Source organism: Chryseobacterium sp. PMSZPI (genome assembly GCF_002835665.1).
GTDB lineage: Bacteria > Bacteroidota > Bacteroidia > Flavobacteriales > Weeksellaceae > Chryseobacterium.
Window position 1 is genome coordinate 1 of record NZ_PIZV01000065.1, and the last position, 44778, is coordinate 44778.

The following is a 44778-nucleotide window of genomic DNA, read 5'->3' on the forward strand; positions in this document are numbered from 1 at the left end:
TGATGCCCTACTTCATGAGCTACATAATCAATATCGTAAGGATCTCCAACAGGATTAGATCTACCCGTAACTCCTTTTCCCTTATAAGTGGCATTACATATACCATAGTAAGCTTGTCCACCGGCTCCTGTACTAAATGTATGTCCCACATCATAATTTGCAATTCCAATAATAGCATTAATCTGGGTCTGACTTTCATTAATTAATACATCGGAATTATTATTTCCAGTAAAAGGATCTGTAGCTGGATTTGTAAAGATAATACTCGTTTCATTAGGAATTAGCACCAGCCTTACAGCTACCTCCTGCTCAAACACACCATTTACTCTGTTTACAGTGGTTACAATAGCTGATAAAGCTTGGGCAACGGTGGGTGAGGTCAGCCCTGTGGCAGCTTTTGCATATTGATTTGTACATGCTACTGCAAAACGAAAAACTCTAATTTGAGTTCCTACGCTTGGAGTAACGGTTTTTTGAACGCTTTTTTTTTCTATTTGAAATCCTTCCTCTTTAGTTCCGCAACTCATGGGATTTTTGTTAATCAAATCACCTTTTTTGTATACGATATAATTCCCAATATCATTTTTGGTATAAGGATCAATATAAGTATCTCCTGCCACTACAGATTTTATTTGAGCATGAAATCCTAACTCTGTAAAATCCAGTTTTATAGTAGCATATTGATCATCTACTCCCTGACCTGTTAAGGTTACAATTTGTGGAAACTGACTTGCCAATTCCGGAGCCATTACTGAAGATTTCCAAATTCTGAATTTAGCTTTTGTCCCATCTGGCATAGGGAGAACAATAATCGGTGCATTATCTTTACGTTCATTATCTCTCAGTTCCGGAATTGAAGCGAAATAATTTCTCATTCCGACTACATCCAGTTTGTAGGTAAGAAATTTTTCAGGTTCTATCGTTCTGTTTTTAGATTCAGCTTTAATAGTTCTCTCATTAATTGGTGTAAAGAAATCCTGTGCTTTTACAAAGGAAATCGATACAAAAAAAATTCCCAAATAAAACAATTGTTTAATTCCCATATTTATGATTTTTTTAAGAATAAAGATATAAAAAATTTAAAAAAATAACAATCTGATTAATAAATGATTTCAATCTATCAAAATCATTATTAATATTAAAAATAGCAACAAAACAACATCATCATTAGAATAATTATCTTTGAAACCAACAATAATTCATTAAATAAAAACAGAATTAAAAACTATGAAAAAAATTATTTCAATTTTCATTTTCGTTTTGGCGTTTAGTCTTATGAATGCTCAGGAAAATTTTGAAATCTCTACTTTGAGAATCGGTCCTTATAAAATCTTTATGGAAAAAAGTGAGGTGGAAAAAATTTCAGGTACTGTACTGCAGATTTCTGACGGAGAAAAGAAGAATGGGGTGAAATACAATGGAGAGATTATTAATATTGAAGTTTTTCAGGGATATGGCGGTGAAGCCAAACCTAATGCTATTACCGTTACAGGAATGACAACAACCAGTAAAAAATTCAGAACAAAAAGCGGAATGGGTGTTGGAAGTAGCAGAGATGAACTCATCAATGCCTACAAGAATTATCCTGCGTTCAGTGTTCGGCCAGAATCTGATGATAATGGAAAACGTATTAAAGATGCAGGATATTTCAATATTGAAGATTACGATGCCGGAACTCAGCTAACATTTAAATTTGTTAATAATATTGTTACAGAAATTACAGTTTATATCAATGAAGGCTGCTAAATGCAGGTAAACATTCAAATCAATTAAAATCCGGGTTTTTACATCCGGATTTTTGCATTTCCATAAGCCATTAAAAAATTGTAAATTCGCGTGCAAATAAATCAGATATAATGAGTAAAAGTATTGAAGAGTTAAAATCTCTTACTACGCAGATCAGAAGAGACATTTTAAGAATGGTTCACGCTGTAAATTCAGGGCACCCTGGTGGAAGCTTAGGTTGTACGGAATACTTCACCGCACTTTACGGAAAAGTAATGAACTATCATCTTCCTTTTACGATGGAAGGTAAAAATGAAGATCATTTTTATTTGTCAAACGGGCACATTTCACCTGTTTTCTATTCTACGCTGGCAAGGTTTGGTTTCTTCCCGGTAGATGAATTGAGAACTTTCAGAAAACTTGATTCAAGATTACAAGGCCACCCTACTACTCACGAAGGGCTTCCTGGAATCAGAATCGCTTCAGGTTCTCTTGGACAAGGACTTTCTGTAGCACTTGGTGTAGCTGAAGGCAAAAAACTAGATGGAGATCAATCTTTCGTTTACTCTCTTCACGGAGATGGTGAGCTTCAGGAAGGTCAGATCTGGGAAGCTTTGATGTATGCTGCAGCCAAAAAAGTAGATAATATTATCTCTACAATCGATTATAACGGACGTCAGATTGATGGTGATACCGATGATGTATTAAGCTTGGGAAATCTTCATGCTAAATTGGAAGCATTTGGATGGATTGTTTTAGAAGAAAAGAACGGAAACGATCTTGAAGCTGTTATTGCTATTCTGGAAAGAGCAAAAGCTGAAACAGGAAAGGGCAAACCGGTGGCAATTATTCTTCACACTGAAATGGGTTATGGTGTAGATTATATGATGGGAACTCACGCTTGGCATGGAAAAGCTCCAAACGATGAGCAATTGGAAACAGCATTCAAACAATTATATTTAGAAGCTCCGGCAGACTACTAATTACTTTAGTACAATATTAAATATCTAGTAAAAAATGAAATATACATATACAGAAAAAAAGGATACACGTTCAGGATTCGGAGCCGGATTAGCAGAACTTGCAGATAAAAACCCTAATGTAGTAGCACTTTGTGCTGACCTTATCGGTTCTTTGAAAATGGAAAAATTCATTGAAAAAGCTCCGGAAAGATTCTTTCAGGTTGGTATTGCAGAGGCAAACATGATGGGCCTTGCTGCAGGACTTAGCATTACAGGAAAAATTCCTTTCACAGGAACTTTCGCTAACTTCTCTACTTCAAGAGTTTACGATCAGATCCGTCAGTCTATTGCTTATTCTGGAAAAAATGTAAAAATATGTGCTTCTCACGCAGGTCTTACATTAGGTGAAGATGGAGCTACCCACCAGGTATTGGAAGATATCGGTATGATGAAAATGCTTCCCGGAATGACGGTTATCAACCCATGTGACTATAACCAAACAAAGGCGGCTACTATTGCTATTGCAGAACACGAAGGTCCTGTATATTTAAGATTTGGTAGACCGACAGTTCCTGTATTTATTCCTGAAGACATGCCTTTCGAAATCGGAAAAGGAATTATGTTGCAGGAAGGTACTGATGTAACAATCGTTGCAACAGGACACCTTGTATGGGAATCTCTTGTAGCTGCAGATGAGCTTGAAAAAGAAGGTATTTCTTGTGAAGTGATCAACATCCACACCATTAAACCTTTGGACGAAGAAATCATCTTAAAATCTGTTGAAAAAACAGGTAAGATTGTTACTGCAGAAGAACATAACTACCTTGGTGGTTTAGGAGAATCTGTAGCGGGAATGCTTGCAAGAAAAAGACCTACAAGACAGGAATTTGTAGCAGTAAACGATACTTTCGGAGAATCTGCAACCCCTGCAGAGTTGATGAAGAAATATAAAATTGATGCAGCAGCTGTAAAAGAAGCTGTAAAAAGAATTTTAGCCAACTAATTATTAGTTGTCATCATATAAAATCGGCTGTTTCTTCGAAACAGCCGATTTTGTTTTTATATCAAAGCTTAATTCGAGTTTAAGCTAAAGTATAGATTGACTATTTAAAAAACTTCCATTTCGGAATAATAGCCAACATTCCAAATCCTGTAAACAGGAAAAGATTGGTAACATCAGTATACAAAAATGTAGAAAGATAATAGTTATGCATAAAGAAATGCAAAACCAAAAGTGCCGGGAACATGAAAATTCCTACTTTCTTGTAGAAAAACATCAATACCAGACTTATCATCATTAATAGGTCAATAGAAAAAATAATGTAAAAATACCATCTGGGGATGTCAAGAAACTCATGTTGCAGATATTCATCTACATCAATTCCCAGTCCCATTACGGTAAATAACATTAAAGCAGCGAATGCTAATACAAAACCCCATCCTTTTTTCGGATCTTCGTCAAAATAGCTGTATTCTTCCATAGGTACAAAAATAAAGAACTTATGAGAGATTTCATAAGTTCTTTTATAATTATTCGTTTAAAATTCGAATTATACAGAGATCGCGTTGATCAGTCTGTTTTTGTCACTTAAGTATTCTTCCATAGAAATCATACTTTCAGTTCTCATTACATCCTGAATGTCATCGATCTGATAAATAATTCTTTTAGCATCATCTGTATTTTTAGCTCTTACTTTACAGAAAATATTATATTTTCCAGAAATAACGCTAGCTTCGATTACGTTAGGAATAGTTGACAATTCTTTCAATACTTCCTGAGTACGGTTTGATTTTGTCAAAAGGATCCCGATGAAAGCTGTAAAGTGATAGTCCAGCTTACCATAATCGATGTTAAGAGATGATCCCAAAATAATACCTGCATCTTCCATCTTTTTCACTCTTACGTGAATTGTCCCAGCAGAAACATCCATCTGCTTAGCAATTTCTGTAAAAGGCATTCTTGTGTTTTCTACTAAGAAATCAAGAATCTTCTTGTCTATTTCGTCCAGTTGATAGTTCATATTAGTTAAATTACAATTTCTTTAAAAAATCTATGTATTTTTTGCAAATTTACAAAAAATAATTTAACTAAAAAAAATATATCAAACATTAACAATAATTAACACAGATGATAAAAATCATTAAAATATTCCGATTATTTAGCTTTTGATTTTATAGAATCTGTTTTTATTTCAGTTTTATCGTCTGATGGTTTTTTATCTTTTTTCTTCTTTTTAAACAAAGAATTAAAGCTTTTACTCCATACAATTCCCCCTCCATAAGCTTGATTAGCAGAACCGTTTGTACTCACCATACCCATACCAATATTGGTAGGTTTAGAATAACCTCTTATGATTAAGCTACCGTCATTCTTTTTAGAAAGATCATATTCTACAGATCCTTCACCCGAAAGGTAATTATTTTGTGTATTATCTGTTTTCGACAAAGGAATCCCAAGACCTGTTTTAATATTAACCCTAGGGGAAACCGCTACACTCACCCCTGCGTTAGCTCTATCACCAACCGTCGAGTTTTGATCACCTTTTACATAATTAAGGTCAATTTGGAATTCGTTACTCATGGTATTAAGAACCGATCCTAATTGTTTAAGAAGCATATTATACCCTTGTGATTCTGCCACATTACCCATGTTCACATCTACTCCACCGCTATTCGATACGTTAAAGGTACTTAACAAAAGAACTGAACCAAACTGAAGGACCTTCTCCCCTTCCTGGCTCATTTTTGCGGCCAACGTCTCTCGTACCTGACTCGAAACATCCAACGCTGTAACATTAAGATCAATTTTAGGATCTACCAGAGATTGAGTGATATGAGCCTGTAACAAGACACTGATTGGCTGTAATTTTCCCATACTCAGATATTCCCCAACATTGGCCACCATTCTTACATAATTAGCATTAATATCCAATGCCGGTTTCATCGCATCACCATCCCATCTGATACTACTGTTCTTTTCAATCTGGAATGTTTTATTAAGAATGGCTTTAGAAACAAATGTTCCGTTATCTACTTTATATGTTCCGCTCATGGCAATATTTCCCTGTCGGCTCATATGGAACTTCAATGGATCTGCAGCTCCTTTCACGGTTATATTTCCTACATCATCCCCAACAAGTACATTCACCGTGGTTCCTTTATCGACAGCAAGATTAAAATCGACGTTCATATTGGCCCCTGTTTTCTTTTTATCCTCCAACGTTATCAAACCATCTTTTCCTTCTTTCAGGAACCTCAGCATTTTGAATTCTTCAACATTAGAAGTCGAGCTTGAGTTAAAAGTAAATGTACTTCCGTTAAGCGCTTTCATATTGGGTGTCGTGATGCTCAATCCGGAAACTGGTCCGGCAACATAGAGATCACCCTGTCCGTAAACTCTTCCCCAGAATAAATCAAAATCTTTCTGTGTGGTATTCAACATTAAAAGATTATCTGCTCTCATTACCAGATCTACCCCCATTGAAGATAATGTTTCAAACTGAATCGCCCCGGAAACATTTCCTTTAGAATTTGATCTGCCATCATGTACCTCAATATTGTTGAGGATGGCAAGTCCTTTCGTCAATTGAATCACTGTATCATCAAATGAATAATCTACTCCTGTGAACAATAATTTTAATCCAAAATCTTTTAGAGCAATATCTCCATTATAATCAAGGTTTTTCAGTTTACCATTAATTTTGAGATCTCCGGTTGCTTTTCCTCTCAGATTTCCAAAAATGGACTGTACAAATTGTTGTGCAAACGACAAGTCAAAATCACGCATTTGTGCGGTAAGGTCAATATCCGGTGAAGAGGAATTGTTATTTACAGTACCTGTTACGTCCAATGTATTACCTCCAAGTGCTTTTGCAGAATGCACTTTTATATCGATATCATATACATTCAATGAGAATCCGTTCGTGGCAGAAATGGTAATATCTCCCATGTCGTTGCCATTCATTTTAATATCATCAACAGTAAGATCAACCAATGGCTGTAAGGTATTTTTATCCATTTTGATCTTAACACTTCCATTCGCAAGACCTTTAATATCCATACCATTCCCGCCGGATTGCATTTCCAGAAGTTTTTCAATAGAAAAATCATTGATATCAGCGTCAACATAAAAGTCTTTTGCTGATTTAAATTGTGCTTCTTTGATAAACAAAGCACTCTTATCGGAATACACTCTGAGATTTCTAATATCAAAATCTCCGGTTTTCTTTCTATAAGTAATGGAATGATTCAACTCCGGGCTCGTATCTATAGCCCAGGTAACCTCATTAAATTTAACTTCGGTAGGTTCAAATTTAAAGACATAATCTCCTGCTGCATCAGTAGTTTGATCTACATTGATTGCATAATCTTTAAGCTTATCTTCAGTCTCATCTACCGGACTTCCATGTTTAAATACTGTTGCAAGATGAAGTGTATTTCCATTTTCATTATTTCCCTTAAGTTCAAAGTCTTTAATGATATTTTTATTATACTCCAACCGACTGATCTTGGCATACAATTGCTGACCTAAATTGGCTGTATTAATTCTGACTTTAACACTGTCCACCATTGCACTGTCTCTGCTGATATTCTTCCTATTATTAATCTGATAATCAGGATTGGCTGAAGCCAAAGCTTTATCAGCATCTGTAATTTCCTCTTCTTTGGACATGATGTATTTTAAGGAAACAGCATCAAGATTAAGAATCATATTATTGGAGTCTCCATTATATTCTCCTTCAACTTTAGCTCCGTGAGGAAGTCTCAGATCCGGTAAAAAATAATTGACTAAACCTTGCTGTACATCAAAATTCAAAGCAAAATTCTGTCCGCGATATAATTTTCTTGGTGGTGGGCCTACTAATATTTTTCCTACTCCATTTTCTACCATTCCTGCAAGATCTGCAAGATTGTATCTCCCTGAAATCTTTCCTGTAGCAGCACCCGGAGCGTCTACATCTATCACACGTCCACCTGCATCTACAAAAGTTTTTAACTTGGCATTCGGGATGTTATATTTTTGAGTAGTTGTTGCAAAATTCAGATTATTAGCATTAACATCAAGGGTCAGATCATTCATTGATGACATAGACATTTTACCTTCAACCTGCCCACTGACAATCTGATTTCCAGGTTTGTTGGTAAAATAATTCATATTCAAATAGCTGACATCTGCATTCACATCCATTGCTATTTTAGAAGTACTGAAGTCAATAAGCCCTTTAATAGTTGCTTTTGCCTGCTCATCATTGACAGTAATGAGTCCGTTATATTTTTTATGATCTAATAATCCGTCCAAATACAGATTATTAATCACTTTATCCATAATTTCAATGCTCGCAATCTGAGATTTGGTTGTCAAACGCATTGTATTAACGTCAAAACTTTGCCCGTTAAGATCAAATTTACCTGAAATTAAACCAACCGTTTTATTTTTAGTAATGACGGAAGTATTAAGGTCTTTTACTTCAAGATATCCGGTATATTTAGGCATAGCAGTGCTATATCCTGTAAGGGAAAGTTTAGAGATTTTAGCCTGCCCGATTCCGGTCAACAAATTACCACTCTCAACATACACCTGATCTGGATTTACTCTTGCCGTACCATTATATTTTAACTTTCCAAAATCATCCGCAAAATTTTTCATTTTGCTGGAGATAAAGGAAGGCATCATCGCTTTCAAATCTTTATATGTAAAGTCTGTAGAAAGATCTTTCGTTTCAATAGAAAAATGTCCGTTCAACAGATTATCCACCTTCATGGTTTTTGTGGCAATATTTACATCAGGATTTCTGATCAGGAAGTTTTCCAGATGGAACTTATTTAAAGGCCCCGTCATTTTACCGGACAGATTAAATGGTTTGATATTATCCCAATTTGTCACAAAATAGCTGATATCATAGCCACTCACCTGACTTCCCTGTTCAATATTCATATCCCAACGAACTTTATCTGCAAAATCTGCCCATTTGCCATCGTGAAGATTGAATTTTACATTTCCTTGCAGTAAAGTATGATCAGTGTTAAGAGTAAGGTCTTTTAATGATAAGAATTCATGGGTTAAAGAAAGTTCTGTTGAAAAGGTGTCTACGGTATGAGATTTCCCCCATCTTGACGTAACGAAAGACATGTTATTGATCAATGCTGAAACATTAGGGCCATTCACTCTTACATTAGGAGCTTTTAGATTAAATTTTGTGGCTGTTAACCATTTTCCATGCTCTCCTTCAGAATTTTGATTGACAATAGAAACTTTAGAGTCTATAATCTGTACTCTGGAATTCAATTGAAAGGGAGGTTTCCTCGGGTCTCTTTTTTTACCATTATCAAAGAGTTCGGTAAACCTGATAAAATTGGCAATGCTATCCCCTTTATAGGTAATCACCTTTATATCTGCATTAACAAGCGTCAATGAATTAAAACTTAAAGAATTGCTATTGCCGGAAATGGCATTCACAGCTAGGGAAATCCAGTCCGAGTCAGCACGAAACTCACGGGCTGTAATAAAATCAAAACCTTTGTAATCTTTTACTTTCAGTCCTTTTATCGTTACATCTCCAAAATAATTGACATCTACACTTTCTGTAGAAAAACCGGCTTTAAAATCCTGGTTAACAATTTTGAGTGCCTGATCTGCTGCCCACTGTTTCGTCACCGGAAGGTTAATAATAATAAGTACACTTCCTACGAGGAAAATTCCCAGCCAAAAAAGAATCAAAAGAAGTTTTGCCCACCAGGAATAACTGACAACGTCTTTCATTGCCTGTTTTCCAAATTCTTCAGCTGTTTCTACAGGATGATGAATAGCATCTGAAGCCAGTTCAGACGCTTCTTTTACTGTTTCCTTCACCTTTCCTTCCACATTTTCAACAGTCTTTTGTACCTGATCCCCTAAGTTTTCAGCTACTGATTTTTTATTCTCATTCTCGTTATTATTCTCTAACTTTGCCATTATTATGAGCGACTCTATAATTTTAGGTATTGAATCGTCTTGCGACGACACCTCAGCAGCTATCATCAAGGGAAATTCTATTCTTTCGAATATCGCCGCGAATCAGGCCATCCACAAAGAATATGGTGGTGTAGTGCCTGAATTAGCCTCGCGAGCCCATCAACAAAATATTATCCCCGTTGTTGAAAAATCTTTTACTAAAGCAAATATACAACAAAATGCAATTTCAGCTATAGGATTTACACGTGGTCCCGGACTTTTAGGATCGCTTCTTGTAGGAACATCATTTGCTAAGTCTTTGGCAATGAGCCTCAATGTTCCATTAATTGAAGTAAATCACCTTCAAGCCCATATTTTGGCCCATTTTATCGAAGATGCAAATCCTATGCCGCCCAAATTTCCATTTTTATGCCTTACGGTAAGTGGTGGCCACACTATGATTGTACTGGTAAAAGATTATTTCGATATGGAAATTATCGGAAAAACAATTGATGATGCCGCAGGAGAAGCATTTGATAAAATCGGAAAAATCTTTGATCTCGATTATCCTGCCGGACCTATCATCGACAGGCTGGCTAAAGAAGGAAACCCTGATGCTTTTAAATTTAATAAGCCTAAACTGGATCATTACGATTATTCTTTCAGTGGTATCAAAACATCAGTGCTGTATTTTATCCAGAAAGAAATCAGAAAAAATCCGGATTTTATCAAAGAAAATCTCAATGACCTTTGTGCTTCCGTGCAAAAATCCATCATTGAAATCTTAATGAACAAGCTTGAAAAAGCAGCCAAGGATCTCAACGTTCATGAAGTTGCTATTGCGGGTGGAGTTTCTGCCAACTCAGCATTAAGAAAAGCAATGGAAGACAATAAGGAAAAATTAGGATGGAATATCTACATTCCAAAATTTGAATACACGACGGATAATGCTGCTATGATTGCCATGGTAGCCCAGTTGAAGTTTGAAAGAGGAGAATTTACTGATCTGAGAACTACTGCAACGGCGAAATATGATTTATAAAAAGTAAAGAAAGCTAAAAAGGCTAATGAAGCTTAGTAAGCTTTTAGTTGAAATGTATAACTATTTGTTTTTAAATTATTGTTTTTCATTAATTTGCAGTATAAAAACAAATGATAAAATGTACAAATTCTATTTTGAAAAATTAGATGTATGGAATAATGCAAGGGTTTTAGTAAAAGAAATTTATCTTGTTACGTCCACATTTCCAGATCACGAACTGTTTGGAATTACCAATCAAATCAGACGAGCCAGCACTAGCATTACTGCAAACATTGCAGAAGGAATGTCAAGGCAAACAGAAAAAGAAAAATCAAGATTTATAAATATTTCATTTAGTAGCTGCGTAGAGGTAATTAACTTTTTGATTATTTCCAATGATCTTGGTTTCTTGAGTAATAAAAATTATGAGCAATTAAGAGTTAAAGCTGAAGGTATTACTTATCAACTTAATTCTTTAAATAAATCTTTAAATAAAAATCAAAGAGGACAAGACAATTAGTGCTTCAGCATTTGCTTTCTCAGCCTTCTTTGCTTTTTTACCAATAATCAACAATTATGAAATTATTTTACGGAGAAATAATTGGCGACAAAGCCATCATCAACGACGAAGAACAACAGCACATCGTAAAAGTTCTTCGTATGAAGAATGGTGAAGACATCCATGTAACTGATGGAAAAGGACGTCTTGCTTCAGGGAAATTAATTATTGAGGGCAAAAAAGCAGGTATTGAAGTTGCAGAAATTAAAGAGAATTTACCCGAGTTCAATCCGAAACTTCATATTGCTATTGCTCCTACCAAAAATATTGACAGGATTGAATTTTTTGTGGAAAAAGCGGTGGAAATGGGAATTTCCGAAATCAGTATTATTACAACAGAAAAAACTGAACGTAAAAATATCAATATTGATAAAATCAGGAAACAAGCCATTGCCGCTTCAAAACAAAGCCTAAGATTTCATTTTCCGACGATCAATGATGTTGTAAAATTATCCGATTTATTAAAAAATATTAAGCCTGAAAATACTTTTGTAGCTCATTGTAATGAAAATTTAGAGAGAATTGATCTTAAAAATATTCCACAATTGGAACAGCTTACTTTTCTAATTGGCCCTGAAGGCGATTTTTCTGATAAAGAAATTTCTTTTTTAGCAGATCATAAAATAAAGGCTGTATCGCTCGGAAATCAGCGACTGAGAACCGAAACTGCAGGAGTTTTTGTGGCAGCATGGAATTATTTCAATATGATAAACCAATAGCAATCAAAAGCTATTTTACGATAAAAAAAAGGCTATCTTCTGTGTTGTATTGTCAAATGTAGGAAACAGCCTTTTTTTATTCTTTCTTGATTATTTCCAATCGATCTCGTTCTCTCTCAAATATTTTTCAAAAATCTGCTGTCCGCTTCTTATTGAATTTACGGTCCAAAGGATTTTCATTCTTAAAAGTTTTTCCTGATCCAATTTATAGTCAATATCAGACTTTATCAGTTTTTGCTTCAGCTCATACATACAAATGGAAGCCGCTACAGAAACGTTAAAACTTCTTGTAAAACCATACATTGGAATGGCGAGTGTTTCATCCGCAAAATCCAGAATTTCCTGAGAGACCCCTTCCATCTCAGTTCCAAAAACTAAAGCGATAGGTTCTGTAATTTCATATTCAGGCAGCATCTTAGCATTATTTTCCAATGAAACTGCTACAATTTTATATCCTCTATCTTTAATATTTTGGAAGGATTCCATATTTCGGGGAAGTTTTTCAACTTCAACCCATGTATCTGCTCCTTTTGTCACACGAAGATTAGGTTCAAAACTATATTCTTCCTGCAATGCCACAACCTTATGAAAACCACAAGCTTCCACAGAGCGTACAATCGCTGCTGCATTTCGAAACTGATAAACATCTTCTACAACCGGAAGCACAAAATCAGAACTTTCCTGAGAAAAATGTTCAATTTTTGCTAATCTTTCTTCCGTTAAAAACTGTTTTAAATATTCATACGTTTGTGCTAAATCTTTCATCTGCATCTCGTTATTTTTTTCAATAGCCAAAATGTAATACCTACAATTATCATCTTATTTTTATAAAATTTCACTGTAAGTGTTTCATTCATTTTCAAATCTTTGCAAATTAACGTAATTTTGAGCTATCAACCTGAATAAGGCCCAAATTCTTATTAAAAAGTAATTCATGAAACGAAAAGTCCTACTCATTTATACCGGAGGAACCATCGGTATGGAAAAAGATTATGAAACCGGAAGCCTCCGCGCATTTGACTTCGGAAATATATTCGAAAAAATGCCGGAAATGAAATTGATGGAATGTGAAGTTTTTGTACATCCTTTTGCCAAGCCACTGGACTCTTCGGATATGGGCCCGGAAGAATGGAGAGTCATTGCGAATTATATTTATAAAAACTACAATGATTATGATGGATTTCTGATTCTTCACGGAACGGATACGATGTCTTACACTGCATCAGCATTAAGTTTTATGCTAAAAGGTCTAAGAAAACCGGTCATCATGACAGGATCCCAGCTTCCGATTGGTGATTTAAGAACGGATGCTAAAGAAAACCTTTTGACGAGTCTTTACTATGCCAGCCTTTATGAGAATGATGAAGCCGTTATTCAGGAGGTTGCCATTTATTTTGAATATAAATTATTAAGAGGAAACAGAACGTTGAAATATTCTGCGGAGTATTTTGATGCTTACGCAAGTCCAAACTACCCTATTTTGGGACAGTCCGGAGTTCATTTAAATATTATCAAGGAAAACCTGTTCCGTTGTGATCCTTCCATAGAATTTCATGTTGATGAACATATTTCCGAGGATATTTTATTCTGGAGAATCTTCCCGGGGATGCATCTGAGTCATTTTAAAGAGATCCCAAAAATGAAAGTTCTTATTCTTCAGGTTTTCGGCTCCGGAACGATTTTCAGTAGTGAAAAAACACAGGAAACATTACAAGAAATCAGAAACAATGGAACTGAAATAGTGGTCGTAAGCCAGTGTATTTCAGGTGGTATTTCATTTGGAAAATATGAAAACAGTAATATTTTTTCCAGAATCGGAGCGATCAGTGGAAGAGATATGACTGCAGAAACAGCAATTACCAAGGCAATGCACTTAATAGATAACCCTAGCTACCCTGGAAGCTTTGCTGATCATTTCACCAAAAGTCTTTGTGGAGAAATTACTGATTAAATTGTAAGAAATATTTGGATATTCGAGAAAATACCCTATTTTTGCAATCTCAAAAAGAAAGGTGTCCGAGTGGTTGAAGGAGCTACCCTGGAAAGGTAGTATACGGGTAACTGTATCGAGGGTTCGAATCCCTTCCTTTCTGCAAAGAAAAGTCTTAGGTTTTATACTTAAGACTTTTTTGTTTTTTATACATCCAGCCAGCAGATTCTACTAAATTTTAAGACATTTTGAATCAAGCGCAAAAGTTGGGGAATTTGATATTTACACCTTATCCATCTTACATTTTACGCAAAGAACTTTCAATATCTAACAGGTTATTTTTAGGGAGCAAAGATGGAATCAATTTCATTGATTCTTTCCAAGCGTACATATGTCCATACAGCTTATTCAGCGACTTTGTCGCCTTTTCTTTACCTACTTATATAAGAGAATCCGAATAGGGTCTTTGCGTTTTATAAATCGGACGCATTTAGATCTATTACATCATTAGAATGGCACAATACTTAATCCAAAATCTGAGATGGTCCTAATTATATCCCTCAGATTTTGAGACTCACCCGACATTTTCAAGTTTGGTTCTTCTGAAATAAAATTATCTCGCAGATCTAGCAAATTAAGCAGATCTTTTGTCGTGCACTTCTGTATATTCCGGGGTCTATAGGAGATTATTTACATTCTAATTTTTTGAGAAATGAAAATATTTTCCACAAATTATCCACATGTTTTCCACAAAAAAAACACGTCATTGTATTCAATACTAATCCGGTTTATAATTTCTATGTTGACTATCAGGATATTTAATCGTATGAATGAAGCTATCTCTGATTCTTTCTTTACATTTGCATACCATATCCAAATGAAATAACTTCATTTAAAATGTATAAACGTTTATTACACTTTAACCTTGGGCTATTTTTTCTAGCAATATTTTTATTTCCACAACTTACAAAAGCCAGTGCTTATTGGATGGAGATTCATGGAACGGGAAAATTAAATAGTCCGGTAACGGTCCAGGTTTGCTATGGTTTTGTTGATGAGTTAAGCCAGCGACATCGTACTACAGGTCCGGAATTTCAGGAAATCAAAAATTTTCAGTTTTTTATTCTTAATAGCAAAGGTGAAAAATCAAAAATGCAACTACAACTCAGAGGAGATCATTGGGAGGGCAACTTTATGCCTAATACTGAAGGAACTTATAGGATTTTAGGCATGAATGATCAACTACCTGTTCTTATGCGATCAAAAAATCCACAGGAAAACGTTCGCCCTATCGACTTTATGTGTAGCGAATATCATATTGGAAAAAAAACCGACACATTCAGCCCTGCCCAATTTATGGATATTATTCTTCAAGAAAAGGAAGGAGTTTATACGGTTTTACCTTATCGTAATATGAAGCCTTCTGACAAAGGAAGTCTTGTCAGAATATTTAACCCTGAAAATTGGGAGAAAAATATTCCGGTCGATGAAAATCATCATGTTGTTTTCAAGCCTACCATGCCTGGTCTTTATGTCATTCGGGAAGACTGGTACGATAATACATCAGGGACTTTTCAAGGAAACACCTATGGGAAAATACGTTATAGAAATAACTATTGCTTATGGATTAACTAAAATATTCGCCAATAATACAAAAGCCCGAACATTGTAGTTCAGGCTTTTTCAATATTAAAAATCTATTTAAAATTTCAAGGAAACACTTCCTAAGAAACGAGATGGTGCTTGTGGCGTTAAACGTACAGACCAAGCTTTTTCATTCGTAATATTGTCAAATTTTAATCCTATTCTATATTTTGGCTGATCATAGAAAATCCCTAAATCAAGCATGGTATAAGACGGTATAATGACTTTAGCAGTCTGTGTATTGGTTTGATAAGATGAAGATCCCATATTTCCACCCCCTCCTATTCCAAGGCCTTTTAATTTACCTTGTGGGATTCTATAACTGATCCAGAAATTGAACATGTTAGCAGGTCCTGATAGTGCAGGTCTCAATCCATTAACAGAAGGATTCGCATTGGTATATTTACTGTCATTATAAGCATAGCCCGCCACAATATTCAACCCATCAAAAGGATTGGCTGTCAACTCAGCTTCAAACCCTTTACTCAACTGTGTTCCATCCTGAATGGAGTAATTGATATCATCAGGATTGGTTCTCAATATATTATCTACACGAATATTATAATAACTTAATGTTCCTACTAATTTATGGTTGAAAACATCGGCTTTCATCCCGAATTCAAGCTGATTAGCATATTCGGGTCTGAAAGAATTTCCGTTAATATCAACTCCGCTCACATTATTGAAACCATTCATATAGTTTCCAAATAGGGAAAGTTTATTTTTTACCACTTCATACACTAAGCCTAATTTGGGAGAAAATGCTGTTTGACCATACGGTCCGGATTGTACTCCACTATTACTTAATCCCCCTTTTATTTCACCTGTTGTAATATCATACACCCCTTTAAACTGAAACCTGTCTACTCGCAAACTTGCCATTACCATCAACTGATCGGAAACATTAAAAACGTTGGATACATAAGCAGCATATGTATTATCTCCATTATTTTCTTTTCTCATCGCTGAAGTTGCCGTAAGGGCATCAATAGTGTTGCGGTTTACTCTAAAATCAGCAGAAGGATGAACAAAATTAAAAACTTTGGTGTTAGTATGATAACGGTCAAAATGATTGGAATTGTTATAATAATCCAATCCTACAACCATTCTGTTTCTAAAACGTCCGATATGAAAATCTCCGATAAAGTTTTGTTGAATATTCGTTGCAATAAATGATGTGGTTCCCACCATAACCTGAGCACTTGCGGTAGAATCCGTTTTTCCGTTGATGGCAGAGATATACCCATTAATAGTCGATCTTGCCCGGGAAACTATAGTTTGGGAAGTCCAGTTTTCTGAAACCTTATAATTCAACTGAGCGAAAATATTCATCATCTGCGTTTCATAAGCCAAATCATCTCCTAAAAAGTTTTTATAATAAGGAAACTTCATATCTGCAATAGATTGTGTCTTGTTGCTTCCCGTATAAGGATTAAAACGTACCACAGATGTTCCTTTTGCCTGATTAAATTCTACATCCAGCAAAAGTGACATACGATCATTGATCTGATATGAAAAGCTTGGTGCTATTGCCAAAGAATTCGTAAACCCTAAGTCCTGGAAACTTTTCTCAAAAGTTCCTGCAGCATTAAGACGGAAAAGAGCTGTTTTGTCTTTGTTAACCGGAGTATTTACATCTACTGTCAAACGGTTGTAATCCCAACTACCTCCCACATAACCAACTTCTCCCCCAAAACCATTATAAGGTTTTTTGGTAACACGGTTATATACTCCTCCGTAACTGCTGGCAACACTTTTCCCAAACAGAGTTGCAGAAGGCCCTTTAATTGCCTCAATACGCTCCAAATTTACCGGATCAATCACTGAAAATGCTGCTCCTGCAACACCATTTCTGGCATTCGGTTCCGTTTCAAATCCTCGTGAACGAAATGTTACTCTTCCCTGATTAGCAATCATCGGAACTCCGGCTCCCGGTACATTTTTAGAAATACTTCCAAGATCAACTGCAACTTGTTCTTGAAATAATTCTTTGGTAACTGTATTATAAACCTGAGGATTTTCCAAGTTTTTTAAGGGTAATCTAGCAACGAATCCGCTTTCTTTTTTAGAAAATCTATTAACGTTTTTCATGATCACCACTTCTTGTATGGCTTGAATATTTTCTTTGGTTAATTGATAATCAAGCGTAGTGTTTTCTCCTGCTTTCACTTCCACCGGAAGACGAACTTCTTTGCTTCCCAGAATTTGTAATTTGATTGTATATTGTCCTGCTGGCAGGTTCACAAATTTGTAGTTTCCTTCATCATCAGTAAGCGTTTGGTGATTGGTATCTAACAACGAAACCGATATTGCTCTTAAAGGCTGTCCATCTATCATGGTTACTTTTCCGGTTATCCCGTTTTGTATATCCTGGGCATTAGCATGGATTGAGCTTAATAAAGAAAAGAAGATAAATAAGAATGGCTTAAACCATTGGATCATTTTGTGTTTTAAAACATCAGTAGTCTGTACTATTTCCACAGAACTACGGCTGGCTACCTGCTTGATCAGGAAGTCATTTTCGGTACATTCAGTCATTTTTTCAGCCTTATTTAAAATAATTATAAATAATAGTGCAAAATAACGGAATACTAATTTCACCCACAATATTAATTTGAATTATTCTAAATAAACATATCAAAAATCATATAAAAATATCTTTATATCCGTTGTGCATTACTTTCACTTATAATGACTGATAGCCTATGATATCATTAATTTTTGCCTTAAGATTAACAAAAAAGATGAATAGTTATTCTTTATAGCCTTCATCACTTTTAGCTTCCAGCTCCCGGCCTCAAGGCTGTTTTATTCCGAACTGACATTAAAATATCAAAATGCACAACGGGTATATTTGTTCCTAAAACTTTTCAAAACCAACTCTTTATTTTGTCATGTTTTTAAACAGTATTAAAAGATTTTGAATAATCATTGAATAAAATAAAGTATTTAAATTTGTTATGATAAAATATTTTCACTGCGAAACGTCAACATCTTTATTCTTTAAGATTTCGCAGATAGTAAAATTTAAATTGAAGCCGTTATTCATGATGTTTAGTGTAAAGAAAATTTTTACAGGGTTATTTTTATTAAGTTGTATCGGAACTGTTGTAAAAGCACAGATCAGTCCTCCTGGATTGGGAGACGCCAACACTGCTTTTTGGTCTGCTTTTGGAGTAAAGTGTCAATTAGATTCTTTAGGAAAAAAACAGACATTGAGCTATATCGCCATAGGACGTAAAAGCAATCTTGATGATGATAATTTATTTTCAAAACAGGCTATTTTTGTTTTAAACCACGAGGTTTACAATTCCTTTGCCCCTCATCAGCAATACAGTTATGCTATCAGCTATAGACGTCAGCCTCAATATGACAGCTCTGCACCTTACGAAAAAGAAGATACGGAACAGGAATTCAGAATCTACGGAAGATATGCCTATACTTTCGATCTTGGGAAAAAACTAAAATTAAAGAACACAATCCGACAAGAGTTCAGAAAATTTTTCGATCCAGATTTTCATCAAGTTGAAGAAGACTTTCAGCTAAGAACCCGGATTAAAAGTCAATTAACTTATAATTTATCTCCTAAAAACAATCAAAAACTGGCGCTCAGTGCAGAAGCTCTGTTTTCCATCAGTCATCTTAATGAGCCTGATTCACAATGGACTTCTTTTGGATATAGAGAAATGCGTATCGCAGCTTATTATATGTTCAATATCCCTCATACTCCTTTTACGGTAGATATAGGATATATGGACGACCTAATCAGGGGTAGCAAAAGTATTCACCATGGTGGTGTACATTATCTGGCAGCCGACCTGATCTGGAATATTCCTTATAAAAAAACTGATTTATAGATCTTACTACATTATTTTTAAAAAAATCCCAATCATTTCTGAATGGGATTTTAATTTGGAAAACTTTGGGTAATCCAACAATATAATTGAGTTATGAATGTTTGGTGCACATTTTAATTACAAAGCGTCAAAAACTGGCGGCTCATTTGTACTTTAAACTTCGCCTCTGATCTTGACTGCGCATAGATGGTATACTCAAAAGCTCGAATATTTTTTAGCTTCTGATCAATAAACTCTGCAATCTCCACAATGGAAAAAACGAAATCTCTGTATAAAGCCATGTTTACTGTTTGCCCATAGTAGGGTAAATAAGCTTTCAAAAATGGAATTACTTTTTGGTGGCGGTTATAACTAATGCAATATCCAACTCCTTCTACGGAAGTAATGATATCATAATTATTAATATAGTCCAGGATATTTTTACTTCCATCTAGGGCACTGCTGTTTTTTGAACAATACTTATTGATCTTATCCAAAATGTGTTGGGCATACTCCATCATTGAAATATTTTTAAACTCAAAGACCTGATGTAAGTTTTTTTTAGATGTTTCTTTGTTACAATCAATGCAGAAAGAGATTCCTATTTTTTCGTGGTAAGGGAAAAAACAGTCTTTAACTTCAATAGAAGCATCAGCCTGTACTCTGTCTTCTGCAAAATTATAATACAGGTAGGGAGAATATAAATCTGCAAGAGCTTTCAGATAATCTATTTCACTTGCATTATGATATGCTTCAAACCATTTTTCAAGGTTGTTATAATAGTAACTTTCAAAGTCTTTAAAGTTTAAGTAAAATGGTAATTCCATAGCTCTGTAATTTTGATGAGACAAAGCTATTACCGTAATGCGACAAAACTTGACGCAATATATTTTTTGTTGATTTTTTTAGAAAAAGAATCTGAAAATATGAGATAGCTAGTTATAAGTCTACAACCTGCAAATCATTATTTATCATAATTTCTCATCATATATTCAAAGTAATGAATCATCTTCAGATAGTTTTCAATACTAAGGTATTCATTAGTACTGTGAAGACTTTGTTGCTCAAAACGGTTGATTTTGATTGGCATAAACCTATACACATTTTTGCTTACAATCTCATATCGAGCCGCATCCGTTCCTGCCATAGTAAGATACGGTGTTACAATAGCAGCAGGATATATTTCTTTAACTCCGGCTTCTATAAGTTTAAATGCCTTAGTATTTGTAGGAGAAATTGCTGAAGCTTCTCTGGTATTATCAATTTCTTCAACCTCAACATCGAAGCCTTTGGTTGCTTTTGCGATATGTTCCCTGACATCTTTTACCGTATTCCCGGGAAGGAGCCTGAAATTAACGACAAATTCTACTTCGGGGGCAAGCACATTGGTCCCGTCACTTCCTTTCATCATCGTTAGGGCTGTTGTGGTTCTTACCAATGCATTGGTTGTATTGGTTTTGGTAAGCTTTGATAATAACATAGGTTTCAAAAGCCATTGATTAGCTATCGCCAACCTGCTTGTAAAGGGCATTGTACCTCCAATATTATCAAAGAATTCTTTAATCAAAGGGGTTATGGTAGGTTTCATCTGATGATCTTCCAAACGTTGCATAATGACTGCTGCTTTCCCGATAGCACTTTCCATAGGTGGCATAGAAGAATGCCCTCCAAGTCCCTTCACCTTAATTTTGGCAGAAAGAAATCCTTTTTCGGCACATCCAACAACAGCAATATCAGAATCTATTCCGGCTACATTTCCTTTTCGCATAATCAATCCTCCTTCGTCATAAACTGCATCAAACTTCAATCCTTTTTTCTTAAAATAATCTGCAATCTGCGTCGCTCCCTTCTTTCCTCCAACTTCTTCATCAAAACCAAAGGCAAGATAAATATCACGTTGAGGAATTTGTTTGTTTTTAATCAAATTATTCATTGATTCCATTAATGAAAAAAGCATCCCTTTCATATCAATCGCTCCTCTACCATAAATTCTTCCATTGGCAACAGCTCCTGAAAAAGGAGCAAAATCCCAATCTTCCGCCACTTTTGTAACAGGCTCTAGCGGTTGATCTTCCGGCCGGAAAATATTTTCTTCTTTATTTTTGATATCAGCATCTCCCGGAGGTACTACATCCATATGAGAAAGAAATAAAACAGGCTCTAATGAGGGATTATTTCCTTTAAGCCTGAATACCAAACCATATTGATTCACTTCAACATTTTCGGTATGTTGAAATACCAATGGATAAGTTGTTTTCAAATATTCTTTAAACCTAGCAAATGGTTCATAGTTAAATTCTCCCAAACTTCCTGTAGATACTGTAGGGATCTTGATTCCTCCTGATAAATGCATTACTGCAGAATCATTTTTAACAGGCTTCCATCCTTCACCTGTTCCCATATTATTTTTCTTAAAAGGATAGGTATACGTCTTAATGAGTAATACGGCAACGAGAATAATAAGAATACCCAGAATGATTAAAAGGACTTTCTTCATGGCGGATCAATTTTGTGAAATGGTTTAGTTTGATAAATATAGCAAAGTATTTTTTCTTTAACAATTTTAAAATCCGGATTTCCAATGTACTTCGACTGTTTTATGAAATGAGAAAACCGAAAGACCTGCGCTTTTAAATAAAAATTAAAGCTTTAATTGTTGGTCAGGAGTAATCATCAAAGAATAGCTATAAAGCTGAAATTACTTTTTGTCTTTATACAATTTTGTCCCCTTTTGAATATTTCAATCGTCATCACAGTAAAAGATTATAGTATGAAAAATATTTTGCACATTATTTCCAGCCCAAGAGCTGATCAATCTTATAGTAAAGGACTTAGCTCAGCCATTATAGATCGACTGTCCCAGTCTAACAACATTCATAAAATCGTAGTACGAGATTTAATCAAAGAAGTACCACCTCTTGCGGATGAAGTTTCAATCCATGAGTTTTATAAACATCCTGGAATGTATGACGAACGCAGCAATCAATTGCTTTCTTATGCCAATATGATTGTCGAAGAGGTGAAAGAAGCAGATGTTATTGTAATTGGGACTCCTATGTACAACTTTGGAATTTCCGCTTCTTTAAAAACATGGCTAGACCAATTGATTCGGGCAGGCATTACTTACACTTTTGATGAACAGGGAAATCGTATAGGACAATTTAAAAACAAGAAAGTTTATCTCGCTATTGCTTCCGGTGGGCGAAAAACAGAAGGAAATCCCGATTACCTGGCTGCTTATCTCAAAGATGTTTTGAAAACTTATGCCGGAATTACAAATGTAAAAGCTTATTGGGTTGAAGGGACTGTTGAAAATGGCTTTAAAGCAAACTATGATCAGGTTTTAAATGATTTTACATCAGACAACGAAAGCTAAATGCAAAAAAAATAGAGGCTGCTCCTATAAGAAGTCAGCCTCTGCTATATTGTATATATGAAAAACAAGATTTTCGGGAAACCTTGTTTCATGTATTACATTTTTTATTGTGCTCTGATCTGTTCAATTTTTAAGAAAGCTTTTGCTGCAGCACAAACTCCCCCCGGACAGTTAGCGACCGTTGCAGGAATACCAAAGTTCGAAGAAGATGAGGAGAATGTAAGAATATAGAAAGTTTTATCAATAGGAGTTTCTCCATTTAGAGACCACATATATAGACGGTTTTCAGGGATTCCACCTGCATATACCCCATCATTACCCCAAGCCGTAAATCTACATTTTGCGGCAGTGGCAGCAGGAGTTGTACATGTTGATCCAGCTGCTGCAGTACCGTCTAATCCTCCAGCGATCATTGGTGTTGTATTGGCAGCATTCCACTGTCTATCCCCAGACCATACTCCTGGCATATAAGTAACCAGATTATTTCCATTTCCACCAGCTCCTGCAAATAAATACTCATACTGACCGGAAATTGTAACCGGAGTCGCCTGATTATTTCTTAGTTGTAAATTAATACCTGTTACCGCATCTGTTCCGAAAGTAGCTGCTGCTGGATCATAATCTTTGGAAACGATAAACGCTCTTACAGAAAACTTACCATCCGGAGAAGTTACCATTACCTGATACCCTGTTACTCCGTTATCACTGTTAATTCTAAAGTTATCCATTACAGAGTTATTAGATACTTCAGCTGTTGCTGATGCACCAACTGTAGCAGTACAGCTTTGTCCAAATATATTGATTGCAAAACTTGCCGTTTGAGGACTTGACGCGGAAGGAGTTCCTGTTACCGTGTATACAAGTTCTCCATTTCCTGAAGACAATGTTCCTGGTTGCAATGTAGCGGTAAGCCCTGTTACCCCGGTAGAATTAACAGTATTCCCTCCAGGATATGCTCCTCCGTTTCCTCCAGTATATGGAACATACAGAACCCCGGAATAAGGTTGTCCTTGTGTATAGGTTGAAGGACTTAATCTTGCACTATTACAATTAATTCCGGTAATAACAGGTTGATCTATTGAAGAATACATTAGTCTCACCCACTTTGTACCATCAAAATAGTAATATCCATTGGCAGTTACATTAATGGTTTGGCCTGCTGGTGCTGTATCTGCAGCTGTGGCATATACTATTGCTCCGATTTGTGCACTAGTGTAAGTTTTAGCTCTTAATTGATTTCCTGTAATTCTTGGAGCTATAACTCCGTCGTATTTGGAGATATCCGTCGGGCTACCAACTACATCTAATGTTGCCTGAGGGAGCGAAGTGTTCAAGCCTACCTGCGCAAAACTAAGTACTCCAATAAACATGGAAGTAAGTAAAAATTTTTTTTTCATAAAATTTAAAATTTAGTGAATAACTATAAAGAGTGAGTCTTATTAATTTTAAGACAAATGTTTATTTGTATTTTTAAGTAAAATTGTAGAGATATTACAATGAAAATGGGAACATTTCCATGGGAACTGTGAGAACAATATTTTTTTATATTTCATGTGTTTCTGTTTCAATATTTCTCTCATTCTATTCGAATAAAAAAAACGTAGTCTAAAATAATAATTAATTCTTAATATTCAACTAATTTTTAACAAACATTAATTCACATTTTTCTTAAAACCCGAAACAACCTGTAAACGTAGATGTTTACATTATTTTTAAATCCTAAATATGTGATATTTCCATTGAAATAATCGAAAAAAAATTGATATTTATATCATTTTTTTTCCCAAACATTCAATATCTCTTCTAGTTTTTTTTAAAATCTCTGTTTTTTCGTCTTACCAGCATAATTTTAATCTTAAGCTAGGAATAGAATAAATTATCTTTTGTCATGAAAAATACAGTGATTCTTTCATCTAAAAAATTCTGTACAATAAAAAGAGGCAACTCTATAAGAATTGCCCCCAAACATTAACTGTTTATTGATTGAATTATGATGTTTTTTATTTCCAGCCCCCACCTAAACCTTTATAGATATCCACTACTGTGCTTAGCTGTTGCTGTTTGGCTTCTATCAGTTCCATTTTAGCATCCAGGGCATCTCTTTGATTCAAAAGAACCTCAAGATAATCGGCTCTTGAATTTCGGAACAATTGATTGGCAATATCAATAGATTGGTCTAAAGCTTTTGTTTCTTCAGATTTTAATTGATAATAATGATCTATATTTTTAACCTTTGACATTAAATTGGCCACATCCAGGTAAGCATTTAAAATCGTTTTATCATATTCATATAACGCCTGAATCTGCTTGGCATCGGCTGTTTGAAAATTAGCTTTAATCGCACTTTTATTAATAAGCGGTCCGGCTAGCTCTCCTACCAGATTATAAGCAATCGATTCCGGCATTTTAACCAAATACGATGGTTTAAAGGCTTCCAGCCCTAATGTTGCAGAGATTTCAAGAGACGGATAAAATTCTTTTCTTGCTGCCTGCACATCCAATTTTGCTGCTTTTAATTCCAATTCTGCTTGTTTGATATCCGGACGATTCGCCAGCAGTTGTGACGGAATTCCTGTATATACCGTCTGTGGAATTATAGTCATAAAGTTTTCCTTTGTTCTGATGATTGGCTGTGGATATCTTCCTAATAATGCATTGATTTCATTCTCTTTTTCAACAATTTGTTGACGAATTGTATATTCTGATGCTTTTGATTTGGCCAATTCTGCTTCAAACTTCTTCACTGCCAGTTCCGTTGCCGCAGCAGCTTCTTTTTGAATCTTAGATATTTCCAAAGCCTTTTGTTGAAGCTTAATATATTGTTGTATAATATCAAGTTGATTATCCAGAGACAACAGCTCATAATAATCGTCAGCGACTTCTTCAATAAGATTAGACAGTACAAAGTTTTTCCCTTCAACTGTAGAAAGATAATGAGCTACTGCAGATTCTTTTTCAGTTCTCAGTTTTTTCCAGATATCAATTTCCCAATTCGCCATCAAGCCTCCTTCAAAATTACCCAAAGGATCCGGCATCGATTTCCCGGGTTCCATTTCTGTACTGGCATCTCCCGCTCCTTCGCTGGTATAGCGGCCTGCTTTTTTAAGTCCTGCTCCTATTCCTGCAGAAACGGTAGGGCTCAACCTTCCTTTTTTAGCCAAAACACCACTTTTGGCAATTTCAATTTCCTGAAGGGTGATAAGCAGATCCTGATTATTTTTTAAAGCTGTTTCAATCAGACTTACAAGATTAGGATCCGTAAAAAACTGTCGCCATGGAGTAGTTCCACTGTTATTATTGGCATCCTGTTGTTCTTCCTGATTGAAATTTTGAGGTATACTTTCCTTTACCTCGTCTTTTATAACAGTCGCCATGGGTGCTTTACAACTTGCCAAAACAAGTGATAAAGCAATGGCTGTGAATATATTTTTAATCTTCGAATTTTCCATCATGTTCATAAGGTTCAGTTTGTTCTGTTAAAGGATTTTCTTCTTCATATCTTGCCAATTTCGATTTCTCAGCAATAGTTCCGAATATGTAATACAATCCCGGAATAATCATCAACCCGAAGATCGTTCCTATCAGCATTCCTCCAGCTGCGGCGGTACCAATGGTTCGGTTTCCTACGGCACCCGGCCCTGTCGCCATTACCAAAGGGATCAATCCGGCAATAAACGCAAATGAAGTCATCAAAATCGGACGGAAACGAATAGCTGCTCCTTCAATAGCGGCCTGTACCACCGGTATTCCTTCTTCTGCTTTTTTCTGTACTGCAAACTCTACAATCAATACGGCATTTTTACCCAAAAGCCCGATCAACATTACCATGGCCACCTGTGCATAAATATTGTTTTCCAATCCTAATAGTTTCAAACATAAAAATGCTCCGAAAATACCTACAGGTAACGATAGAATGACAGGTAACGGAAGAATAAAGCTTTCATATTGTGCAGAAAGGATCAGGTATACAAAACCCAGACACACCAGAAAGACAAATACCGCTTCATTTCCACGACTTACTTCATCTTTTGAAATACCCGCCCAGTCTATACCAAAGCCTCTCGGAAGGGTTTTATCGGCAACTTCCTGAATCGCCTGAATCGCTTGTCCACTACTATATCCCGGTGCCGGAGTACCACTTACCTGTGCAGAGTTATACATATTATGCCTTGTCATCTCAGATAAACCATACACTTTTTCCAGTCTCATGAAATCAGAATAAGGTACCATCTGGTCTTTATCATTTTTAACATATAGTTTTAAAAGATCAGTCGGTAATGCACGATATTGAGGTCCGGCTTGTACAATTACCTTATAAGGTCTGTCAAAACGGATAAAACTCGTTTCATAATTGGAACCGATAAGCGTAGATAAATTATCCATTGCTTTTTCAATGGTAACTCCTTTCTGTTCTGCAAGATCATTATCAATTCGAAGCATATATTGAGGGAAACTCGCAGAATAGAAGGTAAATGCAGATCCCAATTCCGGACGTTTCTTCAACTCCTTTACAAAATCATTACTCACTTGCTCCATTTTATGATAATCTCCACTTCCCGCTTTATCCAGTAAACGAAGCTCAAAACCTCCCGCGGCACCATATCCTGGAACAGAAGGTGGTTGGAAAAATTCAATATTTGCTCCCGGAATATTCTTGGCTTTCTCTTCTAGTTTTTCAATAATTTCAGCTGCAGATTCTTTACGTTCATCCCAGCTTTTAAGATTGATCAGACAAGTCCCCGAGTTGGATCCGGTTCCTTCTGTAAGAATCTCATATCCAGCCAATGAAGAAACAGACTGCACTCCATCAATCCCTTCAGATTCTTTTAACAATTCTCGTGCAATCTGGTTGGTTCTTTCCAGTGTAGATCCCGGAGGTGTCTGAATAATAGCATAAATCATCCCTTGGTCCTCACTTGGAATAAACCCTGAAGGAAGTGAATTGCTCAGGAAATAGGTACAGGCACAGAACGCCAATAGTAACGGTAATGTGAACATTTTCTTAGTCACCGTTTTATTCAGCATTTTCTCGTATTTTCCTGCTCCTTTTGTAAATAGGTTATTGAATTTATCAAGGAAAATGGTAATCGGAGTTCTCTTTTTAACCTTTCCATGGTGATTCTTTAAAATTAAAGCACATAATGCAGGTGTTAATGTAAGGGCTACAACTCCCGATAAAATAATCGAAGAGGCCATCGTAATGGAAAACTGACGATAGAATACACCAACCGGACCGGACATAAATGCAATCGGAATAAATACGGAAGCCATTACCAATGTGATAGCGATAATTGCTCCACTGATTTCATGCATTGCTTCTTCCGTAGCTTTCAACGGTGAAAGATTTTTCTCTTCCATCTTAGCGTGCACCGCTTCAATAACTACAATCGCATCATCTACAACAACCCCGATCGCCATTACCAATGCAAAGAGTGAAATCATATTCAATGTAATTCCAAACGCTGACATAACCGCAAAAGTTCCTACCAATGAAACGGGAACTGCCAATGCAGGAATCAACGTAGAACGCCAGTCTCCTAAGAAAAGAAATACAACAATAGCTACCAGGATAAAAGCTTCAAACAAGGTATGCACCACTTTTTCCATAGATGCATCAAGGAATCTGGAAACGTCATAACTAATCTCATAATGCATTCCTTTAGGGAAACTGTTTTTTTCGAGATTTGACATTAATTCTTTTACGTTTTTGATAACATCACTTGCATTGGATCCATAAGATTGTTTTACTGTGATTGCCGCGGAAGGTTTTCCATTCAAAGTAGAATAAATATCATACATAGAACTTCCAAATTCAATATCGGCAACATCTTTTAATCGTACAGATTCACCATTTGGTTTTGCTTTTAAAATAATGTTTCCATAGTCCTTCTCGTTATTGTAACGTCCCGGATATTTTAAAACATATTCAAAAGACTGAGCTCTCTTTCCTGAACTCTCCCCTGTTTTCCCGGGAGAAGCCTCCAAACTCTGCTCATTCAAAGCTTCCATTACTTCGTCCGCAGAAATACTATATGCAGTAAGTCTATCCGGTTTAAGCCAGATACGCATCGCATATTCACGGGTTCCAAGGATGTCAGCAAATCCTACCCCACTTACTCTTCTCAATTCAGACATTACGTTAATATCTGCATAATTGAAAAGGAATTTCTGATCGGCTTTAGGATCATCACTATACAAGTTGATATACATCAACATGTTAGGTTCTTCACGGGTAATCTTCACCCCTTCACGTACCACAAGAGGTGGTAGCTTGTTCACTACTGAAGATACACGGTTCTGAACATTTACCGCTGCAACATTGGGATCCGTACCCAGATCAAATACAACCTGAATTGCAGCTTCCCCGTCGTTACCTGCGTTGGATGACATGTATTTCATTCCCGGAACACCATTCAAACCTCTTTCCAGAGGAATAATTACTGATTTAATCAACAATTCGTTGTTGGCACCGGGATACTCTGCTGTAATATTTACTTTAGGAGGTGAAATTGACGGGAACTGGGTCACAGGTAATTTTACCAGAGACAAAATTCCCAAAAACACAATAATCAATGAGATTACAATAGACAGAACTGGTCTGCGAATGAATTTCTTAAACATACTACTTCATTTTAGAGTACACTACTCTGCTTTTAATTTCAATGATTGAAGGACTTTTTTAGGGTCCTGGAATTTTATTTTTAATTTCTGATCATCCTTCACTTTCTGAACCCCTTCTAAAAGAATCTGATCTCCTCTTGAAAGTCCCGATCCTACTACATACAGGTCCGGTAATTCATAAGCAATTTTGATATTTCTGGATCTCGCTTTTCCATTTTTATCTACAACGAAAACATATTTTTGATCCTGGATTTCATAAGTAGCTTTTTGTGGGATAATCAATGCGTTGTGTACCGGCATTGTCATCTGCACTTTTCCGGTTTCACCATTTCTCAATAGGTTACTCGGGTTGGGAAACTTTGCACGAAAAGCAATATTTCCTGTTTCATTATTAAATTCACCTTCTATGGTTTGGATCAATCCTTTTTCCGGATACACTTCTCCATTCGCAGTAATCAGAGATACCTGATCACTGCCTCTGTCTGCAGCATGGGTCTGATAACTTAGATATTCAGGTTCAGAAACATTAAAATAAGTATAGATATTGGTATTATCTGATAACGAAGTCAACAAGTCTCCTTCATCCACCAAGCTTCCCAGTTTAAGAGGAAGTCTATTGATAATTCCTGAAAATGGTGCTTTAATATCAGTAAAGGATAAATGAATCTGAGCCAGTTTCATTTCCGCATTGGCAGCGTCTAATTTAGCTTTCGCCATTGCTTTTTCATTTTTAGACACAATATTGTTACCGGCCAGCGTGCTAGCATTTTTCAACTCAATAGAAGCTTGTTCTACTTCAGCTTTTGCCTTTAACAATTCGGCCTGATAAAGTTTAGGCATAATTCGGAACAAGGTTTGGCCCGCATGTACATATTGTCCTTCGTCTACGAAAATCTTTTCTAGAAAACCTTTTTCCTGTGCCCTCACTTCAATGTTTTTCACAGATTGAATCTGAGCTACATATTCTTTATTGATTACAGTGTCCATCTCAACCGGAGTGGTCACCGGATAAACTGCGGCTTCTTCTTTTTCTTCTTTTTTCTTGTTGCAGCCCACAACCAATAGGATGCTTAGTGCAATGCCTGAGGCAACTCTTTTCATCATAATTCTAGAGTTTGATAAACGTTAATGTTTTGTTTTGAATAAAAATAATAAGGTAATAAAGGATATAACGATGTGAAGATTACCGGCTAACACAACGTAAAATGATCCCATCTTAAAAAGACAGAACATTAATTGAAAATGTAAAATTTTAAATTCTTATGGAACGAATCAGGATAAATCGTCTGGTAGTAAGACCGAGAACAAATCCATGGAGATCAGGCTTAAATTGTTTATAACTTTTTAAACCAAAAATATAAGCCAGACTGAAAATAACCGCAAAAACAACAACCTGCAATACATCCGACAATTGAAAGTCGTTTTCAGCAAGCTCTAAAGTGGAATTATCGATATTATTGTCTGCCATCTGTTGAATCGAAAGTTTTTCAAATGTTTGATTCAAACGATTGGCTCTTTTGATATGATGAGAAGCATGTCCGGAATAATCATTACGAAGTGTTTTAACATCAAGCTTACTTTCCACTACAAAGAGCAGAAAGAGACTGGTTAAAAAATATACAATACAAGTTCTCATTTTGAAGTTGCAAATGTACATCTAGATTATAATACTATCATAATAGATTAACAAAATTTAACGATTTATTAAATAAACAGAGTGTATCCATTGAAAATACAGTAAAACCAATTTTGTTCCTATTCGGAATCCGATATATTCAACCCGTTTTTCTATATTTTATTTTAATATAATATGAGATTTTAGAAAAATATAAATAAGAAAATATAAATATTATCATGTTTTCAAATTATTAACGTCCTCCTATTGGTAATAGTTATTATTTGAATTAATTTTGCCGAAAATTTACACAACAAATGAGCAATGAAAAAGCACAACTCTACCCTTCTGAAAATAAGCAAGATAACCCCTCAACTCCTTATACTTAACATCTAATTTTTTTATTATTTTATCAACAAATTTTGTTTCAATGCATATGCATTAGTAGGGATTGAATTTCTTACTAATTTTAAAATTATGTTACTTTATGTAAAATTAACATATATTTATTAAAAATATTTGTAAATTTATAAAGCATTAACATCATAATTCATGAAACACTTTAAAATCACTTATCACTATGAAAAATTTATTTACCACCATCCTTATGGGATTGGCAGTCCTTTCAACAACAGCATGTAAACATCCCGGAAAAGATGCAGAAGTAATTACAAATGCAGCTCCTGAAAATGCAGATCAAATTTCTAAGAACATTTATGTCGATAGTTATGGAGAAAAAATTGAAGTAATTATCAATAACACTAAAAATACGGCAACTGTCCACCTGAGCGGGAAAACATATGACCTGAAAAAAAGTGATGCCTTACCGGAATATACTGCTTCCAATGAAGAATATCAATATTCAGACATTAAGGGCAATATTACTTTTTTAAAGAAAAACGTAGATATGGTTCTTTTCCATCTTAAAAAGGATAAAAAAGAATCAGGTCCTGCAAAAATGGCATCGTATTAGCATAGTGAATAATATTCATATTAAAATCAAACTATGAAAAATTTATTTTATTATTTATCGGCGCTTATTCTTATGATATCTTTAGTAGCATGTAAAACAACTACGGCACAAAAAACTACAGATATCACTGGAAAAACATGGAAGCTTACAGAGCTTAACGGAAAACCTATCCAATTGAAAAACCCTAAAAACAATCCTTATTTCAAGCTAGACATGAACGGCATGAGATATGAAGGACACGCAGGGTGTAACGGATTAGGTGGGACATTTGAAATTAAACCTGATGCTATGAGAATTAAATTCAACCAGGGAATGTCTACCATGATAGCTTGCGAAGATTTAGATATTGAAAATCAATTTACCAAAGCTATTCTTGCAGCAGATAATTATTCTGTTAACGGAAATACTTTAACTTTGAATAAAGCTAGAATGGCACCTTTAGCCAAGTTTGTTCTTCAATAATTTAGAAATAATTTTCACTTAAAATAAAAATGCTTTTGCCGATTACGGTAAAAGCATTTTTTATGAATAATTTTTAAGATTTTTTACGGTATAATATATAACAGCCCAAAAGAATCATATTAACCAAAATGGCAAATACATTTGATAAAATAATTGGCAGCTCATCTTTTACGAATCCGTACCAAACCCAGAAAGCAAGTCCGGAAATAAGAACAAGAAGCATCAATAAAGAAATATCTTCCACATTTTTTTCTTTAACAACCTTTATCAGCTGAGGAAGCATGGAAACAGAAGTGAGAGCTCCGGCAATTATTCCTAATACACTTTCATTTATCATATGTCTTTTTTTGAATTATAAATTTCATCCGCAACATCATAGATATAAATTATTTACTAAATCTATCCAGAGAAACCTCTGTATGTAATGGAATATTATTTTCGCTAAAATCGAAAAGTTCCTTTGAAAAATAGCATCCATTCAAAATTCCTCTTGCTCCCAATCCATTAAAAACATATAGGTTATTAAATTCATGATGTCTTCCAATGATAGGTCTTCTGTCCTTTACTGTAGGTCGAAAACCAAAATGCACTTCAGCTACTTCGAAATCATAAGGATAAAATTCGGATAATCCCTTAACCAATTGGTCTACGGCAGAATCGTCTATATGGTGATGTAGTTGTTCCCTATCATAAGTTCCACCGTAAAAATATAATCCGTTTCCGGTTGGGAACAGGAAGTGTTTCTTTTTAATCGTTATATTTTCCGGAATGGGTTCGGAAAGTTTCACTTTGATATGATGTCCTTTATTAGGATTTACAGTGATATCTGAAAAAAACGGATTTTCTTTTACTCCCATCCCTTCACAAAAAATAATATTTTTGAAATTAAAATCTTTATAAACAGATTCGGAGGGCTTCAGTTGTGTATAATCGAACTTTTCTTTTACTAAATGATCATTTTTTTCAAAATAATTAAATAAACCCGCAAAAAATCCACTTACATTAAGTCTGGCAGATTGGTTGACCTTTCCCGTCTGATAATCGTTTTTTACTACGTTTAAATGGTCAAAATTTTTATCAAGAAAGTTTGTTAATTCGTCATTTGCAGATTTTTTTAACCAGAGATTTTGCTCATTAGCATCATGAAAAATTCTATGGATAGGAGCATCAATCAAAAAGTTCTCATGAATATATGATTTTATCTCTTCAAGAGTAGCTTTAAGAAAGTCAATTTGCTCCTGAACTTTCCAGAATGTCGTAAACTTTTTAAGAACAACAGGATTAATAATCCCGGCAGAAACCTGAGAGGCACTCTTTCTCCCCTCAGAATAGATCACAAATGACTTATTATTCTTAATTAACTGGTGAGCAAAGAACAATCCGGCATATCCGTCTCCTACAATAATATAATCTACATTTTTCATATGTGAAATTTCATTTATTTTAAGTTATATACAATCGCAACATTATTGATTAACAATAAACAAAGAGCGATTTAATAATAAAAAAAACCTGAGTAAAAATACTCAGGTTTTGTATAAATATCAAATGAAATTTAGTAATTCCACATATCATTTTCCATTTCTAGAATCTGCGCCTTGATTCTATCACTTTCATCTATTTGATCATCAGCGTCTTTTGGAATATAATCCTTAATAGTACCATCTCCTAAGCCACTTGAAGATTTATAGATTACAGATGAGAATCTTCTTGCATTGATGATGTCATCGAATGATAAATCAGCTGAAGAATTCTTTCTATTGAAAACATAATTATTCGCTAAAATATCTCTTGCATTTGGATAGAAAATCCAAAATAAGTCGATAAGCTCATCGTTTCCTGCTAAAGGTTTCCCATCTGGTCCAATAACTCCTTGTACTGCCGGATCAGGTCCCATAGCTGCAATACCAAGAGGTCTGTACTTCATTTGCCCATCTCTCTTATCAATGAACCACATCCCCATTATTTTAAGAACTTTTACTTTATCTGTAGTTGTTTTAAAAACATCGGTATATTCTTTTTTCTCTTGCGCAGTTAATTGTCTTCCGGAGTTTAAGATATCGATAGCAGCATCGTTGATTCTAACATTCTCCAATCTTTTCTGAATTCCTTCCGGAGAAAGTTTTACAGTAAAGTTTTCGTCATCATATACCTGCTCAATTTTACCTGTTAAGGCAGCATCTAACAACAATTGGTATAAAGATCTTGTAGGGGTAGAAAGAAGTCCATCCGGATTATCGTAATAGAATGGTTGGTTGATCTTATCATTCATATCGATGATTTCCCAAACAAACATACTCTTAAGAATATCTTTATCTTCAACAAAACCATATTCAAGAGGCTTTACTGTTTTATCTATAATAGTATCACCAACTTTTTGTTTATTCTCCTCTCTCATCTTTCTGAACTCTTCTGGAGAAGAAGCATTCAGAATAGTCTGGGAAAAAGCAAATCCCGAAACTAATACTAAAAGGGTGCTAATATATTTTTTCATAATAAATTACAATTTTAGTCCTATTGAACATTAATTAATATAGGAGTGATGTTTTTAATCTGTTGTCCTTCCAAGCCTTGAGCCGTAGCTTTAATATCAAAGATTGAAACTACATCTCCTGTTCTTAGGTTTTTCATTAATCCTGCTGCATCATTTAATGAATTTCCATGAATTAATAATGCTGCTCTACCAGGTACTCTAACCATAAATTGAGTTACAGTGAACGAAACCGGGAAGTCGAAGTCAGGAATAGCTGCCTGTACTGACTGATTTGGAATCGAAGTTGCCGGCATAGATAAAGTATTCAATCCTCTCATTTGTCCTTGAGGTGGTGGAACATTTTTAATTCTATATTCAAATACTTGTGATACTGTTTTACCATAAGGATCTGTACCGGATAATGTCAACTTAACAGTAGTTCCTGTTGTAGGTTTCACAACCCATTTACCTGGTCCTGTACTTCTTACAGAAGCTCCCGGAGCAGACAATGAAAGTTTAGAGTTATCAGCACCTAAGATAGATCCTGATACAGGGTTCTCCAATCCTCTATACATTACATTCATCTTATCTGCAGAAAGCAATAGACCTTTTTCAAGTTTAACTTCTCTTGGTCCTGCAATAACGTTATAAGTATGTGTCCAAGGGAAACTTTGTGGTTTACCTGAAGCATCTGTTAATGTAATAGTACCTCCTAATTTATGTTCTCCAATTCCAGCACCTGAAATTGAAATAGTACCTTTTCCGTTTTCTTGTCTGCTAACACCAGAGATGTTGATCTTATTGCTATTAGAATAAGTACCTAACATTACCTTCACTTCAGCTTGTTTTCCTGCCTGAATATCTACAGGACCTGAAACAATCGGCTCATAGCTTGTAAATTTGATACTAGCATCTACTTTTTCTTGTAGTAATAAAGCCAATGCATCAGACTGCACATTTCTGGCATCATTTTGGATAATTTCCAAATTAGAAATCGCTGCAATAAGCGGTTGGTGATAGAATTTATTCTGAAACCAAGTCTTATCATTTGGAGATTTACCTTTAGGATATTCTGCAATAAGCGACTTATTAGCTCTATCCACTAAATCTTTAAGCTGTGCGTTATTTCCAAAAGTTTTATTGATATAATCTCTTACATCGTCAATTTTACGTTTTAGATCTAATGCATTAGGGGAAGGGGTATTTTCATCTCCTTCTTTAAAGAAATATTCAGTAGTAGCTTCATTATTGTTCAAAGCAGCAAAATTCTCACTTACATCAAGATCTTTTCCGTTTTTGTCTTTATCATGAAACTCAGATTGTTTCTTTAACAAAATCTTGATATCCTGAGCAGATTTTACCAATACATCAATTTTGGTCTTCAATACTTTGTAGTCTTCCCAAGGTTTTGCATAGGTATCCGGAACCTGTTGAGCTTTAGCTTCAAGCGTTCTTTCAAAAATCTTTTCGTTCTTCTTCTCTGTTAAAGTTCTCGTTTCATTTAATGCTCTGGTAGAGTCATAGTATGACCTGATGATTTCTGCATCAATATTGAGGGCCATCATCGCGATGAAAACCAGATACATCAGGTTGATCATCTTCTGACGAGGGGTCTGTTTTCCTTGTGCCATTCTCTAGTTTTTTGTTTTTAATTAAGTAGTTAAATTTAGAAATGGTTAGGAATTAAGACTTCATAGCAGTTAACATACCGCCATACACTCTGTTTAAATTATTCAGATTAGAAGTTAGACCTTGTAGTTCTTGGTTAAATTTTTCAGACTGCTCTGCAGATTTTTGCATATCTGCTACATACTTGTTTGCATATTCAGATTGCTTTTTACCGTTTTCAAGTTGTAAAGCATATAAAGCATTCATACTTTCCATATGCTGAGCAGCTTTACTTAGTTGCTCATTATATTTGTGTGTAGAAGCAGATACGTCAACAGTTTGATTGATTTGATCTACAGAACTTGAAAATTTATCGATTCCTGTTCTTAATCTTTCAAATAATTGAACATCTAATTTAGCATCTTCAAGCATTTTATCTAATTTGTTTGAAAGAGAATTTTCTAATTCAGCAAATTGAGCGCCTGTATTTCTAGTTGTTACGTTAGAATGTAAAGGATTCGGGTTAGCATGTTTATCTAATAATTCAGGATAAACATTTTCCCAAGCATAAGACTCTTCAGTTTTTGGAGGGTCAAATGCGAAAATAATAAAGATAATAGCCTCTGTAATAAGCCCTACAGTAAGAGCCATATTACCGTTAATGGGTCCCAGGGTAATGTGAGTAATTTTAAGCCAAGCTCCAAGAATTACAATTGCAGCACCGAATGAATAAAAGAAATTCATCCAAGCATCTTTAGTCTTAAACATATTGAGTTAGTTTTTTTAATGTTAAATAAAATTGTTATTGAAAAATAATTGTAGTTAATTATCTGTTAACTCTTCTTGGCTTAACCGCTGCTTCAGGAATATCCTGAACAGTTCTAAATCCGATATAGCTTCTTGCTGAATCTTTTCTTTCCCAATCTCTCGCCCCTGTCATTAATGCATATCCTATATCTTTCCAAGATCCACCTCTTACAGATTTTCTAGTATCCTTTTTATCTTTTGTAGAAGGATTTAATGTAGAAGAGAACCCGTATGAAGAATTATTGTACGCAGATTCTGTCCATTCAGAAACGTTTCCAGCCATATCAAATAACCCAAACCCATTTTTCTTAAATTTCTTAACTGGAGCTGTATATGTATAAGTACCTTTTTTCTCGTCTTCCATGTAATTACCTCGCTTAGGCTTAAAGTTTGCCAAATAGCAACCTCTGTCATCCATTAAATATGGACCTCCCCAAGGGTAAGTAGCATTTTGCATTCCGCCTTTTGCCGCGTATTCCCATTCGATTTCAGTAGGAAGTCTGAAAATCATTGGTTTTTGTTTTTTCCTTTTTAAACTTTCGTTATAATCGGATTTTAATTTAGTTCTGAAGTTACAGTAAGCTCTCGCCTGATCCCAGGTAACCCCTACTACCGGATAGTTTTTATAAGCCTTGTGCCAGAAATACTGTTCAAACAATGGCTCATTATAAGCAAAGTGGAAATCTTTTACCCAAACGGTAGTATCAGGATACACTGCAATACTTTCATTCTTCAGGTAATTAGCACCTCTTTCGTTATCTGCAAGGGCAGCATCCATATCTCCCCAACGGTAAGTATATTTAAGCTTACTTACATCTAAAATTCTTTCGTTTCCTAATCTGGAAGAAGCAGGCAAATACATAGATTCCAGAACTTCAGCATATTCCACATCCGGATATTTTGAAGTACTCCAATGTAAAGGAATTTTCCAGTCTAATCTTTTGCTTGCGTCATATCCTCCATCTTCTCGGCCGCCCTGGCCTTCCATATATTCTTGATAAGGTGTTAAATTTTCTTCTTTTTTAGCAAGGTATGCATAGTCTCCTATTGCAGCTCCTTTACGCCCGCCTTCATCACCACCTTCTCCGGCAGCTTCAGCTAGTAAAGTTCTTGCGATAGAATCTCTTACATAGTTGATGAATACCCTGTATTCTGCATTAGTAGTTTCTGCTTCATCCATGAAGAAAGATGAAACAGTAACTGTTTTCAATGATGCTTTTTCAGGTGTATTTGTTGGATCCTGATCTGCGAGACCAGCAACAAATGAACCTGCAGGAATTGCAACCATTCCGTATGGTCTTTCCGCAACAAATGATTTCGTTTTTTCTCTTGGTATCAATTCTCCTTTTGTTCCTGGCTTCCCTACAGAAGAGCTGCCACCACCTGAACAAGATACCGATGCTACTGACGCAGACAATAATAAAAGAAATATCCTTTTCATGTTAATTTTTATAATTAAGCCGTAAATATATAATTTTTTTAAGAAACTTTTAAGATTTTTTTTGAAATAACGGAAGAAATCTAAATTTATTTTATTTACAACATTTTTTTTATTCCACGGTTACAGATTTTGCAAGATTTCTTGGCTGATCTACGTTTGCTCCTCTATATACAGCAATGTAATAAGCAAGCAATTGTAGAGGCACTGAAGCTACAATTGGTGAGAAACATTCTGAAGTTTCAGGGATTTCAATTACATAATCTGCCATTTCACTTACCTGACGATCTCCTTTGTTAACAACAGCGATCACTTTACCTTTTCTTGCTTTAATTTCCTGAACGTTACTTACAATTTTATCATAGTGTCCTTTTTTAGGTGCTATAATAACAATCGGCATATTTTCATCGATCAAAGCAATAGGTCCGTGCTTCATTTCTGCTGCAGGATATCCTTCTGCATGGATATAAGAAATTTCTTTTAATTTTAAAGCTCCCTCTAATGCCGCAGGATAATTATAACCTCTTCCTAAATAAAGGAAGTTTGTAGTATTCACAAAATCTCTTGAAATTTGTTGAATCTGCTCATGAGTAGAAGCTAAAACCTCTTCAATTCTCTTTGGAATAGCATCCAATTCAGCAATTAAGCTCATAAATTCAGCATTTCCTAAATTTCCATTATGCTTTCCTAATTTGAATGCAATCAGAGTAAGAATTGTAAGTTGAGCCGTAAATGCCTTTGTAGAAGCCACTCCAATTTCAGGACCGGCATGGGTATAAGAACCAGCATCAGTAATTCTTGCAATTGAAGAATCCACTACGTTACATATACCATATATAAATGCTCCTTTTTCTTTTGCTAATTTTAAAGCGGCCATTGTATCAGCTGTTTCTCCTGATTGAGAAATTGCAATAACAACGTCTTTGTCTGTAATAATAGGATTTCTGTATCTGAATTCTGAAGCGTATTCTACTTCCACAGGAATTCTTGCGTATTCTTCAATCAGATATTCACCAATAAGGCCTGCATGCCAAGAAGTTCCACAAGCAATAATAATAATTCTGTTGGCATTTTTGAACTTTTCAACATGATCCCAAATTCCAGCCATTTTAATAACTCCTTCACCTACAAGCAGTCTACCTCTCATAGTATCATGGATAGATTTTGGCTGTTCGAAAATTTCTTTAAGCATAAAGTGCTCATATCCCCCTTTTTCAATCTGCTCCAGACTTAACTTAAGCTTTTGAATTTCAGGTTCTATTTTAGAATTTTCATTAATTGTTCTTATGTCTACTCCATTTTCTAAAGAAATGGTTGCCATATGTCCTTCTTCAAGATAGATCGCTTCTTTTGTAAATTCTACAAAAGGAGATGCGTCAGAAGCAATAAAATATTCTTTTTCACCAATTCCAATAGCCAGAGGAGAACCTAATCTTCCAACTACTAAAACTCCCGGATAGTCTTCGTGAAGTACCGTAATAGCATAAGCTCCGTATACTTCATTCAATGCATATCTTACTGCTGTCGGGAAATCCGTTTCAGAATTAAGATCCATAAAATACTGAATAAGGTTTACCAATACTTCAGTATCTGTTTCAGATTTAAAAGTAAATCCTTTTTCAATAAGCATTGTTTTAATTGTATCATAATTTTCAATGATACCATTATGTACAATTGCTATTTTTCCATTATTTGACACATGGGGGTGAGAGTTTCTATCGCTTGGAACTCCATGGGTTGCCCAACGTGTATGTCCCATTCCTATTTTGGCTGTTCCTCTCAGCTGTTCCGAAATATTCACCAAATCATCGACCTTACCTTTTGTTTTTTCTACTGAAAATTTTTTATCCGAATTTTCCAAAACAATTCCGGCACTGTCATATCCTCTGTATTCTAATCTTCTAAGACCATTAATTACAATATCGTAAGCGTCTTGAAAACCTGTATATCCTACTATTCCGCACATATTTATTTTGTCTAGTGTTGTTTATTTATTGTGTTTTATTTTTTTGTAGCGTATGTAACTCTTAATTGGACTCTGTTGGCATTAGTTTTATCCGATCCAATTAAAACAGCTCTGTTCATATCAAATGCTCGTGATGTATATTTAGCCCCCCAAGTACCTCCTGAAGTTGTTTTCACAAATGATCCAATATTGATAAGCAACGGTTTATTTGTTGCCGCAGTCTCAACAATATCCTTAAGCGTTTTTGTTACCACGAAGTCATAATACTCAGGATCCTTGTTATAAACATACATATTAAATCCAGCCAATACATCTGATGTAAAGTCTGAGAAAGTAAGTTCACCTTCTTTTCCTTTACCATCTACCGGAAGAATCGTAAACTTACGATCTCCATCCACTGAATGTTTATTAGGCCATGTTAGAGATTTATCTACATACATTCTGATTTTAGCTCCTACGATTCCTGCCTTATCATTTTTATATAAAGTTTTCAGTGAGTCAATAGTAGTATCAGGAATTTTTACTCCAATAGAAGGACCACCCATTCCCTGAACAAAAAGCCTACGATCACCATTTTGGTCACTACTTGCAGCCAGTGCATCTGAAACACCAGATCCAATTCTGTTATACTCATATTGTCCAATATGAGCATTTCCGGCCCCTAAGTTAAACTTAAGTGTTGTTTGTGGCCTTGTTACGGTACCATTAGTATCTGTTTTATCATATTTATAATACATGATAAGTTCCATATCATTAGCTGAAAATTGGAAAAGATATTTATCTGTTTCATCCACAGAGATTCTTAATCCCTTAAAATATCTAATGAAGTTAGACGCATCCTGAAGTTCAGGTTGTCCTTTTTTATCAACAATACGGGTTTGGAAGAAATCTTTATCCAATTTCATTCTAAATCCAAGATTACCGGTAAATACATTGGAATTATCAGATTTTTTGGTAACAGTTACCGTACTTACTTTTCCGTCAAATACTGCAGAACCTAGCAATGCACCTGTACCCACATTTACATTTGAGCGTGTGAACGCTTTATCACTAGGATCGATAAATGTAGTAATCTCATTTACATTTATTTTCATTGATCCACCTATTTTACCATACTTACGTACCGGGTAAGTTTTTTTCTCAATAGAAACTGCCACTTTTTCATCTCCTACAGGAAAATCATTCACGTCGTATGCACCAGGGGCTTTAATAGAATCAGAGATATAATAAGTATCATCTGATGTATTTGCTGGTGTTCTTAGTACTAAGACTACAGAATCTACTTTTGCTTTAGGACCATTAAAGTCAAAATTGTCCACAGGCATTCTCATTTGCGTAATATAAGACGCCTTCTGCATTCCGAACTGCTTTTCGGTGAAAGCACCCAAAACTCCGATACTTGTAGAACCCCCTTGAGTATTCAACACACTGATCAGTCTTGAAGCATCACTTCTGATGGAATCATTATTATTGATGTTATAAGCAATAAGGTTATATAACTTTTCATTACCTTGTGCTGCATCTTTATTAAAGAGTTGCTCACCAAGAGAATCCGGATCAGGTTCGCAGTTATAAAGTATTGCACTTCCGAAAATCGCCAGCATTAAAACGGCGAATGTCCTTTTAAGAGTATGAGTCATTAAAAATGTGTTTTTTAATAAAGTTTGTTGATAGAATCTATGTCAAGATACTCTGATTTCTGAGTAGTTGTTTCGTTGAAAGCCTTATCCAGATCTTCATCTAAAAATTCATCTCCTTTTACTACATTATCTACATAGTTCATACTTTCGATAACAAAACTTTTAATTGTTGGGTTATCTAACGCTTTTAATCCTGAAATATTATCGAACTTCAATTTTTCATCGATTTTTTTATCCAGGTCAGCATCTTTCTCATTGTATAGAGAAAGAACAATTTTGGCATCCTTGAAGTAAGTATCGGATTCGTAGTATGTTTTAAGATAAATTGGAACAAAAGAAGACATCCAACCATTTAAATGGATAACATCCGGTACCCAGTTTAATTTCTTAATGGTTTCAATCACACCTCTGGCAAAGAATATAGCTCTTTCGTCGTTATCGTCGAAAGGTGTACCTTCATCGTCGAAATAGTACTGTTTTCTTTTGAAGTATTCTTCATTGTCAATAAAGTAAACCTGAAGTCTTTCCCCCGGAAGAGACGCTACTTTAATGATTAAAGGCTGATCCAAATCGTTGATAATAATATTCATCCCTGAAAGACGAATTACCTCATGAAGCTGGAATTTCCTCTCACTTATTTGTCCAAATCTTGGCATAAAAACTCTTACATCATTGCCTTCATTGTGCATCTTAAGCGCCATTTTGTTTACCACAGCAGCCATATTTGTGTCTTCCTGATAAGGATACATCTCTGTAGTAATGTACAGTATTTTTTGATTCGGCATAAACTTTCTATCTAATTTTTGTAAAAATGCTTTAATGTGCAAAATTACAAAAAAACATCCAACATTATTTTAATTAACATTTTTTTACGAAATTTCCCTTTCTAAAGTAGTGAAAACCGATATTATTATGTGATATTTTTAGTATTTTTGAATAAGTATTAAAATAAACTATGGAAGTTATAAAAAATAAAAAAGTTCTTCAGGATTTCATTGAAAGACAGAAAGAAATGGGAAAAAAAATCGGCTTCGCTCCCACTATGGGAGCTCTACACAAAGGTCATCTTTCTCTCTATGAAGAAGCAGCAAAGGAGAATGACCTTGTTATTTCTTCAATTTTTGTAAATCCAACCCAATTTAACAATGCAGAAGATCTTGAAAAATATCCAAGAGATATCAAGAGAGATATTTTAATTCTGGAAAACTCAGGTCTCGTAGATGCAGTTTACATTCCTGAAGTAATAGATATTTACCCTGAAAAAGCAGAAAGTAAGAATTATGACTTTGACGGATTAGAAAATGAAATGGAAGGAAAGTCGAGACCGGGACATTTTGACGGTGTTGGCACTGTAGTAGAAGAGCTTTTCAGGCAGGTGCAACCCGACAATGCTTATTTTGGAGAAAAAGATTTCCAACAACTAGCTATCATCAGGAAAATGGTAGAGAAAAAACAACTTCCTGTAAAAATAAAAGGGGTACCTATTTACAGAGCTGAAAACGGATTGGCATTAAGCTCAAGAAATCAAAGATTACATGAAGACCGTAAAGAAGCATCTAAAATCATTTACGAAACATTAAACAAAGTCAATGATTGGTTCAGAACCGTTACAATACCGGAAATAAAGGAAAGAGTAGCCGACATTTTTGATCAACAGAAAGGAATGCAGCTAGAATATTTCCTGATTGCTGATGAGAAAACACTACAGGAAACTGACTTTTTCTACAAAGACAGAAATTTCAGAGCCTTTATTGTAGTCGTGGTAGATGGTGTCCGATTAATTGACAATATGCATCTGGACTAATCTTCACGGTATACTTTTTTTATAAAATACAAACTCTGGTGGCTATTGTTATCAGAGTTTTTTTGGAACAAGAGCAAAAGTTGTGGGACTTAGAATATTTAGATCAGTTTAATTTTAAAATTTCACGCAAAGGATTTCTATTATCTGGTGTTGTATTTTAGGAAGCAAAGGCTGAATCAATTGTATTGATTCTTTCTAAGCACACGCATATCTACATCGCTTCATCAGAGACTTTTGTCGCTTTCTTAGCTCTCTTATCAATAATGAATTGAATCTTGTCTTTGCGTTGAAATAAAATTTCAATATAAAGCTTAGAGGATTAAAAAGATAATTCATTTTTTTCTTCAGATTAACTATTTTTTTACCCAGCCCACAAGTTTTGCACCTAATTCCATTTTTTCCTCTTTAGATTAACCAAAGTTTTTGCCTAGTCCACAACTTTTGAGATTGATCCCTATTGTTGTCAGAGTTTTTAATTTATTATAACAATGGTTTTAATACAAAAAATCAAAGGCCTCCGGAAGGAAGCCTTTGAAACACCAAATCACAAAATATTAATATGAAAAAAATTTACTTTTCAGTAAACTTGTGACCCGGCTGGGATTCGAACCCAGGACCCATACATTAAAAGTGTATTGCTCTACCAGCTGAGCTACCGAGTCGGCCAC

At 35.1% G+C, this 44778-nt stretch carries 35 protein-coding genes and 2 tRNA genes; 14 read left to right on the forward strand and 23 right to left on the reverse strand.

Features of this window, described 5'->3' with window-relative positions; genetic code table 11:
* On the reverse strand, positions 1 to 1043 hold a 1043-nt coding region (locus CW752_RS13015), incomplete at its 3' end, for a zinc-dependent metalloprotease family protein (protein ID WP_228401761.1).
* A gap of 184 nt (positions 1044 to 1227) precedes the next feature.
* On the opposite strand from CW752_RS13015, the gene CW752_RS13020 reads away from it, so the two are divergent.
* The 3 genes from CW752_RS13020 to CW752_RS13030 all read left to right on the forward strand — a co-directional run bounded on the left by CW752_RS13020 (position 1228) and on the right by CW752_RS13030 (position 3690).
* On the forward strand, positions 1228 to 1746 hold the full coding sequence (locus CW752_RS13020) for a hypothetical protein (RefSeq protein ID WP_101240146.1): 519 nt from the start codon (positions 1228 to 1230) through the stop codon (positions 1744 to 1746).
* A gap of 107 nt (positions 1747 to 1853) precedes the next feature.
* Complete coding sequence (locus tag CW752_RS13025) at positions 1854 to 2708, forward strand: transketolase (RefSeq protein WP_262496356.1); 855 nt, start codon at positions 1854 to 1856, stop codon at positions 2706 to 2708.
* A gap of 34 nt (positions 2709 to 2742) precedes the next feature.
* Positions 2743 to 3690, forward strand: coding sequence for a transketolase family protein (locus CW752_RS13030; RefSeq protein WP_101240148.1), 948 nt, complete (start codon positions 2743 to 2745; stop codon positions 3688 to 3690).
* 100 nt (positions 3691 to 3790) lie between these two features.
* On the opposite strand, the gene CW752_RS13035 is transcribed toward CW752_RS13030, so the two are convergent.
* From CW752_RS13035 to CW752_RS13045, 3 genes are all read right to left on the reverse strand, one after another.
* The gene (locus tag CW752_RS13035) at positions 3791 to 4168 is read right to left on the reverse strand and encodes a hypothetical protein (protein ID WP_101240149.1); all 378 of its coding nucleotides are present in this window, start codon (positions 4166 to 4168) and stop codon (positions 3791 to 3793) included.
* Positions 4169 to 4237: 69 nt separating this feature from the next.
* Positions 4238 to 4708 carry an Lrp/AsnC family transcriptional regulator gene (locus CW752_RS13040; protein WP_029298841.1) on the reverse strand — a complete coding sequence of 157 codons (471 nt, stop codon included), beginning with the start codon at positions 4706 to 4708 and terminating at the stop codon, positions 4238 to 4240.
* Between the two features lie 134 nt (positions 4709 to 4842).
* Positions 4843 to 9639: a translocation/assembly module TamB gene (locus CW752_RS13045; RefSeq protein WP_101240150.1), complete on the reverse strand. Its 4797-nt coding sequence runs from the start codon at positions 9637 to 9639 to the stop codon at positions 4843 to 4845.
* 4 nt (positions 9640 to 9643) lie between these two features.
* Here CW752_RS13045 and tsaD point away from each other — a divergent pair, with 4 nt between their 5' ends.
* Genes tsaD through CW752_RS13060 form a run of 3 tightly spaced genes read left to right on the forward strand, consistent with a single transcriptional unit; the run spans position 9644 to position 11917 of the window.
* A complete protein-coding gene (gene tsaD / locus CW752_RS13050; protein ID WP_101240151.1) occupies positions 9644 to 10660 on the forward strand; it encodes a tRNA (adenosine(37)-N6)-threonylcarbamoyltransferase complex transferase subunit TsaD in 1017 nt (338 codons plus the stop codon).
* A gap of 25 nt (positions 10661 to 10685) precedes the next feature.
* Positions 10686 to 11159, forward strand: a complete 474-nt coding sequence (locus CW752_RS13055; protein ID WP_317044736.1) for a four helix bundle protein — start codon at positions 10686 to 10688, stop codon at positions 11157 to 11159.
* Positions 11160 to 11215: 56 nt separating this feature from the next.
* Positions 11216 to 11917 carry an RsmE family RNA methyltransferase gene (locus CW752_RS13060; protein ID WP_101240153.1) on the forward strand — a complete coding sequence of 234 codons (702 nt, stop codon included), beginning with the start codon at positions 11216 to 11218 and terminating at the stop codon, positions 11915 to 11917.
* A 90-nt stretch (positions 11918 to 12007) separates the two neighbouring features.
* On the opposite strand, the gene CW752_RS13065 is transcribed toward CW752_RS13060, so the two are convergent.
* Positions 12008 to 12688, reverse strand: a complete 681-nt coding sequence (locus tag CW752_RS13065) for a TrmH family RNA methyltransferase (RefSeq protein WP_101240154.1) — start codon at positions 12686 to 12688, stop codon at positions 12008 to 12010.
* Positions 12689 to 12851: 163 nt separating this feature from the next.
* On the opposite strand from CW752_RS13065, the gene CW752_RS13070 reads away from it, so the two are divergent.
* The 3 genes from CW752_RS13070 to CW752_RS13080 all read left to right on the forward strand — a co-directional run bounded on the left by CW752_RS13070 (position 12852) and on the right by CW752_RS13080 (position 15482).
* Positions 12852 to 13868, forward strand: coding sequence for an asparaginase (locus CW752_RS13070; RefSeq protein ID WP_101240155.1), 1017 nt, complete (start codon positions 12852 to 12854; stop codon positions 13866 to 13868).
* A 55-nt stretch (positions 13869 to 13923) separates the two neighbouring features.
* Positions 13924 to 14010, forward strand: a tRNA-Ser gene (locus CW752_RS13075).
* A gap of 734 nt (positions 14011 to 14744) precedes the next feature.
* Positions 14745 to 15482, forward strand: coding sequence for a hypothetical protein (locus tag CW752_RS13080; protein WP_101240156.1), 738 nt, complete (start codon positions 14745 to 14747; stop codon positions 15480 to 15482).
* A gap of 66 nt (positions 15483 to 15548) precedes the next feature.
* On the opposite strand, the gene CW752_RS13085 is transcribed toward CW752_RS13080, so the two are convergent.
* A complete protein-coding gene (locus tag CW752_RS13085; RefSeq protein ID WP_228401765.1) occupies positions 15549 to 18029 on the reverse strand; it encodes a TonB-dependent receptor in 2481 nt (826 codons plus the stop codon).
* 509 nt (positions 18030 to 18538) lie between these two features.
* Between CW752_RS13085 and CW752_RS13090 the strand changes: the two genes are divergently transcribed.
* Positions 18539 to 19348: a DUF2490 domain-containing protein gene (locus tag CW752_RS13090; protein WP_185117630.1), complete on the forward strand. Its 810-nt coding sequence runs from the start codon at positions 18539 to 18541 to the stop codon at positions 19346 to 19348.
* A gap of 113 nt (positions 19349 to 19461) precedes the next feature.
* Here the strand turns inward: CW752_RS13090 and CW752_RS13095 are convergent, their stop codons facing one another.
* Together CW752_RS13095 and CW752_RS13100 are read right to left on the reverse strand one after the other, a co-directional pair.
* The gene (locus CW752_RS13095; RefSeq protein WP_101240158.1) at positions 19462 to 20154 is read right to left on the reverse strand and encodes a hypothetical protein; all 693 of its coding nucleotides are present in this window, start codon (positions 20152 to 20154) and stop codon (positions 19462 to 19464) included.
* Positions 20155 to 20291: 137 nt separating this feature from the next.
* Entirely contained in the window at positions 20292 to 21824 is a 1533-nt protein-coding gene (locus CW752_RS13100; RefSeq protein WP_101240159.1) for a M20/M25/M40 family metallo-hydrolase, read from the reverse strand.
* A 273-nt stretch (positions 21825 to 22097) separates the two neighbouring features.
* Between CW752_RS13100 and CW752_RS13105 the strand changes: the two genes are divergently transcribed.
* Complete coding sequence (locus CW752_RS13105; RefSeq protein WP_101240160.1) at positions 22098 to 22703, forward strand: FMN-dependent NADH-azoreductase; 606 nt, start codon at positions 22098 to 22100, stop codon at positions 22701 to 22703.
* A gap of 104 nt (positions 22704 to 22807) precedes the next feature.
* Here CW752_RS13105 and CW752_RS13110 read toward each other — a convergent pair whose 3' ends face one another.
* The 5 genes from CW752_RS13110 to CW752_RS13130 all read right to left on the reverse strand — a co-directional run bounded on the left by CW752_RS13110 (position 22808) and on the right by CW752_RS13130 (position 30960).
* Positions 22808 to 24100, reverse strand: coding sequence for a hypothetical protein (locus CW752_RS13110; protein WP_101240161.1), 1293 nt, complete (start codon positions 24098 to 24100; stop codon positions 22808 to 22810).
* A gap of 603 nt (positions 24101 to 24703) precedes the next feature.
* The gene (locus tag CW752_RS13115) at positions 24704 to 26161 is read right to left on the reverse strand and encodes a TolC family protein (RefSeq protein ID WP_101240162.1); all 1458 of its coding nucleotides are present in this window, start codon (positions 26159 to 26161) and stop codon (positions 24704 to 24706) included.
* Positions 26133 to 29324, reverse strand: a complete 3192-nt coding sequence (locus CW752_RS13120; protein WP_101240163.1) for an efflux RND transporter permease subunit — start codon at positions 29322 to 29324, stop codon at positions 26133 to 26135. The genes CW752_RS13115 and CW752_RS13120 overlap by 29 nt, the downstream gene beginning before the upstream one ends.
* A gap of 21 nt (positions 29325 to 29345) precedes the next feature.
* Positions 29346 to 30425, reverse strand: coding sequence for an efflux RND transporter periplasmic adaptor subunit (locus CW752_RS13125; protein WP_101240164.1), 1080 nt, complete (start codon positions 30423 to 30425; stop codon positions 29346 to 29348).
* A gap of 151 nt (positions 30426 to 30576) precedes the next feature.
* Positions 30577 to 30960, reverse strand: coding sequence for a hypothetical protein (locus CW752_RS13130; protein WP_101240165.1), 384 nt, complete (start codon positions 30958 to 30960; stop codon positions 30577 to 30579).
* A gap of 559 nt (positions 30961 to 31519) precedes the next feature.
* Between CW752_RS13130 and CW752_RS13135 the strand changes: the two genes are divergently transcribed.
* Both CW752_RS13135 and CW752_RS13140 read left to right on the forward strand, forming a co-directional pair.
* Entirely contained in the window at positions 31520 to 31912 is a 393-nt protein-coding gene (locus tag CW752_RS13135; protein WP_101240166.1) for a hypothetical protein, read from the forward strand.
* 33 nt (positions 31913 to 31945) lie between these two features.
* Positions 31946 to 32374, forward strand: a complete 429-nt coding sequence (locus tag CW752_RS13140) for an META domain-containing protein (RefSeq protein ID WP_101240167.1) — start codon at positions 31946 to 31948, stop codon at positions 32372 to 32374.
* Positions 32375 to 32447: 73 nt separating this feature from the next.
* Here CW752_RS13140 and CW752_RS13145 read toward each other — a convergent pair whose 3' ends face one another.
* From CW752_RS13145 to CW752_RS13185, 9 genes are all read right to left on the reverse strand, one after another.
* The gene (locus tag CW752_RS13145) at positions 32448 to 32711 is read right to left on the reverse strand and encodes a SemiSWEET transporter (RefSeq protein ID WP_228401767.1); all 264 of its coding nucleotides are present in this window, start codon (positions 32709 to 32711) and stop codon (positions 32448 to 32450) included.
* 49 nt (positions 32712 to 32760) lie between these two features.
* Positions 32761 to 33798 (reverse strand): NAD(P)/FAD-dependent oxidoreductase, encoded by a 1038-nt coding sequence (locus tag CW752_RS13150; protein ID WP_101240168.1) that lies wholly within the window; start codon positions 33796 to 33798, stop codon positions 32761 to 32763.
* A 131-nt stretch (positions 33799 to 33929) separates the two neighbouring features.
* Positions 33930 to 34868 carry a gliding motility protein GldN gene (gldN, locus tag CW752_RS13155; protein WP_101240169.1) on the reverse strand — a complete coding sequence of 313 codons (939 nt, stop codon included), beginning with the start codon at positions 34866 to 34868 and terminating at the stop codon, positions 33930 to 33932.
* A 20-nt stretch (positions 34869 to 34888) separates the two neighbouring features.
* Positions 34889 to 36478 (reverse strand): GldM family protein, encoded by a 1590-nt coding sequence (locus tag CW752_RS13160; RefSeq protein ID WP_101240170.1) that lies wholly within the window; start codon positions 36476 to 36478, stop codon positions 34889 to 34891.
* Positions 36479 to 36530: 52 nt separating this feature from the next.
* The gene (gene gldL / locus CW752_RS13165) at positions 36531 to 37223 is read right to left on the reverse strand and encodes a gliding motility protein GldL (protein WP_101240171.1); all 693 of its coding nucleotides are present in this window, start codon (positions 37221 to 37223) and stop codon (positions 36531 to 36533) included.
* A gap of 58 nt (positions 37224 to 37281) precedes the next feature.
* On the reverse strand, positions 37282 to 38703 hold the full coding sequence (gene gldK, locus CW752_RS13170) for a gliding motility lipoprotein GldK (protein WP_101240172.1): 1422 nt from the start codon (positions 38701 to 38703) through the stop codon (positions 37282 to 37284).
* Between the two features lie 109 nt (positions 38704 to 38812).
* Positions 38813 to 40666, reverse strand: a complete 1854-nt coding sequence (gene glmS, locus CW752_RS13175; RefSeq protein WP_101240173.1) for a glutamine--fructose-6-phosphate transaminase (isomerizing) — start codon at positions 40664 to 40666, stop codon at positions 38813 to 38815.
* A 35-nt stretch (positions 40667 to 40701) separates the two neighbouring features.
* On the reverse strand, positions 40702 to 42306 hold the full coding sequence (locus CW752_RS13180; RefSeq protein ID WP_101240174.1) for a DUF4270 family protein: 1605 nt from the start codon (positions 42304 to 42306) through the stop codon (positions 40702 to 40704).
* Between the two features lie 14 nt (positions 42307 to 42320).
* Positions 42321 to 43091 carry a glycogen/starch synthase gene (locus tag CW752_RS13185; protein ID WP_101240175.1) on the reverse strand — a complete coding sequence of 257 codons (771 nt, stop codon included), beginning with the start codon at positions 43089 to 43091 and terminating at the stop codon, positions 42321 to 42323.
* 170 nt (positions 43092 to 43261) lie between these two features.
* Between CW752_RS13185 and panC the strand changes: the two genes are divergently transcribed.
* The gene (gene panC / locus CW752_RS13190; RefSeq protein WP_101240176.1) at positions 43262 to 44110 is read left to right on the forward strand and encodes a pantoate--beta-alanine ligase; all 849 of its coding nucleotides are present in this window, start codon (positions 43262 to 43264) and stop codon (positions 44108 to 44110) included.
* Positions 44111 to 44699: 589 nt separating this feature from the next.
* Here panC and CW752_RS13195 read toward each other — a convergent pair.
* Positions 44700 to 44772 (reverse strand) — tRNA-Lys (locus CW752_RS13195).
* Between the last annotated feature and the right edge of the window lie 6 nt (positions 44773 to 44778).

Coding starts and splice junctions, on each gene's coding strand:
- CW752_RS13110 (WP_101240161.1), bottom strand. CDS start 24,100: ATGAAAAAAAAATTTTTACTTACTTCCATGTTTATTGGAGTACTTAGT.
- CW752_RS13130 (WP_101240165.1), bottom strand. CDS start 30,960: ATGAGAACTTGTATTGTATATTTTTTAACCAGTCTCTTTCTGCTCTTT.
- CW752_RS13045 (WP_101240150.1), bottom strand. CDS start 9,639: ATGGCAAAGTTAGAGAATAATAACGAGAATGAGAATAAAAAATCAGTA.
- gldK (WP_101240172.1), bottom strand. CDS start 38,703: ATGAAAAGGATATTTCTTTTATTATTGTCTGCGTCAGTAGCATCGGTA.
- CW752_RS13040 (WP_029298841.1), bottom strand. CDS start 4,708: ATGAACTATCAACTGGACGAAATAGACAAGAAGATTCTTGATTTCTTA.
- CW752_RS13020 (WP_101240146.1), top strand. CDS start 1,228: ATGAAAAAAATTATTTCAATTTTCATTTTCGTTTTGGCGTTTAGTCTT.
- CW752_RS13090 (WP_185117630.1), top strand. CDS start 18,539: ATGATGTTTAGTGTAAAGAAAATTTTTACAGGGTTATTTTTATTAAGT.
- CW752_RS13180 (WP_101240174.1), bottom strand. CDS start 42,306: ATGACTCATACTCTTAAAAGGACATTCGCCGTTTTAATGCTGGCGATT.
- CW752_RS13080 (WP_101240156.1), top strand. CDS start 14,745: ATGTATAAACGTTTATTACACTTTAACCTTGGGCTATTTTTTCTAGCA.
- CW752_RS13140 (WP_101240167.1), top strand. CDS start 31,946: ATGAAAAATTTATTTTATTATTTATCGGCGCTTATTCTTATGATATCT.
- CW752_RS13125 (WP_101240164.1), bottom strand. CDS start 30,425: ATGAAAAGAGTTGCCTCAGGCATTGCACTAAGCATCCTATTGGTTGTG.
- CW752_RS13115 (WP_101240162.1), bottom strand. CDS start 26,161: ATGAACATGATGGAAAATTCGAAGATTAAAAATATATTCACAGCCATT.
- CW752_RS13060 (WP_101240153.1), top strand. CDS start 11,216: ATGAAATTATTTTACGGAGAAATAATTGGCGACAAAGCCATCATCAAC.
- CW752_RS13105 (WP_101240160.1), top strand. CDS start 22,098: ATGAAAAATATTTTGCACATTATTTCCAGCCCAAGAGCTGATCAATCT.
- CW752_RS13035 (WP_101240149.1), bottom strand. CDS start 4,168: ATGGAAGAATACAGCTATTTTGACGAAGATCCGAAAAAAGGATGGGGT.
- CW752_RS13055 (WP_317044736.1), top strand. CDS start 10,686: ATGAAGCTTAGTAAGCTTTTAGTTGAAATGTATAACTATTTGTTTTTA.
- CW752_RS13070 (WP_101240155.1), top strand. CDS start 12,852: ATGAAACGAAAAGTCCTACTCATTTATACCGGAGGAACCATCGGTATG.
- glmS (WP_101240173.1), bottom strand. CDS start 40,666: ATGTGCGGAATAGTAGGATATACAGGTTTTCAAGACGCTTACGATATT.
- gldL (WP_101240171.1), bottom strand. CDS start 37,223: ATGTTTAAGACTAAAGATGCTTGGATGAATTTCTTTTATTCATTCGGT.
- CW752_RS13100 (WP_101240159.1), bottom strand. CDS start 21,824: ATGAAGAAAGTCCTTTTAATCATTCTGGGTATTCTTATTATTCTCGTT.
- gldN (WP_101240169.1), bottom strand. CDS start 34,868: ATGAAAAAATATATTAGCACCCTTTTAGTATTAGTTTCGGGATTTGCT.
- CW752_RS13160 (WP_101240170.1), bottom strand. CDS start 36,478: ATGGCACAAGGAAAACAGACCCCTCGTCAGAAGATGATCAACCTGATG.
- CW752_RS13095 (WP_101240158.1), bottom strand. CDS start 20,154: ATGGAATTACCATTTTACTTAAACTTTAAAGACTTTGAAAGTTACTAT.
- CW752_RS13120 (WP_101240163.1), bottom strand. CDS start 29,324: ATGTTTAAGAAATTCATTCGCAGACCAGTTCTGTCTATTGTAATCTCA.
- CW752_RS13085 (WP_228401765.1), bottom strand. CDS start 18,029: ATGACTGAATGTACCGAAAATGACTTCCTGATCAAGCAGGTAGCCAGC.
- panC (WP_101240176.1), top strand. CDS start 43,262: ATGGAAGTTATAAAAAATAAAAAAGTTCTTCAGGATTTCATTGAAAGA.
- CW752_RS13030 (WP_101240148.1), top strand. CDS start 2,743: ATGAAATATACATATACAGAAAAAAAGGATACACGTTCAGGATTCGGA.
- CW752_RS13185 (WP_101240175.1), bottom strand. CDS start 43,091: ATGCCGAATCAAAAAATACTGTACATTACTACAGAGATGTATCCTTAT.
- CW752_RS13150 (WP_101240168.1), bottom strand. CDS start 33,798: ATGAAAAATGTAGATTATATTATTGTAGGAGACGGATATGCCGGATTG.
- CW752_RS13065 (WP_101240154.1), bottom strand. CDS start 12,688: ATGCAGATGAAAGATTTAGCACAAACGTATGAATATTTAAAACAGTTT.
- CW752_RS13145 (WP_228401767.1), bottom strand. CDS start 32,711: ATGATAAATGAAAGTGTATTAGGAATAATTGCCGGAGCTCTCACTTCT.
- CW752_RS13135 (WP_101240166.1), top strand. CDS start 31,520: ATGAAAAATTTATTTACCACCATCCTTATGGGATTGGCAGTCCTTTCA.
- tsaD (WP_101240151.1), top strand. CDS start 9,644: ATGAGCGACTCTATAATTTTAGGTATTGAATCGTCTTGCGACGACACC.